General features: G+C 67.2%; 48 protein-coding genes. 15 read left to right on the forward strand and 33 right to left on the reverse strand.

The features are described 5' to 3' along the window. Positions 1–232: 232 nt before the first annotated feature. Together JHD80_RS11585 and JHD80_RS11590 are read left to right on the forward strand one after the other, a co-directional pair. Positions 233–901 (forward strand): response regulator, encoded by a 669-nt coding sequence (locus JHD80_RS11585; RefSeq protein ID WP_199087296.1) that lies wholly within the window; start codon positions 233–235, stop codon positions 899–901. After that, complete coding sequence (locus JHD80_RS11590) at positions 898–2,292, forward strand: sensor histidine kinase N-terminal domain-containing protein (protein ID WP_199087199.1); 1,395 nt, start codon at positions 898–900, stop codon at positions 2,290–2,292. Before JHD80_RS11585 ends, JHD80_RS11590 begins: the two co-directional genes overlap by 4 nt. Positions 2,293–2,393: 101 nt before the next feature. Here the strand turns inward: JHD80_RS11590 and JHD80_RS11595 are convergent, their stop codons facing one another. The 9 genes from JHD80_RS11595 to JHD80_RS11635 all read right to left on the reverse strand — a co-directional run bounded on the left by JHD80_RS11595 (position 2,394) and on the right by JHD80_RS11635 (position 12,248). Beyond that, positions 2,394–3,269, reverse strand: coding sequence for an ABC transporter permease (locus JHD80_RS11595; protein WP_199087201.1), 876 nt, complete (start codon positions 3,267–3,269; stop codon positions 2,394–2,396). Positions 3,270–3,280: 11 nt separating this feature from the next. Continuing rightward, entirely contained in the window at positions 3,281–4,105 is an 825-nt protein-coding gene (locus tag JHD80_RS11600; protein ID WP_199087203.1) for an ABC transporter ATP-binding protein, read from the reverse strand. Positions 4,106–4,202: 97 nt separating this feature from the next. Then, positions 4,203–5,201: an ABC transporter substrate-binding protein gene (locus JHD80_RS11605; RefSeq protein WP_199087204.1), complete on the reverse strand. Its 999-nt coding sequence runs from the start codon at positions 5,199–5,201 to the stop codon at positions 4,203–4,205. Between the two features lie 211 nt (positions 5,202–5,412). Beyond that, on the reverse strand, positions 5,413–6,834 hold the full coding sequence (locus JHD80_RS11610; RefSeq protein WP_199087206.1) for a TRAP transporter large permease subunit: 1,422 nt from the start codon (positions 6,832–6,834) through the stop codon (positions 5,413–5,415). After that, on the reverse strand, positions 6,831–7,310 hold the full coding sequence (locus JHD80_RS11615) for a TRAP transporter small permease subunit (RefSeq protein ID WP_199087208.1): 480 nt from the start codon (positions 7,308–7,310) through the stop codon (positions 6,831–6,833). Before JHD80_RS11615 ends, JHD80_RS11610 begins: the two co-directional genes overlap by 4 nt. 51 nt (positions 7,311–7,361) lie before the next feature. Next, a complete protein-coding gene (locus JHD80_RS11620; protein ID WP_199087210.1) occupies positions 7,362–7,700 on the reverse strand; it encodes a hypothetical protein in 339 nt (112 codons plus the stop codon). A gap of 62 nt (positions 7,701–7,762) precedes the next feature. Then, a complete protein-coding gene (locus JHD80_RS11625; RefSeq protein ID WP_199087212.1) occupies positions 7,763–8,635 on the reverse strand; it encodes an undecaprenyl-diphosphate phosphatase in 873 nt (290 codons plus the stop codon). 285 nt (positions 8,636–8,920) lie between these two features. Continuing rightward, positions 8,921–10,306, reverse strand: coding sequence for an NCS2 family permease (locus JHD80_RS11630; RefSeq protein ID WP_199087214.1), 1,386 nt, complete (start codon positions 10,304–10,306; stop codon positions 8,921–8,923). 67 nt (positions 10,307–10,373) lie between these two features. After that, positions 10,374–12,248, reverse strand: a complete 1,875-nt coding sequence (locus tag JHD80_RS11635; RefSeq protein ID WP_199087216.1) for an adenine deaminase — start codon at positions 12,246–12,248, stop codon at positions 10,374–10,376. A 140-nt stretch (positions 12,249–12,388) separates the two neighbouring features. Here JHD80_RS11635 and JHD80_RS11640 point away from each other — a divergent pair, with 140 nt between their 5' ends. After that, positions 12,389–12,640, forward strand: coding sequence for a hypothetical protein (locus JHD80_RS11640; RefSeq protein WP_199087218.1), 252 nt, complete (start codon positions 12,389–12,391; stop codon positions 12,638–12,640). A 474-nt stretch (positions 12,641–13,114) separates the two neighbouring features. Here the strand turns inward: JHD80_RS11640 and JHD80_RS11645 are convergent, their stop codons facing one another. The 4 genes from JHD80_RS11645 to JHD80_RS11660 form a co-directional block, all read right to left on the reverse strand. Continuing rightward, on the reverse strand, positions 13,115–13,951 hold the full coding sequence (locus JHD80_RS11645; RefSeq protein ID WP_199087219.1) for an alpha/beta fold hydrolase: 837 nt from the start codon (positions 13,949–13,951) through the stop codon (positions 13,115–13,117). Between the two features lie 193 nt (positions 13,952–14,144). Beyond that, complete coding sequence (locus tag JHD80_RS11650) at positions 14,145–14,990, reverse strand: amidohydrolase family protein (RefSeq protein ID WP_199087221.1); 846 nt, start codon at positions 14,988–14,990, stop codon at positions 14,145–14,147. Continuing rightward, on the reverse strand, positions 14,987–16,435 hold the full coding sequence (locus JHD80_RS11655; RefSeq protein ID WP_199087223.1) for an amidase: 1,449 nt from the start codon (positions 16,433–16,435) through the stop codon (positions 14,987–14,989). The genes JHD80_RS11650 and JHD80_RS11655 overlap by 4 nt, the downstream gene beginning before the upstream one ends. Further along, positions 16,432–18,138 (reverse strand): class I adenylate-forming enzyme family protein, encoded by a 1,707-nt coding sequence (locus JHD80_RS11660; protein ID WP_199087225.1) that lies wholly within the window; start codon positions 18,136–18,138, stop codon positions 16,432–16,434. Before JHD80_RS11660 ends, JHD80_RS11655 begins: the two co-directional genes overlap by 4 nt. A 242-nt stretch (positions 18,139–18,380) precedes the next feature. On the opposite strand from JHD80_RS11660, the gene JHD80_RS11665 reads away from it, so the two are divergent. Then, entirely contained in the window at positions 18,381–19,433 is a 1,053-nt protein-coding gene (locus tag JHD80_RS11665) for a LysR substrate-binding domain-containing protein (RefSeq protein WP_199087227.1), read from the forward strand. Here the strand turns inward: JHD80_RS11665 and JHD80_RS11670 are convergent. From JHD80_RS11670 to JHD80_RS11685, 4 genes are all read right to left on the reverse strand, one after another. Continuing rightward, complete coding sequence (locus JHD80_RS11670; RefSeq protein ID WP_199087229.1) at positions 19,341–20,138, reverse strand: ABC transporter permease; 798 nt, start codon at positions 20,136–20,138, stop codon at positions 19,341–19,343. The two genes, JHD80_RS11665 and JHD80_RS11670, sit on opposite strands and share 93 nt — an antisense overlap. 5 nt (positions 20,139–20,143) lie before the next feature. Further along, complete coding sequence (locus JHD80_RS11675; RefSeq protein WP_199087231.1) at positions 20,144–20,980, reverse strand: ABC transporter permease; 837 nt, start codon at positions 20,978–20,980, stop codon at positions 20,144–20,146. Next, a complete protein-coding gene (locus tag JHD80_RS11680) occupies positions 20,977–22,155 on the reverse strand; it encodes an ABC transporter ATP-binding protein (RefSeq protein ID WP_199087233.1) in 1,179 nt (392 codons plus the stop codon). Before JHD80_RS11680 ends, JHD80_RS11675 begins: the two co-directional genes overlap by 4 nt. Positions 22,156–22,429: 274 nt before the next feature. Further along, positions 22,430–23,458: an ABC transporter substrate-binding protein gene (locus tag JHD80_RS11685; RefSeq protein ID WP_199087235.1), complete on the reverse strand. Its 1,029-nt coding sequence runs from the start codon at positions 23,456–23,458 to the stop codon at positions 22,430–22,432. Positions 23,459–23,790: 332 nt separating this feature from the next. On the opposite strand from JHD80_RS11685, the gene JHD80_RS11690 reads away from it, so the two are divergent. The 3 genes from JHD80_RS11690 to JHD80_RS11700 all read left to right on the forward strand — a co-directional run bounded on the left by JHD80_RS11690 (position 23,791) and on the right by JHD80_RS11700 (position 25,279). Beyond that, positions 23,791–24,186 carry a (R)-mandelonitrile lyase gene (locus tag JHD80_RS11690; RefSeq protein WP_199087237.1) on the forward strand — a complete coding sequence of 132 codons (396 nt, stop codon included), beginning with the start codon at positions 23,791–23,793 and terminating at the stop codon, positions 24,184–24,186. Positions 24,187–24,326: 140 nt separating this feature from the next. Continuing rightward, positions 24,327–24,548, forward strand: coding sequence for a hypothetical protein (locus tag JHD80_RS11695; protein WP_199087239.1), 222 nt, complete (start codon positions 24,327–24,329; stop codon positions 24,546–24,548). 179 nt (positions 24,549–24,727) lie between these two features. Beyond that, entirely contained in the window at positions 24,728–25,279 is a 552-nt protein-coding gene (locus tag JHD80_RS11700; protein ID WP_199087241.1) for a WecB/TagA/CpsF family glycosyltransferase, read from the forward strand. Between the two features lie 14 nt (positions 25,280–25,293). On the opposite strand, the gene JHD80_RS11705 is transcribed toward JHD80_RS11700, so the two are convergent. Further along, on the reverse strand, positions 25,294–26,736 hold the full coding sequence (locus tag JHD80_RS11705; protein ID WP_199087249.1) for an undecaprenyl-phosphate glucose phosphotransferase: 1,443 nt from the start codon (positions 26,734–26,736) through the stop codon (positions 25,294–25,296). A 207-nt stretch (positions 26,737–26,943) separates the two neighbouring features. Further along, positions 26,944–27,318 (reverse strand): VanZ family protein, encoded by a 375-nt coding sequence (locus tag JHD80_RS11710; RefSeq protein WP_248311509.1) that lies wholly within the window; start codon positions 27,316–27,318, stop codon positions 26,944–26,946. A 249-nt stretch (positions 27,319–27,567) separates the two neighbouring features. Here JHD80_RS11710 and JHD80_RS11715 point away from each other — a divergent pair, with 249 nt between their 5' ends. Both JHD80_RS11715 and JHD80_RS11720 read left to right on the forward strand, forming a co-directional pair. Next, positions 27,568–28,305, forward strand: coding sequence for an aspartate/glutamate racemase family protein (locus JHD80_RS11715; RefSeq protein WP_199087251.1), 738 nt, complete (start codon positions 27,568–27,570; stop codon positions 28,303–28,305). A gap of 66 nt (positions 28,306–28,371) precedes the next feature. Continuing rightward, positions 28,372–29,766, forward strand: coding sequence for a DUF2793 domain-containing protein (locus JHD80_RS11720; protein WP_199087253.1), 1,395 nt, complete (start codon positions 28,372–28,374; stop codon positions 29,764–29,766). A gap of 3 nt (positions 29,767–29,769) precedes the next feature. On the opposite strand, the gene JHD80_RS11725 is transcribed toward JHD80_RS11720, so the two are convergent. The 4 genes from JHD80_RS11725 to JHD80_RS11740 form a co-directional block, all read right to left on the reverse strand. Beyond that, entirely contained in the window at positions 29,770–30,693 is a 924-nt protein-coding gene (locus JHD80_RS11725) for a 3-hydroxyacyl-CoA dehydrogenase NAD-binding domain-containing protein (RefSeq protein WP_199087255.1), read from the reverse strand. After that, the gene (araD, locus tag JHD80_RS11730; RefSeq protein WP_199087257.1) at positions 30,693–32,426 is read right to left on the reverse strand and encodes an L-arabinonate dehydratase; all 1,734 of its coding nucleotides are present in this window, start codon (positions 32,424–32,426) and stop codon (positions 30,693–30,695) included. The genes JHD80_RS11725 and araD overlap by 1 nt, the downstream gene beginning before the upstream one ends. A 174-nt stretch (positions 32,427–32,600) precedes the next feature. Beyond that, on the reverse strand, positions 32,601–33,518 hold the full coding sequence (locus tag JHD80_RS11735; protein WP_199087259.1) for a dihydrodipicolinate synthase family protein: 918 nt from the start codon (positions 33,516–33,518) through the stop codon (positions 32,601–32,603). Then, positions 33,508–34,209 carry a GntR family transcriptional regulator gene (locus JHD80_RS11740; RefSeq protein WP_199087261.1) on the reverse strand — a complete coding sequence of 234 codons (702 nt, stop codon included), beginning with the start codon at positions 34,207–34,209 and terminating at the stop codon, positions 33,508–33,510. Before JHD80_RS11740 ends, JHD80_RS11735 begins: the two co-directional genes overlap by 11 nt. 194 nt (positions 34,210–34,403) lie before the next feature. Between JHD80_RS11740 and JHD80_RS11745 the strand changes: the two genes are divergently transcribed. Beyond that, positions 34,404–35,375, forward strand: coding sequence for a Bug family tripartite tricarboxylate transporter substrate binding protein (locus JHD80_RS11745; RefSeq protein ID WP_199087263.1), 972 nt, complete (start codon positions 34,404–34,406; stop codon positions 35,373–35,375). Positions 35,376–35,625: 250 nt separating this feature from the next. On the opposite strand, the gene JHD80_RS11750 is transcribed toward JHD80_RS11745, so the two are convergent. Then, complete coding sequence (locus JHD80_RS11750; protein ID WP_199087265.1) at positions 35,626–36,396, reverse strand: aldolase/citrate lyase family protein; 771 nt, start codon at positions 36,394–36,396, stop codon at positions 35,626–35,628. A 201-nt stretch (positions 36,397–36,597) separates the two neighbouring features. Here JHD80_RS11750 and JHD80_RS11755 point away from each other — a divergent pair, with 201 nt between their 5' ends. After that, positions 36,598–37,608 (forward strand): DUF2891 domain-containing protein, encoded by a 1,011-nt coding sequence (locus JHD80_RS11755; RefSeq protein ID WP_199087267.1) that lies wholly within the window; start codon positions 36,598–36,600, stop codon positions 37,606–37,608. A gap of 211 nt (positions 37,609–37,819) precedes the next feature. Here the strand turns inward: JHD80_RS11755 and JHD80_RS11760 are convergent, their stop codons facing one another. The 8 genes from JHD80_RS11760 to JHD80_RS11795 are packed head-to-tail and all read right to left on the reverse strand — an operon-like array spanning position 37,820 to position 46,227. After that, entirely contained in the window at positions 37,820–38,857 is a 1,038-nt protein-coding gene (locus JHD80_RS11760; RefSeq protein WP_199087269.1) for an LLM class flavin-dependent oxidoreductase, read from the reverse strand. A gap of 18 nt (positions 38,858–38,875) precedes the next feature. Continuing rightward, on the reverse strand, positions 38,876–39,805 hold the full coding sequence (locus JHD80_RS11765; RefSeq protein ID WP_199087271.1) for an ABC transporter substrate-binding protein: 930 nt from the start codon (positions 39,803–39,805) through the stop codon (positions 38,876–38,878). 44 nt (positions 39,806–39,849) lie between these two features. Continuing rightward, the gene (locus JHD80_RS11770) at positions 39,850–40,782 is read right to left on the reverse strand and encodes an ABC transporter substrate-binding protein (protein WP_199087273.1); all 933 of its coding nucleotides are present in this window, start codon (positions 40,780–40,782) and stop codon (positions 39,850–39,852) included. A gap of 32 nt (positions 40,783–40,814) precedes the next feature. Then, a complete protein-coding gene (locus JHD80_RS29120) occupies positions 40,815–42,617 on the reverse strand; it encodes an amino acid ABC transporter permease/ATP-binding protein (protein WP_199087275.1) in 1,803 nt (600 codons plus the stop codon). 41 nt (positions 42,618–42,658) lie between these two features. Next, positions 42,659–43,195, reverse strand: coding sequence for a GNAT family N-acetyltransferase (locus tag JHD80_RS11780; protein WP_199087277.1), 537 nt, complete (start codon positions 43,193–43,195; stop codon positions 42,659–42,661). Positions 43,196–43,232: 37 nt separating this feature from the next. Continuing rightward, a complete protein-coding gene (locus JHD80_RS11785; protein WP_199087279.1) occupies positions 43,233–44,576 on the reverse strand; it encodes an LLM class flavin-dependent oxidoreductase in 1,344 nt (447 codons plus the stop codon). A gap of 26 nt (positions 44,577–44,602) precedes the next feature. After that, a complete protein-coding gene (locus JHD80_RS11790; protein WP_199087281.1) occupies positions 44,603–45,607 on the reverse strand; it encodes an MsnO8 family LLM class oxidoreductase in 1,005 nt (334 codons plus the stop codon). Between the two features lie 23 nt (positions 45,608–45,630). Further along, entirely contained in the window at positions 45,631–46,227 is a 597-nt protein-coding gene (locus JHD80_RS11795) for a flavin reductase family protein (protein WP_199087284.1), read from the reverse strand. Between the two features lie 534 nt (positions 46,228–46,761). Between JHD80_RS11795 and JHD80_RS11800 the strand changes: the two genes are divergently transcribed. Together JHD80_RS11800 and JHD80_RS11805 are read left to right on the forward strand one after the other, a co-directional pair. After that, positions 46,762–47,064, forward strand: a complete 303-nt coding sequence (locus JHD80_RS11800) for a DUF6522 family protein (RefSeq protein ID WP_199087286.1) — start codon at positions 46,762–46,764, stop codon at positions 47,062–47,064. Positions 47,065–47,215: 151 nt separating this feature from the next. After that, positions 47,216–47,467: a hypothetical protein gene (locus JHD80_RS11805; RefSeq protein ID WP_199087288.1), complete on the forward strand. Its 252-nt coding sequence runs from the start codon at positions 47,216–47,218 to the stop codon at positions 47,465–47,467. 47 nt (positions 47,468–47,514) lie between these two features. Here the strand turns inward: JHD80_RS11805 and JHD80_RS11810 are convergent, their stop codons facing one another. Further along, positions 47,515–47,817, reverse strand: coding sequence for a hypothetical protein (locus JHD80_RS11810; RefSeq protein ID WP_199087290.1), 303 nt, complete (start codon positions 47,815–47,817; stop codon positions 47,515–47,517). Positions 47,818–48,366: 549 nt separating this feature from the next. Here JHD80_RS11810 and JHD80_RS11815 point away from each other — a divergent pair. Together JHD80_RS11815 and JHD80_RS11820 are read left to right on the forward strand one after the other, a co-directional pair. Next, positions 48,367–49,419: a TRAP transporter substrate-binding protein gene (locus tag JHD80_RS11815; protein WP_199087292.1), complete on the forward strand. Its 1,053-nt coding sequence runs from the start codon at positions 48,367–48,369 to the stop codon at positions 49,417–49,419. After that, on the forward strand, positions 49,416–49,773 hold a 358-nt coding region (locus JHD80_RS11820), incomplete at its 3' end, for a hypothetical protein (protein ID WP_199087294.1). The genes JHD80_RS11815 and JHD80_RS11820, both read left to right, overlap by 4 nt.

Genomic DNA, 49,773 nt, shown 5'->3' on the forward strand with positions numbered 1-49,773 from the left:
CCCATGCGCCGCAGCCGGCACGCGGCCCGCAGCCGCAGCATCAGCGTTGCCAGCCCAACCAGCCGTTCTGCCGTTAGGCGAGTGCCTGGATGCCGATGAAGATATCCCGGCGGCACAACCATGCGCCGTCGGCGAATAGCGGTTGCCTGACGGGCGGAAGATTCGGAAGGTGGCGCAGAGAAAGGCGCCCGTTCCCGTCCTTTCGGCAACCTGAGATTCGGTGCTCAGCCGCATGCGGATATTGCTGGTCGAGGATAATCGCGAACTTGCGGACTGGCTGACGCGGCTGCTGCGGAAGAGCCGTTATGTCGTGGATTGCGTCCATGACGGTATCGATGCCGATGCGGCGCTGGCGACGCAGAGCTACGATCTCGTCATTCTCGATATCGGCCTGCCCAACATGACCGGCCTTGAATTGCTGCGCCGCTTTCGGCAGCGCCGGGGCCTGACCCCGGTCATTATCCTGACGGCCAACGATGCCGTGTCGAGCCGCGTCGCCGGGCTCGATGCCGGCGCCGACGATTATCTGGTCAAGCCGTTCGAGCCCGATGAGCTCGAGGCCCGGATCCGGGCCCAACTGCGGCGCCGGCAGGACAGCCGCACGGTGCGGGTCGCGTTCGGTCCATTGGTGATGGCGACGGACGCGCGCCAGTTCACGCTGGACGACATTCCGCTCGACCTGACGGCGCGGGAGTACAGCGTGCTCGAAGCGCTTCTCCTCGCCGGCGGCCGTGTCGTCTCGAAGGCGGCCCTGACCGGGACGGTGTTCGGCCTCGACGACGACGCCACCGACAATGCGCTGGAGATCTACGTCCATCGCGTCCGCAAGAAGCTCAGCGGCAGCAGCGTCTCGATCGGCACGCTGCGCGGCCTCGGCTATGCGCTGAGGCTGGCCGCGTGAGCCGGAGCCTGCGCGCCGAGTTGCTGGCCTGGCTGCTGCTGCCCCTGGTGGCGGTCGTCGCCTTCAACGGCTGGAGCCTGCACCGCGACGCCTTGCGGATGGCCGACCTGATCACGGACCGCACGCTGCTCGCCTCGGCCCGGGTCATCGCCGAGCAGGTGAAGGAGGCCGACGGGCGGATCGAGGCCCTGATCCCGCCGTCGGCGCTGGAGATGTTCGCCTCCCCCGACCGCGACAAGGTGATCTACCGGGTGCTGTCGCCTTCGGGCGAGCTGATCGCCGGCTTTCCCGACGTGGTCGCGCCACCTGCCCAGCCGCGCGGATTGGAGCCGGCCTATTACGAAGGCACCTTCCGCACCGAGGCGATGCGTGCGGTCGCACTCGCTCAGCCGGTGATCTCGAAACTGGCCGGCGGCGACGCGCTGGTGATCGTAGCGACGACGCTCCATGGCCGCGACCGGCTCGTCGACGAGATCTGGCAGGCCTCGCTCCGGGACCAGTTCCTGCTCGTCGGCATCGCGGCGCTGCTGGCCTTGCTGGGCTTGCGCCGCGGCCTCGCCCCGCTGCTGCGGCTTCGCGACGAATTGCGCAATCGCGATCCGGAATCCCTAACGGCGCTCGACCGCAACGGCGTGCAGGGCGAACTCAGGCCCGTCATCGACGCGCTCAACCATGCGCTCGAGCGCGTGCAGGCCTATATCGCCCTGCAACGGCGTTTCGTCGCCGACGCCTCGCATCAGCTCAGGACGCCGCTCGCCGTCCTGAAGACGCAGATCGCGTTGGCGCGCCGCGACGACGACCCGCAGACCCGGGATGAAGCGCTCGCGGCCATCGACGGCGGCGTCGACGGCATGGCCCGGCTGGTGAATCAGCTGCTGACCCTCGCCAGGGCCGAACCCGGCGGCGCCGCCCTGCGCAAGGACATGCTCGATTTCAACGAGGTTACGCGCGCCGCCTTGGAAAGCCTCGCCGGCATCGCCTTCGATCGTGCGATCGACCTGTCCTTCGAGGCCGCTCCCGCGACATTGCCGATCCACGGGCATGTCACGCTGCTGCGCGAGCTGGTGCTCAACCTCGTCGAGAATGCGCTGCGCCATATTCCGCAACGCGGTACCGTCGCAGTGAAGCTTGAGCAAAGCGAGGCCGGCATCCTGCTCGTCGTCGAGGATAACGGCCCCGGCATTCCCGAGGCGGATCGCGAGCGGGTATTCCAGCGCTTCCATCGCCTCGCCCCCGCGGCCGTCGACGGGACCGGGCTCGGGCTCGCCATCGTCAGGGAGATCGTCGTCGCCCATGACGGGACCATCGCACTGATGGAAACGCAGCCACCACCGGGGCTGCGCGTCGAGGTCAGGCTGCCGGCAGCGCCCGGAGAGGCGCCGACAGCATAAGGCTGCGATCGCTACGCCTCGTTCCGAAGGCGCAGCGATCGATGTTTTGTCTTATCGCACTTTCGTCACGCGAACCGCTCCCCACTTCGCGCGAAAATGCTTCAATGCTGGTCCTGCAGCGGCGCGGGGCGCCAGGTCGCGAGCCGGCCTTCGACCCAGGTCATCAGGTATTCGGCGGCGAGCGCCACGATCATGATGACCACGATCGCGGCATACATGCCGGCCGAGTCGAAGGTGCCCTTGGCGATGTTGATCAACAGGCCGATGCCGTGGCGCGAGCCGACGAACTCGCCGACGATGGCGCCGATGATGGCGAAGCCGAAGCTCACATGCAGCGAGGCGAAGATCCAGCTCATCGCCGAGGGGATGACCACCGAGCGGGTGAGCTGCCAGCCGCGCGCGCCGAGGATCTGCGCATTGGCCATCAGGTTCCGGTCGGCCTCGCGCACGCCCTGGAAGGCGTTGGCGAAGACGACGAAGAACACCATGATGAAGGCCAGCGCCACCTTGGAGCCGATGCCCAGCCCGAAGACCATGATGAAGATCGGCGCCAGCACGACGCGCGGGATCGAGTTGAACACCTTGATGTAGATCGAGAAGATGTCCGACAGCATCCGGTTGCGACCGAGCGCGATGCCGACGACGATGCCCGCCGCGGAGCCGATCACGAAGCCGAGCATGGCCTCTTCCATGGTGACGTAGAGATGGAGCCAGAGCGGGCCTTCCGAGGTTCCCTCGGTCGTCCATTCGACGAGCCGGCTCCAGATCGCGCTCGGGCTGGAGAAGAAGAACTCGTCGATAATGCCGAAGCGGGAGGCGAGCTCCCACCCGCCGAGGATGGCGACCAGGATGGCCCAGCGCCAGAACAGCACCTTGTAGTGCCGGTTGCGGGCGGCCCTGGCAGCGGCGGCCTCGATTTCGGCATCGGATGTCCCCGGCGCGAAGGCGATGGGAGCGGTGAGAGTTGCATCGGTCATGGCGGCGCTCCTCAAGCTGCGCGGGCTTCGTCGCGGGCACTGCCGCGCTCGACCTCGGCGCGCAGGTCGTCCCAGATGCGGCGGGAGAGCGCGATGAAGTCGTCCTGGTAGCGGATCTCGCTGACGACGCGCGGGCGTGGCAGCTCGACCGGATACACCGCCCGCACCGTGCCGGGGCCGGCCGTCAGCACATAGACCTTGTCTGCCAGCGCGATCGCCTCCTCGAGATCGTGCGTGACGAAGATCACCGAGGCCTTAGCTTCCGACCAGAGGTTGAGCAGCACCTCGTGCATCACGACGCGGGTCTGGACGTCGAGCGCCGAGAAGGGCTCGTCCATCAGCAGCACCTGCGGCTCGTTGATGAAGGTTTGCGCCAGCGAGACGCGCTTCCTCATGCCGCCGGAGAGCTGGTGCGGATACTTGGTCTCGTGGCCGCTGAGATGGACGCGGGCGAGCCATTCGCGGGCCTTGGCATAGGCCTCGTCGCGCGGCCTTCCGCGGAAGAGCGGGCCGGCGACGACATTGTCGATGACGCTGCGCCAGGGGAACAGCGCATCGGTCTGGAAGGCGAAGCCGATGCGCGGATCGATATCGGTGACCGGCTGGCCGAAGAGGCGGACCTCGCCGCTCGACGGCCGTGCGAGGCCGGTGACGAGGTTCAATGTCGTCGACTTGCCGCAACCGGTCGGGCCGACCACGGCGACGAACTCGCCGCGCGCCACGCTCATGTTGAAATCCCGGATCGCCGTCATCGACTTGCCGTCCGGCGTGATGAAGCGGCGCGAGACGTTGATCAGTTCGACGACCGGGCTGCCGGCCGCATCGGTTGCAGGCATGGGACCTCCTTCGCCGCGATGGCGGCGTCACGGATGGGCGCTTGGTGGACAGCGGGAAGGGAAGCGGCCGGGCTGGGCCCGGCCGCCTCGGCGCGACTTACTTCGCGGCCTTGACGAACTCGGTCGTGTAGGTCTTCGACAGGTCGATCTGCTTGCCCTTGATGTTCTTCGAGAAGCCGGAGAGCACTGCGAGAACCGTCTCGGGGCCGCCCTGCGGCATCACGCCATCGGCGGTGAACATCGCCTTGCCGTCGGCCAGCGCCTTCACGTAGCCGGCCTTGTCGCCGACATAGTAGTCCTTCGGCATCTTGTCGGCGATGTCTTCGGCGCTGTGGGTGTTGATGTACTTGAGCGTCTTGACGAAGGCGTTCGCCAGCTTCTGCACGGTCGGCCTGTTCTTCTCGACCCAGGCCGTCGTCATGTACAGCGAGGCGGCCGGATAGGTGCCGCCGAGCGCAGCCTTGGTCTGCTCGATCGTGCGCATGTCGACGAGGATGCGCGCCTCGCCGGTCTTCAGCAGGCGCGAGATCGTCGGCTCCGTGGTCATGCCGGCCTGGATCTTGTCCTGCTGCATGGCCGCGATGAAGGTGGCGCCGGCACCGACGGGAACGGAGGTGAATTCGGCGAGCTGCACGCCCGACTTCACCATCAGGTACTGGCTGAGGAAATTGGTGGACGAGCCGAGCCCGGTGACGCCGAGATTCTTGCCCTTCAGATCGGCCATCGACTTCACGTCGGGATACTTGCTCGAAACGAGCTCGACCTCGCCGGGCGCCTGGCTGAACTGCACGACGGACTCGACGAATTTGCCTTTGGCCTGCAGGTCGACGCAGTGGTCGTAAAAGCCGACCACGCCATGGACTACGCCGGCGAGCATCTCGTTCTCGGCATCGACGCCGGCGGCTTCATTGAGCAGCTCGACATCGAGCCCCTCGTCCTTGAAGTAACCGAGGCTCTCGGCCAGCTTGGCGGGCAGGTAGATCTGCTTCTCGTAGCCGCCGACCATGATGGTCACCTTGTCGGCGGCGAGGGCGGCGGTCGAACCGGCCAGCGCCGAGGCGAAGGCAAGCGAATAGATGGCGGCACGGATGCGCATGGGCAGGCTCCTTGGTTTCACGTCCTCTCGCCCGGGTACCGCTCTCGGGGGCGGCTTGGTGGCGATGGCCATGCCTTAGCCCGCCAAGCTTTCGCCAACCTTTCGCCAAGGCTGAGCCGCCATCGGCATCTGCGATAGCCGAAGCTGCCGGCCTCGGGATTGCGATGCAACCGGAGGCGAGGGTCATGCGGTCGATGCGAAAGAGAGATCGTCAGAATTTGGGCGGCCCGATTTCCAGCAGATCGGCGGGTGGGGCGATCTCCCGCAATCGCCGCGTCACTTCCGCATCGGACGGCGCTGCGACGGTCGGGGCGGGCGAGCGCCCGCCATGCGTCAGGCCCGGCCAGCAGATGACGGCCGCGGTCACCGCGAGTTGCACGAGAATGAAAGGCAGGAGCGCCTTCATCACGCTGCCCAGCGCCGCGCGTCGGGTGGCGGCAGCCCGGGTCATGGTCAGCGCATAGCCCAGCGGTGGAAGCAGGAAGCTCGTCTGCAGCACGAGCAGGGTCAGGACCGCGACCCATTGCGCATCCTCAACCCGCATCAGGATGGGCGGCAGCAGGATCGGCACGAGCACGAAGATGATCTCGAAGGCGTCGAGGACGAAAGCGGCCAGGAAGATCAGGCCAAGCCCGGCACCGAGGATTCCCAGCGGGCCGCCGGGCACCGCCTCCATCCAGCTGGCGACGAGCCGGTCGCTTCCAAGCACGCGGAAGACGAGGGTGAAGGTCGTGGCCGCCACCAGCAGGGCCATCAGCGCGCCGGTCATCGACAGGGTATCGTCGAGCGCGGCCTTGAGGCGCGGGAGATCGAGCTGCCGGCTCAGGAGCCCCGCGACCAGGAGGCCGACGGCACCCATGGCGGCCGCCTCCACCGCGTAGAAATAGCCGAGCGCGACGCCGACGAGCAGTCCGCCGATGAAGCCGACGGTGATGACGGCGACTGCCGCCTCTCCCAGGGTCGGTTTCGGCAGGCGCCGGCCAGGCTCCCGGCGCAGGAACGCCAGGAGCAGGCAGGCGGCCAGAAACAGCCCGGCCGGCAGCATCGCACCGCGGAAGACATCCTGCGTGTTGATGATGCGACCGGCCCGGCCGGTCGCGTTCAGGGCGATCGTATGCGCCGCCATCATCGCATCGCCGAGCAGGATCAGGACCAGAGACGGCGGGACGAGCACGCCGAGCGTGCTGGCGACGCTCAGCAAGGCGACGCTTTCGGCGGGCGCAATCTCATGTTCGGCCAGGGCTGGCTCGATCGCGCGGGTCAGCGCGATGGCATTGGCGCTGACCGAGCCGTTCATCGGCCCCAGGATGGCGCCGAGCGCCAGTGTCGCGCCGCGCGCGCCACCGAAGGGGTGCAGCGCCGCCCGGAACAGGATGCGGGCGAGCGGCAGGCGGTTCAGCAGCGCGCCCATGAAGACGAAAAGCGGCAGCGCCTGCAACAGGTCCGATTCCAGCAGACCGACGAGCCGGCTCGGCAGCGCGGCCAGCACGCCCGCGCTCGATGGGTCCAGCACGACCGAGGCGGCGGCGCCCATGGCGGCGAGGCTGATGAGGACGCCCCAGACGGGCAAGCCCGTCGCCATCGCGCCCAGCGCGACGCCGACAAGCATGACAAGGCCGATCCACTGGCTCATGCTCGGCTCCGTAGCAAGCCGAGGAGGCCGGAGGCGAAGACGAGGGCCGCCAGGACGAAGCCCGAGGCGCGGATCAGGAAATAGCCGGGGTTTCCGGTATCCGGAAACGACTCGAGCACGCGCAGGCTGCCCAGCACCGCCGGCCAGCCGATGATCAGCAGGAAGAGGGACCAGGGCAGGATTCCGAGCAGGATCAGGCCGATATCCAGCGCCCGCCGCAGCCGTTGCCCGTGCCGGTGCGCCAGGGCATCGCTGGCCAGATGAGCGCCGCTGCGTGTCGCCGCCGTCAGCGAGACCGCGACATAGAGAGCGAAGACGCATTGCCCGAGATCGTTCGCTTCCCGCGACCAGCCCTTGAACAGATCCCGCAAGGGCCATTGCAGGAAGAGCAGGAGCACCAGCGGCAAGGCGAGCCACCGGGCTGCGCGGCACAGCGCCCCGAGGCTCCGGTCGAGCGTGTCAACGACAGGCTGCATCAGTCGCTCCGCAGGCCATATCGCCCCCCTCCTTTTCCCGGCGCAAACCGCTCATGGGCCGGATTGCCAGTCGAGCTCGACCGTGCCGCGCCCCTGGCCGGCGTTGTAGCGGGCGGCGGAGGCGATGGAGGCTTCAACGGCCGCGCGGTCGGACCCGCGCGGACATCCTGTCGTCTCGTATCGCACGGGCTGCCGCCCCAGCCAGGCGATCCATTGCCGCTCGACCGCATCCGGGGAGCCGGAGCTCGAAAACGGCTGCGAGACGTAGAAGCGGCGGCTCTGCTCGGAACCGGCATAGCAGTAACGCCATTCAGCCGAAGGCCCTGCGAATACCGGCCGAGCCGAGGTCCAAAGCAGCAAGACCGCAACCGTCGTGAGGCCGCGTGCCACGGTCCGCCTGGAGTGTTTCGGATGGATAGTCATGGGAGCGAGGCTGTCCCGTGACATGGGCATCAGGCGAGCCAGCCGGTCGCGACGGCCCAGAGCAGGAAGATACCCATTCCCGCGCGATAGACCACGAAGACCCAGCTCGACATCCGTTCGAGATAGCGCATCAGCCCCGCGATCGCGGCAAAGGAGGCGAGGGAGCCGGCGATCAGGCCGACGATCAGAAGCGCCATGGCGTGAGCGTCGATCCCGGCTCGCGCGATCTCCCAGGCCTCCTTCAGCCCGGCGAGCGCGATGGCCGGCAGGCCCAGCAGGAACGACAATCGCGCCGCTTCCGCGCGCCTGAAGCCGAGCCCCATCGCCGCCGTCAGGGTGGAGCCGGAGCGGGACACGCCCGGGATCAGCGCCCCGACCTGAGCCAGGCCGATCAGCAGGAAATCCCGGAAGCCCGCTTGCTCGGCCGTCCGCCTGTGGCTGGCGAGCCATTCCGTCGCCGCGAGCAGCAGCGCCATCACCAGCGACGCCGCGCCGATGACGCCGAGCGAGCGCAAGGGGGAGCCGCAGCGATTGAGCAGCGGGGCCAGGGCTACGCCCGCGATGACGATCGGGATCGTCGCGAGCACGACGCCCAACGCCAGCCGGCTCGGCCCTTTCGTGAATTGCCGCGTCCTCAATCCATCGAGCGCGCCGCCGGCCATCTCGCCGATGTCACGCCTGAAATAGCTGATCACCGCCGCCAGCGCCGCAAGCTGCATCAAAGCCGAGAAGGCCGAGCCCGGATCGGGCCAGCCCAGCAAGGCCGGCACCACCCGCATATGGGCGGTCGAGGAAATCGGCAGCAGCTCGGTAACGCCCTGGACCAGCCCAAGGATGATGACCTGCCCGAAATCGAGCGTGGCGAACCCGGTATCGAGTCCAGTGGAGCAAGCGGTGGCCATGGCGTGTGGTCTCGTGAAAAACGGCTTGGCGCCAAGCACAAAGCGTTCCGACACGAGATGATCGATGCGACGCGTGCGCCGATGCGATCGATCGGGTAATTTGTCGTTTTAAAGCAAAATGTTAAGCGAAATGCCAGATGTAGGCGATCCGGCCGTCACACTTGGGTTTCGCTCCAAAATTTGCTGCTTTCGTCAATTTTACGAGGCGCGCCACCAAGCGCGCCCACGGCTTGCGACCATCGTGGCCTTTGCAGTCTTCATACATCGACCACGAAAGCGAAACGGTTACATCAGGCGGCTGGTGACCACGAAGAACAACACGAAGACCACGCCGAGGCCCCAGACCACCGGCGTGACCTCCGCCCGCCGGTTCAGCGCGAGGCAGAGCAGGATATAGGCGAAGGTGCCGATCGCCATGCCGTTGATCAGGTTGTTGCTGAGCACGGTGACCAGCAGCATCAGCACCACCGGGACCGCGTTGGCGAGATCGCCGAGGTCGATCCGCGCCAGGCCCTGAAGCATGAAGATGCCGACCAGAACCAGCGCCGGCGCCGTGGCCTGCGGCGGGATGATGACGAAGACCGGCCAGATGAACAGGGCCAGGACAAAGCCGAGCGCGACCACGACCGAGGTCAGGCCGGTGCGGCCGCCGGCCTGCACGCCGGTGACGGATTCGATGAAGGCTGTAACCACCGAGGTGCCGAGCAGCGGCCCGACGATGGTCGCCGTCGCATCGGTCGAGAAAGCGGCCGTGGCATTGGGGATCGAGCCGTCCGGCTTGCGCAGGTTGGCCGCACCGGTGACACCGATCAGCGTCGCCAGCGTCGAGAAGAACTCGCCGCAGAGGAAATAGAACAGCAGCGGCAGGGCCACCAGGAAATGCGAGACGAGATAGCCGAAATCCAGCGCCAGGAAGGTGCTGTGTGGCCATTTCGGCAGGGCGAAGATCGCGGCCGGCAGGCTGGTCACCATGGTGCCGTCGGGCTTCAGCGGCACGAAGAGGCCGACCAGCGTGATCGCCGCGATCGACAGGATGAGCGCACCGGGGATGCCGCGCGCCACCAGGATCGGCGTGATCAGGATGCCGGCGAGCGTCAGCAGCACGGGCGGGCTGGCGAGCGAGCCCATCGCGACATAGGTGCTGGGATTGGCGACGATGAAGCCGGCCCCGCGCAGTCCGATGAAGACGATCAGCGTGCCGACCGCGGCCTGGATGCCGACCTTCAGAACCTCCGGCACCTCCTTGGCGACCTTCTCGCGGACCTTGGACAGGCTGAGCGCAAGGAAGATCACGCCGGAAACGAACACCATCGCGAGCGCAGCCTGCCACGGAATGCCCATCTGCTTCACCATCACATAGGCAAAGACGATGTTGGAGCCCATGGCCGGCGCCACGGCCAGTGGCAGGTTCGCGGTCAACCCCATCATCAGGCTGCCGAAGATCGCTGCGAGCGCCGTCGCGATCACGAGATCGCCGCGGTCCATCCCGGCCGCCGACATGATCGCTGGATTGACCGCGACGATATAGGCCATGGCTGCGAAGGTGGTGATGCCGGCGATCACTTCCTGCGGCACGGAGCTGCCGCGTTCGGTGAGCTTGAAGCGGCGGTCGAGCCAGCCGCCCCCAGGATTGTCGCTTGGCCTGTCCGGCGCGGATGCGGGTGCCGTCATGAATCCCCCCTTACAGCCTCTGCGCCCGGCGTCCCGGCCGGGTCGGATCAATTCAGGACGATGCCGTCTACCAGACGACGGGATGCGTCTGGCCGTTCTGTACGTTGACGAAGCCCTGGGGCGCCTGCTCGCAGGGCGCGACCAAAACCCAGCGCCAGGGCGCGCAGGTCAGCGTCGCGAAGATCAATCGCTCCGGGAAGCCCGGGAACCAGCGCGGATGGAAGGTCGGCTCGTACATCCACTCGATCGTCCCGGCCGCGACATAGAGAGCCTGCATCTCGGCATCGAGCGCCTCGGGCGAACGGCAGCTCATCAGTCCGCCGATCTCATAGCTGACCGTCGCCAGCACCTTGCCGTCGCGCACCAGCGCCCAGCCGCCCTGCAGCGCGTTCAAGGTGTTGACCGCGAGCGCCATCGCCGCATCGGAGGAGCCGACGGCCCAGATATTGTGCTTGTCATGCGCCACCGAGCAGGCAAGCGCCGTGTCGGGCGTGCGCGGGCCGCAGCCGAGCCAGAACATCTTCGCCACCTTGCCCTGGCCGGAGAAACGGTCGACGATCGCGAATTTGGTGATGTTGCGGGCGGAGTCGCGCTGCACGTCGCCGTCCTGCACCGGCAGTTCGGCGGTGATGAAGTCGTCGGCCCAATGGAAGGGGCGCAGCAGCGCCGCCTGCATCGCCTCCCGCCCCGGCTCGGCCGGAATTGCGAAGTCGTCGGCGGTGAGGCTGCGCTGGATATTAACGGTCTTGCGCGCCCATTCCGGCCAATCGATGGTCGGTACCGGGCCGGTATAACGCATGCCGTCCGAGACGGGGCGGCCATCGGCCCAGACTTCGGCGATGGTGAGGTCTGCCACTTCTGACAACAGCACGATATCGGCGAAGCGCCCCGGCGCCAGGCTGCCCACCCAGGGCGTCAATCGCATGTGCCGTGCCGGGTTGATGGTGATGCACTGGATCGCGATCTCGGGCGCCAGCCCGTGCCGGATGGCGAGGCGGGCATTGTGGTCGGTGGCGCCGAGCTTGAAGGTGTCGGAGACGCTGCGGTCGTCGGTGGTGAAGGCGATCTGAGACCAGTCGGACAGGCCCTTTCCGATCAGCCAGGGGATCACCTCCGGCATCGAATAGGGCCGCAGTTCGACGAAGACGCCGTGTGCCAACTTCTCCCAGACCTCCTCCGGCAGCCAGGCCTCGTGATCGGAGGCGAGGCCGGCGGCGGCGAAGGCGCTGATCGTGGCGATGTCACGGAGGCCCGCACCATGCCCCTCGACCACGCCGCGCTGTTCGAAGGTGGCGCGGATCATGCCCCAGAGCCGCTGGTACGACGGGTTCGCGGGGTCGGAGAGGCCGGGCCAGTCCATGACCTCGTCGAGACCGGCGACCATCAGGCTTTCCTTGAGGAAACTTTTTTGCTCGTCGTAGCCGAACCAGCCGCCGCCCCATTCATAGGCGGTCGGCGGCACGGCCGAGCCCGGTAGCGGGAAGATCTTCAGCGGCGAGCCGTGACGGCGGGCCTCCAGCCAGAAGGCCAGGTTGTTTGGCCCGTCGACATTGGAGAATTCGTGGCTCGCCTCGCAGGTCCAGGTATTGCCGCGCGGCAGCACCAGCGCCGCTTCCCATTCCGGCGTCAGATGCGTGCTCTCGATATGCTTGTGGACCTCGCCGAAGCCGGGGACGGCAGCGAGGCCGGGCTTCTCGACGCGCTGCGCCGCGGTGCCGGGATAGGTCCCGGCCGGGCCGGTCCAGGCGATGCGCCGGCCCTTGATCGCGATCTCCTGGTCCTCGCGCCAGCTGCGCGTATGGACGTCGAAGAGCCGGCCGACCCGCAGCAACATATCGGCCGGGCGCTTGCCGAGCGCCGTCAGGACGAGATCCTGCCGGATCGCGACCTCGTCCGCGGCGCCGATCAGCAGGTCGTCGGGAAGAGCGGGCGCGGTCGCCATGGCGGATGTCTCCGGGAGGGGAAACCGCTCCTTAGGCCGGCTTGCGGACACCGCCAACCCCCGTGGGGCCATGGCCGGTCTTCGCTCGCTGGAGGACAACCCGGCGACTCGACCGCCCGGATCTGTCTTGAGGCCGGATCATGCAGCGTGCGTCTCTCGCACCTGTTTTCAGCCAGAGCACCGGCATCGATCATTGGCGCTTCGCGCTGTTGCGCTGGAGCCTTCAGGTCGATCAGGTCATTCTTTACAGAAGCAAGAGCGTTTGCCCGCCATGGGGCGCCCAGAAGCGCGTCCGCCAAGGTCTGGCCTTTGAGATCCCGCATCAGCCGGAAACGCCCGAGGTTTGCGAATATGAGGCGGTACGGCTCGTCCCGTCGCAGGGCGTGGCTTAAGGCGGCGATCAGGCTGTTGCCGTTCGGGAGATCCGAGACGAGGTCCGTTTCCGCGAGATATCGAATGCGCTCCTGCTGCTGTCGGCGTTCGGAGATATCGCGAGCACGACGCCGTATCGCCGGCCGGAGGGTGTCTCCCAGACCGACCAACTGCATTCGAGCGGATAAGCTCGCCGTTCGCGCGCTTCCCCGTCTCCTCGCGAACTTGGCCATTGGTTGTCGAAGGTGCGCCGGCGTCGCAGCCTGGCGTGCGCCTGCTCCCGACGGACGATCTCCACCTCTCGATCGGCATCACGAAGCCGGTCATGGTGAACTCGCCGTTCGCACCGAAGACGGATGCCCGCCTGCTCTTCTCGCTGTCGAACATACTCAGATTATGGCGCCGAACCGAGGCTCGAGCCTCGCGGCCGGCATCCGCGCAAGGACTACCGGAGCGGCCGGCATGACCGCCCCGGATCCGCGTCCCGGCCGGGCTCAGCCCTTCACGAAGGCAAGCAGGTCGGCGTTCAGCACCTCGGCATGGGTGGTCAGCATGCCGTGCGGATAGCCCGGATAGACCTTGAGCGTGCCGTTCTTGAGATGCTTGATCGATTCATGTGCGGAGGCACCGATCGGCACGATCTGGTCGTCGTCGCCATGAGCCACGAGCGTCGGCACCGTGATCGCCTTGAGGTCGCCGGTCTGGTCGGTCTCGGAGAAGGCCTTGATGCCGTCGTAATGGGCCTTGGCGCTGCCCATCATGCCCTGGCGCCACCAGTTCCAGATCACGCCCTGGTCGACCTTCGCGCCCGGCCGGTTGAAGCCGTAGAACGGCCCGGTCGGCACATCCAGGAAGAACTGCGCGCGGTTGTCGGCCAGCGCCTTGCGGAAACCGTCGAAGACCTCGATCGGCAGGCCGCCGGGATTGCCTGATGTCTTAACCATCAGCGGCGGGACGGCCGAGACCAGCACCGCCTTGGCGACGCGGCCCTGCGGCTCGCCGTGCTTCGCGACATAGCGCGCGACCTGGCCGCCGCCGGTCGAGTGGCCGATATGGACGGCATTGCGGAGATCGAGATGCTCGACGACGGCCGAGGCGTCGGCGGCATAATGGTCCATGTCATGGCCGTCCCAGACCTGGGCCGAGCGGCCATGGCCGCGCCGGTCGCTGGCGACGACGCGATAGCCCTTCGCCAGGAAGAACAGCATCTGGGCATCCCAGTCGTCGCTGCTCAGCGGCCAGCCATGGTGGAACATGATCGGCTGGGCGTCCTTCGGTCCCCAGTCCTTGTAGAAGATCTCGACGCCGTCCTTGGTCGTGACAAATGCCATGGTGAGTGCCCTTCCTGAGCGCCGAACAAGGGCTTCGCGCCGACGCCGCCCGGCCGCAGGTGGCTCCGGACATCGTCGTGATTCCCGTGGTCAGGTCCTGGGTTCCGATACGAGCCCGGTCGCTTGGGGCTCCCGCCGATATTGCAGCGTTGTCGCCCGCTGTACACCTGCGGAATCGTCAGGGAGGCCTATCCTAAAGCCGCAGGAAGCGCTTGGCGTTGTCGTGGAGCCAGAGCCTCTCCACCTCCGCGCCGATCGGGAGCGCCCTGATCTCGGCGATGGTGCGCGCGATCGGGCCGAGCGGATAGGCGCTGCCGAAGATGATGCGGTCCTTCAGCACCGTGCGGCCATATTGCAGCAGCGGCTCGTAGCCGGAGCCCGCGACCTGCAGGTATTTCGGCCTGATAGCGACGAGGCCGATGCTGACATTCGGATGGCGCCAGGCGACGCCGATTAGTTCATGCACCCAGGGAAAGCCCGGCGGCGACGCGCAGACCCGCAATTCCGGGAAGTCGACCATGACCTCGTCGAGCAGGGACGGGTGGCCGTAGCGCATCAAGGTCGAGGTGGCGAAATTGATCGAACAATGGATGTTCACGGGGATGTCGAGCTCGATGCATTTGGCATAGAGCGGGTACATCCGCCTGTCGTTGATCCCGAGATGGTGCTCGAAGCATTGCAGGTTGAGCCCGCGCAGGCCCAGGACGCGCACGGCATGGTCGAGCTCGCGCACCGCCGTCATGCCCTTGTTCGGGTCGACGCCCGCGAAGCCGATGAAGCGCGGCCCCTGCTCGCGGCAGAAGTCGGCGACGTCCTCGTTGCTGATGCGCCAGCCATAGGTCGTCTCCAGATCGCGCGCCTTGACGCAGACATGGCTGACGCCGGCCTTGTCGTATTCCGCGAGATAGCCGGCGAGATCCTGCTGGGGCTCGGCCGCGGTTTCGCTGGCGGCATAGACCTGCCGGTAGCGCTTGAGATGCTCGGCTCCCTTCGGGCCGAAGGCGGGAAGCGGCGGTCGGCTGCCGTAGTCGATGATCACGAATGCTGCTCCTTGCCGGAGAGGGCTGGCCAGTTCGCAGCCCAGGGCTTCAGCGCCTCGATCGCAGCCGCGACCCCCAGAAGCCGGGCTTCCGAATGCCAGCGGCCGACGATCTGCAGGCCGATCGGCAGGCCGTCCGGGCTCATGCCGCAGGGTAGGGAGAGGGCAGGGTGTCCGCTGGCATTGTAGGGGATGGTGTAGGGGTACCAGGCATCGCGCAGCGGGCCGTGGTCGATGCCGTCGACGACGAGCGGGCCGTCCGATTGCTGGCCGATGGGTAGCGCCGGCGTCGCGACGGTGGGCGTGATGAACACGTCGGCACCGTCGAAGAGGCGTTCCACCTGTCGGTAGATCTCGGAGCGGGCACGTTGGGCATGGGCGAGGCGCGTATAGGTCTGCGCTTCCGGCTGAAAGGTCAGGCCGAGGCGGGCGGTGCGGTCCATGCGCTCGCCATGCTCCTCCAGCAGGGAGCCGAAACGGGCGTGCTGGTAGGCGCGCATCAGAACGAGGGCCGAGGGCGTATCGAAGGCGATGTCGTCCGGCATCGCCATGCGCTCGGCGCCGGCCGACAGCAGGCGTTCGACCGTCTCGCCGACAGCGGCTTCCACCGCAGGCGCGACCCAGTGGTTGAGGGTTCGGGGCGCGTAGCGGAAGCGCAGGCCCTTGAGAGCAGCGACGGGATCATCGGGGAGCCGGACGGGATCGGCCGAGCCGCCGAAGGAGAGCGGATCGCGCCGGTCGGGGCCTTTCATCGCGTTGAACATCAGCGCGACGTCGGCGACCGTACGGCCCATTTGGCCGAGGCAGGTCAGCGAGCCGAACAGGTCCGTCGTGGTTTCGTGTGGAACCGCTCCCCAACTCGGCTTCAGGCCGACGACGCCGCAGCAGGAGGCCGGGATGCGGCCGGAGCCGGCGCCGTCCGAGGTGAGATGGAGCGGGCCGAAGCCCATCGCTGCCGCGATCGCCGCGCCGCCGCTGGAGCCGCCGCAGCTATAATCGGTGTTCCAGGGGTTGCGGCTGATGCCCTGGCGCGGGGAATCGGTCAGCACCTTGTGGCCGAATTCCGGAGTGGTCGATTTCGCGAAGGGGATGGCTCCGGCGCGGCGCAGGCGCGCGACGGCCTCGGCATCCGCGTCGGCGACCTGCCCGGCGAAGGCGTGCGAAGCGTATTCGAGCGGCATCCCGGCGACGGCGACCAAGTCCTTGACGCTGAAGGGCAGGCCGTGGAGCGGGCCGGGCTCAGTGCCGGAAGAGAGCTTGCGATCGGCTTCGCGGGCGGCGTCGAGCGCGCTGTCCGTCGCGACATGGGAGAAGGCTTTGACCGGCGCGTTGCGTGCCTCGATCTGGCCGAGCACGGAGCGCATCAGCGTCTCGGCCTTGAGCGCGCCGGAGCGAAGTTCGGGCAGGAGTTCGGCCGCGCTGCGGCTCCAGAGGGGCATGCTCATCGCCAGATTCCTTCCACCCTGTCGAAGGCGCCGAGACGCAGGTCGGCGACGCCGGCCGTCAAGGCCGTCTTTGCGACTTTCTGCGAGGCGGTGCGCGGGATGTCGTCGACGAAGGCGATGTAGCGGGGGATCTTGAAGGCGGCGAGATTGGCCTCGCAATGCCTGGCGATCCGGCCGATCAGGTCGTCGCTGCCATTGATGCCGTTGGCGGGCAGGACATAAGCCTTGACCTCCTCGCCGCGCAGATCGTCCGGCACGGGGACGACAGCGACCTCCTCGATCTCGTCCATGTTGCGCAGCACCGTCTCGACCTCGCGCGCCGCGATGTTCTCGCCGGCCCGCCGCACCATGTCCTTGAGCCGGCCGACGATGTAGAAATATCCCTCCGCATCCTGCCGGAAGAGATCGCCGGTGCGGAACCATTCGCCGAAGAAGCTGTCACGATTGGCCTCCGGCCGGTTGTAGTAGCCGAGCATCAGGCCGGGGCCCTTCAGCATGAGCTCGCCGATCTCGCCGCGCGGGACATCCTTGCCCTCCTCGTCGACGACGCGCGCCTGCCGGAACGGGGCGGCGATGCCGCAGGAGCCGGAGCCGACCATTTGGAGCGCATCGAGCGGCATGTAGAGGCCGGGGCCGACCTCGGTCATGCCGAAGGCTTCCATCGCCGGTGCGTTGAAGCGCTTGCGCAAAGCGGCGTTCACCTCCTTGCGGTGGCCGTAGATGTTGGCGCGCATCAGCTCGGTCTTGCCGTCCTCGGGCGTCTCCGGCTGCTTGAAGACGATCTCCGGGAACAGGCAGAAATGGATGCGGTGTTCGCGCAGCCAGGCGGCGAAGCGGCTGGCGCTCTGGCGCTTCGCCACGAAGAGCGTGCCGCGCTGGTAGAAGCACAGCAGCAGCAGCCATTGCGGGTCCATATAGAAGAACGGCGTCGAAGCGAGCACGCGGCGGAAGCGCTTGGCATCGCGAAAGCCGTTCACGAAGGCGGCGCCCAGCCAATAGCGATGCGTCAGCATGCAACCCTTGGGGAAGCCGGTCGTGCCCGAGGTATACTGGATGTTCATGAGGTCGTCATGGGCGGGCTCAGGCCCGTCATGCCGCGCGCCCTCGGGAACAGAGGCGACGAGGACATCGAGCGTCATCGCGCCCGGCGGCAGAAGCGTCTCCTGCGCCTCATCGGCGGCCATGCGCAGCACGCGATCGGGCTGCGGGAATTTCCCGGCCTCGGCCACCTCGACCGCCTCGCGATATTGCGGGTCGCATTCGTCATGGATGACGAGCGCCTCGGCGCCGGCATCGCCGAGCACATAGGCGAGTTCGCGGCCGGTATAGCGCAGGTTGACCGGCACCATCACGGCGCCGATCCGCGCCAGCGCGAGCCAGACGATCGGCATCTGCGGGCAGTTCGGCAGCATCACGCCGACCTTCATGCCGCGCGTCACGCCGAAGGAGGCGAGCGCGACCGCCATCCGTTCGACGGCCTCGTCGAGCGCCGCATAGGTGATCGTCTCGCCGGTCTCGAAGAAGTTCCAGGCGAGTGCGTCCGGCGTCTCGGCCGCTGCCTCGCGCAAGAGGGTGCCGATATTGCGGGGGAAGGTGAAGCGCTCCATCTCGCGATGCCGCGCCTCCACATCGAGCGCGGCCAGGCGCGCCACATAGGCATCGGCCCAAACGGGTGTCTTAGGGTCGGTGGGCAGGGGCGGCATTGGCATCTCGAAAGGCATGTTCGCGTCGAACAGGTCTGGAAGTTATGTTTCCGGTCGGTGATCGTGCGCGGTTGAGAACGTGGTGGGATTGCGAGGCGGTGCCGGCCTCTGGCATGTTTTCCAGTTTTCCGTCCGGCCCGGCTCACACTATTCCGCTGCCGGAAGGGCGCCGCAAATTTCTTTTTGACTAGAAAACATGCCTGCTGGTTATATTCGATCCGAAGCCAGTGGCGGAGCCTTGCATGCGGATCACCCATCGACAGCTCGAGGCCTATATCCAGTTCATGGAGACCGGCAGCGTCACGGCGGCGGCCGAGCGGATGCGGCTGTCGCAGCCGGCGATGAGCAAGATCCTGGCGGGGCTGGAAATCGACCTCGCGCTCACCCTGTTCGAGCGCAAGCGCAAGCGCCTGATCCCGACGCATCAGGCGCAATTGCTCTACAAGGAGGTGCGCCGTCTCTTCGCCTCGCTTAGCGATGTCGAGCGCTTTGCCAAAGACCTGCGCGACCTGCGGTCAGGGGAGCTCAGGATCGTCTCGGCGGCCTCGATCGGCCATACGCTGGTGGCGGATGCGCTCGTCGCCTTCGCCGAGGCCAACCCGGCGATCTCGGTTGCGCTCGACGTCTCCAGCGTCGTCGGCAGCGACGTGCTCGGGCAGAATGTCGATATCGGCTTCTCGGTCAGCCATTTCCATCATCCGGACCTGCTGACCGAGCCGCTCTTCCATGCCGATGCGGTCTGCGTGATGCGGCGGGACCATCCGCTGGCGGCGCGCGAGATGATCGTGCCGCGCGATCTCGAAGGGGCGGAGTTCATCTCCTTCACCCGCAACAGCCGCATGCGGCACCTGACCGATGCCGTGTTCGAGCAACAGCGCATCTCGCGCAAGATGCGGGCGGAGGTGTTCTCCTCGGTCGAGGCCAATGCGCTGGTCTCGCGCGGCTTCGGCATCGCCATCGTCGAGCCGATGACGGTGCATCAGGGTTTCTGGCCGGGGTTGGTGGCGCGCCGCTTCGAGCCGACCATCGCCTTCACCTTCAACGCCATCGTCTCGCGCAACCGGCCGGTCTCGCCGCTGACCAAGGCTTTCCTGGCCGAGCTCAAGGCGCGCATCGCCGCGCTCGCCAATGGCGAGGACGCACGAGCGGCGGAGAGCCTGACCGTGCGACTGCCGCAGCGGCGCACGCGTGATGGCGCGGGGTCAGGCGCCGTCGTGGCGGACGAAGAAGGTGAGCCCGGCGACGCGATCGAGGATGATCACGGCGAGGAAGGTGATCAGCACGCTGATCGTTGAGATCGCCGCCAGCACCGGCGTCGCCGAATCCTGCACGAAGGAGAAGATCTGGACCGGCAGCGTGGAGATGTTCGGCCCGATCAGGAACATCGTCACCGTGACCTCGTCGAAGGAGATGATGCCGGCGAAGAGCAGCGAGGTCAGGATGCCCGACCGGCACATCGGAATGACGATGTCCCTGAGCGCGCGCCATTCGCTTGCGCCCATCACATTGGCGGCGCGGACGAGATCGGGATCGAGGCTGCGCAGCGCGATATGGATCGGCCGGTAGGAGAAGGGCAGCGTCACGATGAGATGGGCGAGCACGATGCCCGGCGCCGTGCCGATCAGCCCGAATTGGGCGACGAGCGCGACCATGGCGACGCCCATCGCGGCATGCGGGAAGAACAATGGCGAGAAGATCGCCAGTTCCAGCCAGGTCGCGAGCTTCGGCGCGTGGCGCTGCGTGTAATAGGCCGCCATGAAATTCACGATGGTGACGATCACCGCCGTCACCGCCGCGATGCCGACGCTGATCGCGAAGGCGCGCGGCCAGCGCGGATCGAACAGCGCATCGCGATACCAGCGCAGGCTCAGGCCCTCCGGCGGGAACTGGATATAGCTGGTGTCGCTGAACGAGGCGCCGATGATGATCAGGATCGGCGCCGGCAACGAAATCAGCAGCAGGATGCCGGCCCAGGTCGAGAGTTTGGGGTTTGCCGACATGGCCATTACTCCACGGTCCCGATCAGCCGGCGCTCGATGGCTTTCAGCAGGAGCAGCGACAGGAAGCTGATGGCGAGCAGGCAGATCGACCAGGCGGCCGCCTTGTTCAGATTGAAGGTGTACATGACCTCCTGGTAGATTTGCGATCCGACGAACTGATGCGACATGCCGCCGAGCACGATCGGCGTGACGATCGCGCCGATGCTGGCCAGGAAGATCACAATCAGCGCGGTGAAGGCGCCGGGCAGCGACAATGGCAGCACGATGCGCCGGAAGGTCTGGAAGCGGCTGGCACCCAGCACGCCGGATGCCTCCTCCAGATTGCTCTCGATCGCCAGGAGCGAGGACAGGATCGAGATCACCGCGAAGGGGATCAGCACATGCGTCAGGCCGATGACGATGCCGAGATCGTTGAACATCAGTGCCAAGGGCTGCTCGATGATCCCGGTCCAGGCGAGCATGCCGTTGATCACGCCCTTGGGGCCGAGCAGCACGAGCCAACCATAGGTCCGCACGACGAGGCTGACGAGCCAGGGCACGAGAACGACGATCAGGAGCGTGTTGCGCCAGCGTTCGAGCCGCCAGAGCAGCAGCGCGATCGGATAGGACAAGGCCACTGACAGCAGCGCGACCGTCAGCGATGACAGGATCGTCCGCGCGAAGATGACTTGATAATCGCTGCGGTTGAGGATCTGCCGGAAATAGCGCAGCGACCAGCCATCGGCATCGGCAAAGCCGTTCGAGAAAAGCTGGAAGACCGAGACGAAGAACAGGCCGAGCAGGACGAGGACCGGCAGGAGCAGCAGCGCCTTGGCCGGCGAGGCAGGTTGCGTCTCCGTCATGGCTTCTCTCCGAAGCTCGCGGCGGCAGGCGGTGCCAGAGGTTCGAAGATCTGGGCGTCGGCGGGGTCGAAGGCGATGCGGCAGGCGGCGCCGGCTTCCGGCAGGGCCGCTCCGTGGCTGGCGAGCCGCACCGCGACGAGCCGCTGCTCGCCGCAGCGCAGGACGAAGCGCAGGACCGGACCCAGCGCGATGCGCTCGACGACGGTTCCGGGGAGCACGATGCGTCCGCCGGCATCGGCATCCGGCGGCAGGATCGATATCCGTTCTGGGCGCAGGCCGATCACGCAAGAGGCGCCGGGGGCGGGCGAGAAGCCGCGAGTGCCATTCACCGGCAAGGCATGGCGGCCGCCCGGCCCGTCGATCTCGACCGTGCCAGCCGTCACTGCGGCGATGCGGCCGGGGATCTCGTTGAGCTCGCCGACGAACTTGGCGACGAAGAGATTGGCGGGCTGCGAGTAGATCACTGGGGGCGTGTCGTATTGCTGGATTGAGCCTGCGCTCATCACCACGATGCGGTCCGACATCAGGGTCGCTTCTTCCTGGTCGTGGGTGACGAAGACGAAGGTCGTGCCGAGCTCGCGCTGGATTTCCTTGAGGGCAACCTGCAACTGCTTGCGCAGCTGCAGGTCGAGCGCCGAGAGCGGCTCGTCGAGCAGCAGGATCGAGGGTTCGAGCACCAGCGAGCGCGCCAGCGCCACGCGCTGCTTCTGGCCGCCGGAGAGCTGCGAGATGCGGCGGCTGCCGAGATGACCGAGTCCGACGAGATCGAGGAAGGTGCCGACCTTCCGGCGCAGCTCCGACTCCGGCACGTTGCGCAGGCGCAGGCCGTAGGCGACGTTCTCCTCCACCGAGAAATGCGGGAAGAGCGCGAGATTCTGGAAGACCATGCCGATCGGCCGGCGCTGCGGCGGCAGGCCCGCCATATCGCGCCCGTCGATCGCGATCGAACCGGCGCTGGGCTGGATGAAGCCGGCGATCAGGCGCAGCAAGGTGGTCTTGCCGCAGCCGGAGGGGCCGAGCAGCGTCACGAAGGTTCCGGCTTCGACTGCGAGATCGAGGCCGGAAAGCACCGTCGTTGCGCCATAGGTCTTGGCGATGCCGGCGACGTTGATGGAACCGCGGGCCGCGCGGGAAGGCGCGGCCCGCGCGAGGGTTTCAGGCTGGGCAGGGGACATGGATCGAATCCGCCGGGTAAGCGAGTGGGTGAGAACGTGTTCGGCGGATGGCTATCCTTGGAAACGTCCAGATCTTGATTGAAAGAGAAACCGGGCCGTCATTCCGGGGCGGACCGCAGGTCCGAGCCTGGAACCCAGAACCGATGCCGATATGAATTTGAGCGGCAGGCCGACCGCGTGCCTCTTATGAAAGCGGTATCGGTTCTGGATTCCGGGCTCTTCGCTTCGCGAAGCCCCGGAATGACGCTGTGGTTCTATCAAAACACAGCACGCCCTAACGCTTGCCGGCGGCGATCTGTTCGACCCGGTTGAGCCGATCCTCATAGTCGCTGACGATGACATTCCAATCGGGAATATACATCTTCTTCATCAGCGCCTCGCGGGTCATGCCGAGATCCTGCTCGTATTCGGGCGGCAGAACGGCCCTGTTGTTGGTGGGTATCGAGCCGTTCTGGCCGGAGATCCGGGTCTGTGCTGCGGCATCCAGGAGTTCGTTGAGATAGGCGATGGTCTGCGCCCTTTCAGCGGAGCCTTTCGGCACCACGACGACATAGGGCAGCATCAGGGCGCCCTCCTTGGGGATCGCCATCTCGATGGTCTTCTGGCCGTCGCGGCGCAGGCTCCAGACGCGCGTCGAATAGAACGGCGCAGCCGTGATCTCGCCCCGCGTCAATAGCGTGTTCATATGGGCGAGCGAGGTATAGGTCGTCAGCGCATTGGTGAAGATCGCCTTCAGCGGCTCGATGCCGGGCTCGATCTTGGCGGCGCCGCCGCCATTGGCATGGGCGAGGATGGTGAGGTCGTAAGAGGTGGCGTAGACCGGGCGCGTCACCGCGAGCTTGCCCTTCCAGCGGGGGGCGGTGAGGTCGTTCCAGGACTGGAAGTCCGAGGCCTTGGCCAGCGTGTTGTTGAAGGCGATGCCGTAATAGCCGAAATGCGTGGCGAGGCCGACGATCCTGCCGTCCTTGTTCCGGACGACCAGCTCCTTCGGCAGGTCGGCGATCGCGGGGATTTCCTTGTCCTCGAAAGCTTCGAGCAGGTTCGACTTGGCGAGGCCGATCGCCTCGAAATAGGTGACCTCGACCACGTTGTACTGCGAGGCGGACGGGGAACGCACGGCACCGGCCGTGTTCGGCACCTCGGCCATGCGGGCGGCGATGCCGGTCTTCTGGGTAAACTGAACCTGGAAATAGTCACGCAACACAGCCGCGCCGCCGCCACCCCAGGTCGCGTGAATGAGCTCAGCCGCACTCGGGCCGGCGCTGGCCGCCAGCATCGACAATGCGAACACCCATGGCTTCATCTGATGGCTCCCGTTCCTCATGCAGGCCGTTCTGCGCAGCCTCGACGACGGGAGACTCCAGGGTGCTGAGCCGCATTGCAAATTCAAAGGAATCCGAACTTCATTCCAGGAAGTTATGAGTGGGTGGGGAGAGACGGAGGCGAAGCGAATGATCCGTTTCCAGGCACGTCCTGTCATTTCGGGTTCTTCGCTGCGCGAAGCCGCAGAATGACGACAGGGGTGGTCCGAGGGACTGAGCGCTCGCTCCGGCGTGGACCGTCTATGGTGCTGGATTCCTGTCATCGGTGGGGGCATGTTTCCCGGAAACCCGGATCGAAGCGAGGAGAGGTTTCTTGGACATCACGCGCGCAGGCTCCCGGCCTTCCGGGAAAGGTCCCTCGGATTGGTTCACCGGAACCGTCAGGATCGATCCCATCTGCAATGCGCATGCGGCCGAACGCGTCCAGGGAGCCAGCGTCACGTTCGAGCCCGGCGCGCGCACGGCCTGGCATACCCATCCCCTCGGGCAGACGCTGATCGTCACCGCCGGGCTTGGGCGCGTCCAGAGCTGGGGCGGGCCGATCACGGAGATCCGGCCGGGCGACGTCGTGTGGTTTCCACCGGGGGAGAAGCATTGGCATGGAGCCTCGCCGGCCACCGCCATGACGCATATCGCGATCCAGGAGGTTCAGGACGGCAAGGTCGTCGACTGGATGGAGCAGGTTTCCGACACGCAATATGGCGGCTGAGCGCGCTTCGCGCGGGCTTGGCACCGATGCCCGGCCCGCCGATTGGGGAGAGCGCGCATCTTGTGCTTTTATTCTGTCGCGAATTGGATCATTGTCCGCGGTACGATTTTAATGCCTGCGTAACGTTACGAGAGAGTTTCATGCGACCTGAGCGCGTGCGACGTTTCCCCGCACCTGTTCAAGCGCCCGGCTTCAGCCGGCCGCCGCGGGCGGCGAACGATAACGAACCGGAATTCGCCGAGAGCATCGTCAGCATCGTGGTCGGCCGTTCCCTGATCGTCGGCGCGGTGATTCTGGCCATGATCGTCGTCGCCGGCTGGAGCCTCTGGCTCGGCCGCGCCGTGTGGCGTCATTTCGCCTGAGGGCCTGCCGGGACGACCGCTGTCTCGTTGCCTGATCCATTCCTTGCATTGACGCAACGGCATGTATCGCTAAAATTTACCATATCGCGCTGGGATGAGCCGCTGCGATCGGGGCACTCTCGCTTCGCGGCGCGTCTCGTTCGTCTCGAGATGCAATCCGTATTCGCGTCGAGGCCATCGTGCGGGCAGGCATTATCCAGGACAGGGCCGGCATTCGCGCTGTACCCGAGCGGGAAGGCGAGGCCGGCGAGATTGCCGCACTCCTGCGTGACTGCGCGGGGCGGGGGCGCACGGTTTTCTTCTTTGGCGGCGACAGCCGCACGATCTACGCGCTGCGGGATCGCGTCGCGTCGGCTCTCCCGGCCCTGAAGATCGCCGGCATCTGCGACGCCGATTTCTCGGAGCCGATCGACCGCGCCGTTCTCGATCATATCGCGGCGGCAAACGCCGATGTGATCGTGAGCGATCTCCCGGAAACACGCTTCCGGCTGTTCCGCGCGCAATGCAGCGCCGCGGGCATCTACGGAAAGCGGTTCAACCAGCCCGGAAGCTTTCAGGATTTCGCTTTCGGCCCCCGGCGCGGCTTCTCCAGCCTTCTTCGGGTCGGACGCTGGCTGGGGTTCGGGAGCGCGGCGCTGACCTTCCTCCGCATCATCCTGACGCAGAGGCTGCGTGGCGTAGTCCCGCAGGCCCGTGGCCCCGTGTCGCCCCGGCGTGGCGGCCGGGGCTGATCGCGGCGAAGGCGTCAGCGGGCGTTCGCGAAGGCCTTCCTGCTCAGGACGGTCCGGAACAGGATCGTGATGTCGAGCCAGAACGACCAGTTGTCGATGTACCAGTGGTCGTAGGCGACGCGCCCGGCCATCTTCTCGTCCGTATCGGTCTCTCCGCGGAAGCCATTGACCTGCGCCCAGCCGGTGATGCCGGGCTTGACGTTGTGACGGCGGGCATAGTTGGCGATCTTGCGCTCGAACTCGATATCGTGCGCGAGCGCGTGGGGGCGCGGCCCGACAAGCGACATGTCGCCGGCGATCACGTTCAGGAGCTGCGGCAGCTCGTCGAGATTGTAGCGGCGCAATAGATGGCCGAGCCGTGTGATCCGGGGATCGTTGCGCTTGGCCTGCACCACGACCTGGCCGTCGTCGGTGGTGGTCATCGTGCGGAACTTGAAGATGCGGAAGGCCTGCTGGTTGAAGCCGTAACGCCGCTGGCGGAAGAGCACCGGGCCGGGGGAGTCGAGCCGGATCAGCGCGGCGATCAGCAGGAGGAGCGGCAGGGTCAGGACGATGCCGCAGGAGGCGGCGGCGATGTCGAAGGCGCGCTTGACCGCGACCTCGGCCGCCGAGAGCGGCTGACGGGTCAGCCGCAGGCTCGACAAGGTGCCGGTATGGACGACATGCGAATTGCCGAAGCGCTCCATGATCGGTTCGGGCGCGAGATGGATCGCGACCGGCAGATTCGCGAAGGCGTCGACGCAAGCCGCGATGGTGTCCTGATCGGACCAGGGGACGGCGATGAACACGACATCCGGCCGCTTGCTCCGGCAGTTCGCCACGGCGGCGGCGAGATCGGCGGCAAGGGCGGCCGCGCCGGCTTCTCCCGACGATTTCAGGAAGGCGACGTCGGTGACCGCGAAGCCCATGTGCCAGGGCTTGTGGCGCGACACGAAGGACATGATGTTCGCCTCCCGCCCGATCAGGAAGGCGCGCTCGGCCGTGATCCGCCCGGACCTGCTGCCGGCGGCGACCAGCCGGACGACCGCCGAGCGGGACAGCGCGATGACGGGGATTCCGCAGAGATAGGTCGCGACCATGACGGCGCGCGAATAGTGATCGGCGATCTTGGCGAGAAAGAGCAGGGCCAGGAAGACGACCAGGGTGATGTTCCAGACCGCGAAGGCCGAGCCCATCTGGCCCTGGGCCGAGAGATAGTTTCCGATCTGGTAGCGTCCGCGCATCAGGTTGACGAAGACGAACAGGGTCGCAAGCAGCGCCGCCAGTTCCGGCGTGGAGCGGTCGACGCCAGGCTGGCCCGTGGCGCCGACGTAATAGACGAGCGAGACGGCGTAGACGAGCGCGGCGACCATGGCGGCGTCGCTTGCCGCCGTGAGCGGTCCAAGCCAAAGCCGCCAGAGCCCCGACCGATTGTCAGGGACCGCTTGCGGCAAGCCGCTCAGATCGTTGACGCTCATTCCAACCCCCAGGCCAGTCGCGCCGGCGCAGGCCGGCTCGCGCATGTCCCGTTGCGGCACAACATGCCGGCGCGGGATCATGATCGGGGGTAGAGTGGCAAGGCGCATGCCGCAGCGATGCGGGTCAGATCGGTGCGGACGGGAGGCTTCCTGGCCGAAAAGGCGGGGCATGCCGGCGGTTGCCGGCAGCGCCTGTCCCAGGATGAATCAAGCGGGCTTGCGGAGCCGCTGCGCCATCGTGTCGAAGGCCGCGGCGGCGACGCTGCCAAGGCTGGCACCGACGATCTTCACGATCGCATCATGGGGCATGCCGTGGCGCGTCGCTTCGAGCGTCTGGAGCCATTCGAGGCCGATGGCGAGGGCGACGATGCCGGCCAGCACGAGCCAGCGCTGCCGCGGATAGGCGAAGGCGAGGGCGGCTCCTGCGGCGAAATAGGCCAGGAAGCGTTCGATATCCGCGTCGAGGAACGGGATGTGCGGGCGCTCGTCGATGGGCGAGAGCGTCGAGAACATGATCACGAGCATGGCAGCCCAGCCCGCGATCACGGCAAGGCGGCGTAGCTTGTCGAGCGAAAGGATCAAGACCGGGCTCCGGACGAACGGCGAGGCGGGGCAGGCAAGATACGGACCAGCACAAGCGGACACGCGCCAGAGCGGGGCAAGAGCCGGTCTTATGGCGATGCAAAAACGACGAAGCAATGGCAGCAGCAGGGATTTCTAGCCGAAGCTCATGAAATTTCTCTTCTCTCTCGCTCCGTTGCGACGGTCCAGCCGGTGGCGGGTGTCGCGCGTCGCGGATACCATGCCGGCATGTCGACAGATGGAGGCTCGATGACCGAATCGTCCGCAGCGCGGATCGCCCGCGGTGGCAAGGCAATCTACGGGGTCCCCCTGGGCATCCTGATGCTGGAGGCGCGGTTCCCGCGCATCCCCGGCGACATGGGCAATGGCACGACTTGGCCGTTCCCGGTGCTCTATCGCGTCGTCGGCGGTGCCAGCCCCGAGAAGGTGGTGCTCAAGGGGGCGGCCGGGCTGCTGCCGGATTTCGTCGAGGCGGCGCGCGATCTCGTCCGGCTCGGCGCCGAGGCGATCACCACGAATTGCGGCTTCCTCTCGCTGTTCCAGCGCGAGCTTGCGGCGGCCGTCGGCGTGCCGGTCGCGACCTCCTCGCTGATGCAGGTGCCCTGGGTGCAGGCGACGCTGCCGCCCGGCAAGCGCGTCGGCGTCGTGACGGTCTCGGCGGCCTCGTTGACGCCGAAGCATCTGGAGGCGGCCGGCGTGCCGCTCGACACGCCTGTCACCGGTACGGAGAACGGGCGCGAGTTCTTCCGCGTCCTGATCAAGGCCGAGAAGGACGACATGGATATCGAGCTCGCCAGGCAGGACGTGGTGCAGGCGGCGCTCGATCTCGTCGCCCGCCATCCCGATGTCGGCGCTATCGTGCTCGAATGCACGAACATGCCGCCCTATGCGGCCGACGTGCAGGCGGCGACCGGGTTGCCGGTCCACGACATCTACTCGCTGATCAACTGGTTCCACGCCGGATTGCGGCCGCGCCGCTTCGGCTGAGCTTATCCCCGGTCCTTCCGGCCGTCCGATAATCCGCCTCGCTGAAATCCCCGTCCGCGAGGCCCCATGACCGATACGCCCCGTCTTTCGCTGCCGCTGCTCGCCGCCGGGCAGGCGCAGAAGCACGTCACCCATAACGATGCCCTGATCCGGCTCGACGGGCTGATCCATCTCACGGTCGACAGCCGCACGCAGACGGCGCCGCCGGTCTCGCCGACCGAGCTCTCGGCCTATATCGTGCCGGCCGGCGGCACCGGCGCCTTCGCGGGCCGCACCGACCAGATCGCGCTGTTCGAGGATGGCGGCTGGACCTTCCTCGTGCCGCGCGCCGGCTGGCAGGCCTGGGTGATCGACGAGGAAGAGCACAATCTCTGGACCGGGGCGGAATGGCGCCGCGACAGCCCGCTCAGCAGCCTCGGCGCCGAGCGCTGGGGCGTGAACGCGACCGCCGATACGACCAACCGGCTTGCCGTGTCCTCGGATGCCACCCTGTTCAATCATGCCGGCAGCGACCACCGATTGAAGATCAACAAGAACACGGCGGGCAACACCGCGAGCCTGCTGTTCCAGAGCAACTGGTCGGGCCGGGCCGAGTTCGGCCTCGCGGGCGATGATGATTTCCGGGTCAAGGTCAGCGCCGACGGCTCGGCCTGGCATGATGCGCTGGCGATCGACCGCGCGTCGGGCAGTGCGGCTCTGCCGGCCTCGCCCTGGGCTGCCGGGGCGAACCTGCTGGTCAATGGCGACATGGCGATCAATCAGCGCGGCTTCGCCGGCGGCGCGCTGTCGGCGGGTGCCTATGGCTTCGATCGCTGGAAGGCGGTGACGGGCGGCGCCAATCTCTCGCTGAGCGGTTTCACGATCGCCCTGACCTCCGGAGCCATCGTCCAGCCGGTCGAGCCGGCGCTGTGGGGGCTCGCGTCCTTTGCCGGGCAGCCGTTGACGCTCTCGGTCGATGACCTGGCCGGCGGCAGCCTTGCGGTGACGATCGGCAGCCAGTCCGGCACGATTCCGACCGGATCGGGGCGCCGCTCGGTGACGCTGACGCCGGCTGCCGGCGATACCGGCGTGCTGCAGGTGCGGCTCTCGCCGAGCGCGGGCGCCGTCAGCTTCGCGCGGATCAAGCTGGAGCGTGGGCGGCTCGCCACGAACTGGGCAGCGCGTCCGCTCTCGATCGAGCAGATGCTCTGCCGGCGCTACTATCTGAAGCAGGACGGGCAGGTGCTGATCGATGCCTATCAGGCTGCTGCGGCTGCGAGCCGGCAGAGCCTGAGCCTGCCTGTGCCGATGCGGGCGACGCCGAGCGTCACGGCCACGGTCTCGCTGGAGATCAACGTGCAAGGCACCGACCGGGGTGTCGCCGCGCAATCGCCCGAGCGAGCCTATGCCTATGTCACCGCACAGGCGCTGGGCCGGGTGAGGGCGGCCTTCGATGCCATCGCCTTCGACGCGGAACTGTGAGGCTTACTCGCTGATCAGCCTGCGGGCGCGCAGCAGGGCCAGCAGGCCTTCGTCGCGGCGCTCCTCGAGCTGCGCGATCGTGCGCCCTGCCGCTTCCTCGGCGACGCCTTCGATGATCTTGTGCTGGACGTCCGCGTCCAGCGAAGGCGTTCCCAGGGATTGCCAGCGCCGGACCTGGCTCGGCCCGAGATGGGCGAGATAGCCGGCGATGCCGCCTTCGCCGCCGCCGAGATGATAGGTCATGTGCGGGCCCATCAGGGCCCAGCGCAGGCCGGGACCGTTGCAGAGCGCGGCGTCGATCTCGGCGACGCTGGCGACGCCCTGCTCGACCAGATGGACGGCCTCGCGATAGAGCGCCGAGGCCAAGCGGTTCGCGACGTGGCCGGGCATTTCGCGCTGGAGGATGACCGGACGCCTGTCGAGGCTGCGATAGAAGGCGGCGGCCTTTGCGACGACTGCCTCGTCCTCGCCGACGATCTCGACCAGCGGCACGAGATGCGGCGGGTTGAAGGGGTGCGCGACGATCACCCGGCGCTTGTCCTTGCAATCGGCGACGATCGCGCTGCGCAGCAGGGCCGAGGTGCTGCTGGCGATGGTCACGTCCGGCGGCAGCGCGGCATCGAGCCGGGCGAGCAGCGCGCGCTTGGCCGGTTCGTTTTCCGGCCCATTCTCCTGAACGAAATCAACCTCTTGCAAGGCTTCATCGAGATCGTTCGTGAACCGATACTGGCCGGTATTGGCCAGTCCGAGCTCGGCGAGCTGGTTTCGCGCCCGCTCGACGGCGTGGCGGAACTTCTCCTCCGCGCCGGGGGCTGGATCATAGGCCGAAACGTTCAGGCCGTGGCCCATCGCGAGCGCGGCCCATGAGCTGCCGATCAACCCGGCGCCGATGACGGCGATGCGCTCGATGTCGCGGATATCCTGCATCAGTGGATCTCGGGTTCCGCCACCTTCGCCGTCCCCTCCAGATAGTCGAAATCGCAGCCCTTGTCGGCCTGGCGGATATGGGCCGCCGACATCTTGCCCCAGCCGCGCGGATAGTCGCGGTCGGGTGGCGTCCAGACGGCGAGGCGGGCGGCGATCTCGGCCTCGGTCAGGTTGACCGAGATGCTGCGCGCCTCGACATCGACGCTGATGATGTCTCCCGTCTGCACCGCCGCGAGCGGGCCCTTGATATAGGCCTCCGGCGCGACATGGAGGATGCAGGCGCCATAGCTGGTGCCGGACATGCGGGCATCCGAAATGCGCAGCATATCGCGCACGCCCTGCTTCAGCAGCTTCTTCGGGATCGGCAGCATGCCCCATTCCGGCATGCCGGGGCCGCCGACCGGGCCGCAGTTCTTGAGCACCATGATATGGTCGGCGGTGACGTCGAGGTTCTCGTCGTTCACCGCCTGCATCATCGCATCATAGTGCTCGAAGACCAGCGCCGGGCCGGAATGCCTGAGCAGGCGCGGCTCGGCGGCCGAAGGCTTGATGACGCAACCGTCCGGAGCGAGATTGCCCTTGAGGACGGCGAGGCCGTTGGCGGTCGAGACCGGCTTGTCGAGCGGGCGGATGACGTTGTCGTCATAGACCTGGGCGAGCGCGATGGTCTCGGCGATCGGCCTGCCGGTCACCGTCATCGCGTCGGTGTGGAGCTTGCTTTCGAGCTGCTTCAGCAGGGCCGGCAGGCCGCCGGCATAGAAGAAGTCCTCCATCAGAAAATCGCCGGAGGGGCGCAGGTTCGCGATGACCGGGACGTTGCGCGAGAAGGCGTCGAAATCATCGGGCGTCAGCGGCACGCCGGCGCGGCCGGCCATGGCGACGAGATGGATGATCGCATTGGTCGAGCCGGCAACGGCCATATGCACGGTCAGCGCGTTCTCGAAGCTCTTGCGGGTGAGGATCTGGTCGGGCGTCAGGTCCTCCCAGACCATCTCGACGATGCGCTTGCCGGCGGCGGCGGCCATGCGGGGATGGGCGGCGTCGGCGGCGGGGATGGCGGAGGCGCCGGGCAGGGTGAGGCCGAGCACCTCGGCATGGCTCATCATCGTCGCGGCCGTACCCATCACCATGCAGGTGCCATAGGAGCGGGCGATGCTGCTCTCCATGTCCTTCCACTGGCCGTCGGTGATGTTGCCGGCCTCCTTCTCGGCCCAGTATTTCCAGACATCTGCGCCCGAGCCCAGCACCTTGCCGGCCCAGTTGCCGCGCAGCATCGGCCCGGCCGGCACGAAGATGAAGGGCAGGCCGGCGCTGCAGGCACCCATGATCAGGGCCGGCGTGGACTTGTCGCAGCCGCCGAGCAGCACGGCGCCGTCGAGCGGGTGGGAGCGGATCGATTCCTCGGTCTCCATCGCGAGGAAATTGCGATAGAGCATGGTCGTAGGCTTCTGATATTGTTCGGAAACCGACATGACGGGGATTTCGATCGGGAAGCCGCCGGCCGCCCAGACCGCGCGCTTCACCGCTTCCGCACGGTCGCGCAGATGGGTGTGGCAGGGATTGATCTCGGACCAGGTGTTGATGATGCCGATGACCGGCTTGCCCATGAACTCCTCATGGCCGAAGCCCATCTGCAGCGCCCGCGAGCGATGCCCGAAGGAGCGCAGGTCGCTCGCGCCGAACCAGCGCCAGCTACGCAGGGTCTCGGGCGTCTTGCGGGGGCGGGCGGACATTGGCGTTTCCTCGACGATGTTCTTTGTTGGCTCAATGGCTTGTCATTCCGGGGCGACCCGTAGGGTCGAACCCGGAACCTACGACTGGGTCAGACGGTGTCCGCCTGCTGTGAAGGGCTCACCCGGTCGTGGGTTCCGGGTTCATCGCTGCGCGATGCCCCGGAATGACAGAGGTTATTCCGCTGCGGCGCGCTGGCTACCCCAGCTCGACACGATGCCGCGCAGTTCCGCCCGCTCGGCCTCGTTCAGCTCCGGCAGGCCGGGCAGGCGCACCGGGCCGACATTCGTGCCTAGCAGGCCCAGCGCCTCCTTCACCACCGTGACATTGGCGCCGTTGCCGTATTTCGTGCGCAGCTTCTCGAAGCCGGCGATGGCGTCGACCTCGCGGCGCGCCGTGTCGTAATCACCGGCCTCCAGCGCGCGCCAGACGGCGAGCGAGCGCTCGGGAGCTACATTGATAAGCCCAGAGGTGAAGCCGCGAGCGCCCAGCGCATGGAAGGGCGCGGCCCAGCCCTCGGCGAGGCCGCAGATCCAGTTGGCAGAGGAGCCCTCGGTCTCGCGCACACAATCAGCCAGCAGCATCATGTTGTTCGAGGCGAATTTCACGCCGGCGACGTTGGGATGGGTTGCGACCCGGATCAGGTCCTTCACGCCGATCGCATCCGAGCGGATGTAAGCGACGAGCGGGATCGGCAGCGCCTCGGCAATGGCGAGGATGTAGTCGGCCTGGGATTGCGGGGCGGCGAAGGGATCGAGCGGGTGATGCACCATCGCGGCATCGCAGCCGGCCTTGGCCGCGAGCTTGCCGGTGGCGATGGCCTCGCGCAGCGAGCGGCCGACGCCGGCCGTGACCAGCGCCTTGCCGGCGGCGGCTTCGGCGGCGGTGGCGTGCGAGCGTTCCACCTCGGCCGTCGTCATCGGGTAGAACTCGCCGGTATTGCCGGCCGAGACGATGTTATGAATGCCGGCTTCCGCGATGCGCCGGACGATCCGGCCGGTTAGCGCCCAGTCGGCCTCGCCATCCGCCTTCCAGGCGGTGACATGCACGCCGGAAATGCCGCGCAGCGCGCGGCGGACCTTGTCATTCGTCATAATCCAGTCCCTCCGCATCCGCGCCGAAGACCAGCCTGACATGGGCCTTCGCCGAGCGGACGATGTGACGGCGCATCCTGAGTTCGGCGCGCGCGGGATCGCGCGCCAGGAGCGCCTCGTAGATGTCGCGATGTTCCTCGAAGCCTCTCCGGCGCTCGTCCAGTTCTGAGTGCAGGGCGATGCGCTGGGCATGGTCGTACATGCGCTGGCCGTCGAGGCGGCGCTCCAGATAGGTGCAGCCGGAGATGCGGTGGATCGCGCGGTGATAGGCCTCGTTCAGCGCGACGAGGTCTTCAAGGTCGCCATGCTCGGTCGCCTGCTCCATCTCGGCGATCAGCCTGCCGAGTTCGGCCGCGCCGTCCTCGGTCAGGTGGTTCGCGGCGATATGGGCCATGACGCTTTCGAGCGCGGCGCGGCCGAGCGCCATTTCCAATGCCTGACGGGGCGAGAACTCGACGAAGACACCGCGACGCGCCTCCGTGCGGACCAGTCCCTCGCTCTCCAGCTTGCGGATTGCGTCCTTCACCGGCGTCGTGCTGACGCCGAGCATCTCGGCGAGATGGCGCTCGTTCAATCGCTCGCCATTGCGGAAGCGGCCGGCGACGATGGCGCGGCGCAGGCGCTCATGGACGTGCTCGCGCAGCGAACGCAGCAGATCGGGCGCAACGGGTTCGACGGCAGGCTGCAACATGGTTCTTCCGGGGCGCTGGGCCTGACCGCTTCATCGCGGCAGCGGCTCCAGCGCCTCGCCATCAGACAGCACAAAGTCTGAGATGCGGCAATCTGAAATTTCAGATTTCAAGGTCGCGATCCTGTGTTATCGATCAGGACAAGCGCCCGTCATGAGGCGCAAGCGGATTGGCCGCTACCGGGAGGAACGAACCGATGAGCATCACGCGCAGAACCATCATCGCCGCCGCTTGCCTTGCTGCAGCAGGCCCCGCCTTCGCGCAGGGCGACTATCCCGGCAGCAAGGTCGTCACCATCGTCGTGCCCTTCGCGGCCGGCGGCACCACGGACCTGCTCGGGCGCGTCCTGGCTGACCGGCTGGGCCAGCGGCTCGGCGGCAAGTTCATCATCGAGAACCGGCCGGGAGCGGGCGGGAATACCGGCGTCGCGGCCGTCGCGCGGGCGCCGGCCGACGGCTACACGCTGACCATGGGCACGGTGTCGAGCCATGCGATCAACCCGGCCGTCTATACCAAGCTGCCCTTCGACCACATCAAGGATTTCGCGCCGATCTCGCAGGTGGCGAGCGTGCCGAACATCCTGATGGTCAATATCGACCTGCCGGCCAATACCGTGCCGGAGCTGATCGACCTCCTGAAGAAGAACCCCGGCAAGTATTCGTTCGGCTCTTCGGGGGCGGGCACCTCGACCCATATGGCGGCCGAGCTGTTCAAGGTCTCGACCGGCACCGAGATGGTGCATGTGCCCTATCGCTCGAGCGGGCAGGTGACGCAGGATCTGCTCGGCGGCCAGATCCAGATCACCTTCGACAACATCACCATCGCCTGGCCGCATGTGCAGGAGGGCAAGATCCGCGCGCTCGCTACCGCGACGCCGAAGCGGCTCGAAGTCGCTCCGGACCTGCCGGCGCTGGCGGAGTTCATCCCGGGCTACGATGCCAGCTCATGGCACGGCTTCTTCGCGCCCTCCGGCGTACCGAAGGAGATCGTCGCCAAGCTCTCGACCGAGACGCAGGCGATCATGCGGGAGCCGGCGGTGATCGAGCAGTTGAAGAAGCTCGGCGTCGATCCCGTCGGGTCGAGCCAGGAGCAGTTCACCGCCCATATCGCCTCCGAGACCAGACGCTGGGCCGAAGTCGCGCAGAAGGCGAATGTGAAGATCGAGTGAGGGCCGGGACTAGCGCCCCGGCCTGGGCGTTGCCGACAATTGCGGGTCGTTTCCGGCTTCGAACCACCCTTGTCATTCCGGCGCGCGCCGCAGGCGCAAACCCGGAACCCACGACTGGGTGGGACAACGGTGTTCGATTGCGAGCAGCTCGCCCGGTCGTGGGTTCCGGGTTCTTCACTACGCGAAGCCCCGGAATGACAAGGGTGGTTCGAAGCCGCTGTGGCCCGATCCAGAATCCAAAGCGCGTCGATCAGCGCTGCCCGGCGAAAGCCTTGGCCAGCGCGTCGGCATGCTTGGTCATGAGGCCGAGATCGGAGCCGACGGCGACGAAGCGATAACCCCATTCGATATAGCGGCGCGCATCGGGCTCCGACGGCGTCAGGATGCCGGCCGGCTTGCCGATCGCGGTCAGGCGCTTCACCGCATCCTGGATCGCGGCCTGGACCTCGGGATGGCTGGGATTGCCGATATGGCCGAGCGAGGCCGAGAGATCGGCCGGGCCGATGAAGACGCCGTCGACGCCCTCGACCGAGGCGATCTCCTCGATACGGCTCAGCGCCTCGCCGGTCTCGACCTGCACCAGAACGCAGATCTCGCCATCGGCGCGCTTGAGATAGTCCGGCACGCGCCCGTAATGGCTGCCGCGACCGCTGACCGTGATGCCGCGGATGCCGGCCGGCGGATAGCGGCAGGCGGCGACGGCCTTACGCGCCTCCTCGGCATTCTGGACGAAAGGCACGAGCACGGCCTGCACGCCGATATCGAGGAGGCGCTTCAGCAGCACCGCATCGTTCCAGGCCGGGCGTACGATCGGGGTCGCGGTGCCGCCCTTCAGGGCCTGCAACTGGGCGAGGACATCGGGCGGTTCATTGGGGGAGTGCTCGGTGTCGACCAGGATCCAGTCGAAGCCGCTCTGGCTGATGATCTCGGAGACGATCGGGCTGCACAGGCTGCTCCACAATCCGATCTGAAGCTCGCCGCGCTTCAGCGCGGCCTTGAAGGCGTTGGCAGGCAGGTCCACGGTGTTTCCCCTTGGGCAGACTGGTTGGCAGCGCTGACCGCCCGGCCGAGGCCTGCGGGAGCACGCTGGCTCGTTAGATCATACGGAACGGGCAAGGGGACCCGACGGCAGGAGATGGCGGGGTTGCAAGCCCGACGGCAGATGCCTGTTTGCGGAGACGTAAACGCTGCTAGGTTGCGCGGCCTCGGAGACAACCGCCTCATGACCATCCCCATGCTGACCGAAGAGATCGCCCAGCGCTTCGCCCGGATCGCACTGGGCCATGTCCGTCGCGAGTATCCCAACAAGCCCGACCATACGCTGGCCGGCCCGCAGGATGCGCGGACGCCGAGTCAGCTGCATCCGGTGTTCTACGGCAGCTATGACTGGCATTCGTGCGTGCACAGCTACTGGATGCTGGCGCGACTGCTGCGGCGCTATCCCAAGATGGAGGCGGCGGCCGATATCGTCGCGCTGTTCGATGCGCAGCTTGTCCCGGAGAAGATCGCGGTCGAATGGGCCTATCTCGCCCAGCCCACGGCGCGCGGCTTCAAGCGACCCTATGGCTGGGGCTGGCTGCTCAAGCTCGCGTCCGAGCTGAACGGGCTCGATGACGGGCGGTGGGGCCGCGCGCTGGAACCGCTCGCCGAAGCGTTTGCCCAGCGCTTCCGCGATTTCCTGCCGATCGCGACCTATCCGGTGCGGGTCGGCACGCATTTCAATACGGCTTTCGGCCTGCGGATGGCGGCCGATTATGCCGATGCCACCGGTGATGGCGCCTTCCTGACCCTGCTGCGCGAGACGGCCCTGCGCTGGTATGGCGCCGACGAGGATTGCCCGGCCTGGGGCGAGCCCAGCGGCGACGATTTCCAGTCCTCGGCGCTGATCGAGGCGGAATGCATGCGCCGCCTGCTGCCGGCGGAACAGTTCCTGCCCTGGTTCGAGCGCTTCCTGCCGCGCATCGCGCAGCAGCAGCCGGCGATCCTGTTCAAGCCGGCGACCGTGACCGACCGGACCGACGGCAAGATCGCGCATCTCGACGGGCTCAATCTCAGCCGCGCCTGGTGCTGGAGCGCGCTGGCTGCGGCGTTGCCGGAATGGGACGTGCGGCGTCCGGTCATCGCGAACGCCGCCAAGCTGCATCTCGAAACCGGGCTGCCGCATATCGCCGGCGACTATATGGGCGAGCACTGGCTTGCGAGTTTCGCCGTGCTCGCCATCGAGGAGCGGTAGGGTCAGTCAGATCGGTTGAATCGCCGGCGCCACCGTTGTCATTCCGGGGCGCGCCGCAGGCGCGAACCCGGAATCCACGACTGGGCCGGACATCGCGTGTTCGGTTGCGCGCCGCTCACCTGGTCGTGGGTTCCGGGTTCTTCGCTGTGCGAAGCCCCGGAATGACTAGGGGCGGAGCTACTGAGATCAGGTGCCGGCAGGTTGTGACCGATCAAGCCGCGCCCTTCAGCTCCACGCCTCTGCGCCAGCCGAGCGCGGGGGCGACGAGGTTCGCGAAATCGGCCGTGATCTGGCGGTAATCGTCGATGCTGAAATTATAGGGCAACTCCAGCCGCAGCGTGTCGACGAGCGGCAGGACCGGGTCCGCCGCGAGGCGTGTGATCAGCTCATCGGCCGTGCCGACGAGATCCGGTGCGAACTGGGTCCGTCGCTCCCCCTGGGGGCCAAGCGTTCGGGCGTGCCGGCTGGCGGCATAGTCGCGATAGCGCTGGCGGGTTGCCGTGTCGGCCCCGTCGAGCGGGACGATGACGCGGCCGACAGCGATGCGGGGCTCGTCTTCGCCCCGCCAATGCGTGCGGAAGGTCTCGATATGGCGCCGCTGCGCCTCGAAGAAATCGTCGGTGTCCTCAGCCGTATTGATGTTGCCGACGAGCAGGTGGAAGCCGTTCTCCGCTGCCCAACGGGCCGAGCGTAGCGAGCCGCCGCCGTACCAGAGCCGCTGGCGCAGGCCCGGTGCATGCGGGCGCAGGCGCGGGCGATGCTCGCCGGCAGCCGAAGTGATGCGGGTATCGGCCTCGCCGAGCCATTCGCCTTCGATGTTCGCAGCGAGACGGGCGACGCGGGCATGCGAGAAGTCGATCGTCGACGGGTCGCCGTCGAAGAGGCGATCGCCCAAGAGCTTGCCGAAGGGAGGCGGGCCAGCGCTCAAGCCGATGTTCAATCGCCCGTCCGAGAGCACGTCGACCAGCGAGAGATCCTCCGCCAGCCGGAACGGGTTCTCGTAGCCCATCTGGATGACCGCCGTACCGAGCCCGATCCGGCGCGTGCGCTGGGTCGCGGCGGCGAGGAATGCGGCCGCCGAGGAGACGCCGGGTTCGAGATGGCGCTGGCGTATCCAGGCGCTGTCGAAGCCGATGGCCTCGCCATGCTCGAAGAGCGAGAGCGTGTCTCCGAGCCCGCGGCGGGGATCGGCATCGTCGTAATTGCCGGGCGTCAGGAAGGCGATGTGCCGGATCGATAGCTTTGTCATGTCAGCCGGTTCGTCTGGTCAGTATTTGGGCAGGCCGGGCGGATTGGTCTCGGAGCGCTCCACCGCTTCCTCCTCGATCCCCCAGCGGGCCAGCGCCTGCCGATACGTGCCCGACTTGATCAGGTTGTTGGTGGCGAGCGTCAGGGCGTCGACGAGGCCGCTGCGCTTGCGGGTGGTGATCGCGACATCGGATTTCAGAGGCCAGCCGGCGCTGAGCGTGCCCACGCGCTTGATGTCCTTGTCGCGGGCCGCGATGAAGACGAGCTGGGCATGCGGCTGCACGACGACATCGACGCGGCCGGCGCGCAGCGCGACGAGGCGGGCGGCCTCGTCGTCATAGAGCTGGAGTTCGAGCGGCTTCAGGCCGGCCGCGACGTTCTGCTTGCTCCATTCGACCAGGATACGCTCCTGATTGGTGCCGCCACCGACGCTGAGGCTCAGGCCCGCCGCGTCCTTCGGCTCCCTGATGCTGGTAACCTTGCTGTCGGCCCTCACGAAGAAGCCATGCAGGCCGAGGCGATAGGTCGAGAAGTCGAACTTCTCCTTGCGCTGCTCGGTGACACCGACATTGGAGATGACGGCGTCGTATTTCCCGGAGGCGAGGCCGAGCGGCCAGTCGGCCCAGGCGAGCGGCACGAGGTTGAGCTTCAGGCCGAGGCTATCGGCGATGAGCTGTGCGAAATCCGGATCGGCGCCGACCACGGTCTTGGCGTCGGTGGCATAGGTCGCGAGCGGCGGGCCGCCCGGGCTGATGCCGACGGTGAAGACGCCGGGCTCGACGAATTTGAAGCCCTTGGGCACGGCGGCGACGGCGGCCGGGTCCTTCTCGACACGGATGCGGCCGGGCTGTTCGGGGCCGAGATCGAAGGGGGCTTGGGCGAGGGCGGGCAGGCTCGTGGCGCCAAGCGCGCCGACGAGCAGCGACAGCAGGGTCCGTCGCGGGATCATGATGGTCTCCAGTTCTCGAAAGTGTCCGCGGTCGTGCGATGCGCTCACGCCTTCGGCAGGCCGGGCGGGTTGGTGCGCGATTCCTCGATCGCCTCGGCGGAGAGGTTCCAGCGCGCCAGCACCTTGGCGTAGTTGCCGTTCTTGATCTGGGTGTTGAGCGCCTTGGTGATCGCTTCGGCGAAGCCCGCGCCCTTGCGGGTCGTCACCGCGATCTCGGCGAGGATGGGCCAGCCGCCGGAGAAATTGCCGGCGAGCCGGGTCTTGTTCTCGCGCGCGGCCTTGTAGCTCAGCAGGGCGTTCGGGCCGAGATAGGCGTCGGCGCGGCCGGATTCGAGCGCGAGATAGAGCACGACATCGTCGTCATAGTACTGGATGTCGACGGGCTTCAGGCCGGCCTTCAGATTGGCCTCGTTCCAGCGCAGCAGGATCTGCTCCTGATTGGTGCCGGCGCCGACGATGATCTTGAGGCCGGCGACATCGCGCGGCTCGCGGATGACGATCTCGTTGTCCTTCTTCACATAGAAGCCGAGCAGATCCTTGCGATAGGTCGAGAAGTCGAACTTCTCCTTGCGCTGCTCGGTGACGGTGACGTTGGAGATCACCGCGTCGAATTTGCCGGAGGTGACGCCGAGCGGCCAGTCGGCCCAGGCGGTTGGGACGACTTCCAGCTTGCGGCCGAGCGCATCGGCGACGAGCTGGGCGATGTCGGGCTCCGCACCGATGATCGTCTTGGTGTCGTCGGCATAGCCGCCGAAGGGGAAGCGCCCGGTATTGTTGGCGACGGTGAAGACGCCGTCCTTCGCGAATTTCACGTCCTTGGCGAGGAGCTTGACCGCGGCCTCGTCGATCTGCGCGCGGGGGCGGCCCGGCTGCTCGGGTGAGAGGTCGATCGCCTGCTGCGCGAAGGCGCGGGCGGGGAGGATGGCAGCCGAAGCGGCGCCGGCGAGGAGGCTGAGCGAATTGCGTCGCGTGATCATGGTCGGTTTCCTTGTCTGGCGGGCGGGTGAGGTCAGAGCACCTTGGCGAGGAATTCGCGGGTGCGGCTGTGGCTGGGATTGCCGAGGACATCGGCCGGCGCACCGCTCTCGACGATGCGGCCGGCTTCCATGAAGACGACCTGGTCGGCGACCTCGCGGGCAAAGCCGATCTCATGGGTGACGATGACCAGCGTCGTGCCGGAGCGGGCGAGCTCCTTGATGACGTCGAGGACTTCGCCGACGAGCTCGGGGTCGAGCGCCGAGGTCGGCTCGTCGAAGAGCAGGACCTTGGGCTTGAGGGCGAGCGCGCGGGCGATGGCGACGCGCTGCTGCTGGCCGCCGGAGAGCTGGCGCGGATAGGCGTTCGCCTTCTCGGCCAAGCCGACCCGGGCGAGCAGTTCCTGCGCCTCCGTCAGGGCCTGCTCGCGGGAGAGGCCGCGCACGGTCACCGGCGCCTCGGCGATGTTCTCGATCGCGGTCAGGTGCGGGAAGAGATTGAAGTTCTGGAAGACCATGCCGACATCGACGCGCCGGGCCAGGATGTCCTTCTCCTTCAATTCGTAGAGCGTCTCGCCGTCCTGCCGGTAGCCGATCAGCTCGCCGTCGATGGCGATGAAGCCCTCGTCGACGCGCTCCAGATGGTTGATCGAGCGCAGCAGCGTCGACTTGCCCGAGCCGGACTGGCCGATGATGGCGGTGACGCTGCCGGGACGCAGCGACAGGCTGACATCGTCGAGCACCTTGAGCGGGCCGAAACTCTTCGAGACATGGCTGATGCGGATTTCGCCGCCGCTGCGCGGGGAAAGCGTGGCCAGCGAAGCCGTGCGCGGCGCGGCAGGGGTCTGCGTCGGGGCGGTGAAGCCGGCGCCAGCCGTCGCGGTGGCGATGCGGTTCCGGCCGAGCCAGCGCAGGGCGGTGTCGATCGCGGACGGCGGCGGATTACGCAGCGCGCCGCGGGCATAGTGCCGCTCGATATGGCGCTGGAAGAAGGAGAGCACGCTGAGGATGACGAGGTACCAGACCGTCGCCACCATCAGCAGCGGGATCACCTCGAGATTGCGCCGGTAGATCACCTGGATCGTGTAGAACAGCTCCGGCAGGGCGAGGATGTAGACCTGGCTGGTGCCCTTCGCGAGGCTGATGATCTCGTTGAATGCGGTCGGCAGGATCGAGCGCATCGCCTGCGGCAGCACGATCCGCGAGACCTGCCGATGCTTCGGCAGGCCGAGCGCGGCCGCAGCCTCATGCTGGCCCTGGTCGACGGCGAGGATGCCGCCGCGCACGATCTCGGAGGAGAAGGCGGCGGCGTTCAGCGTGAGCCCGAGCACGGCCGCGAAGAACGGCGTGATCAGCTGCGTCGTCTGCCAGGAGCCGAAGCTGATATCGGTGAAGGGAATGCCGAGCCAGATCGTGCTGTAGAGATAGCCGAGATTGTTCAGGATCAGCAGCAGCACGATCAGCGGGATCGAGCGGAAGAGCCAGACATAGCCCCAGGACAAAGAGGCGAGCAGCGGCGAGCCGGAGACCCTTGCCAGCGCCAGCAAGGTCCCGAACAGGAAGCCGAAGACCGTGCCGAGCAGCGTCAGGAACAGCGTGCGGCCGAGCCCGACCAGCACGGGTTCGGCGAAGAACCACTCCGCGAAGACGTCCCAGCCCCAGCGCGGATTGGAGAGCACCGAATTCACGATCGCGAAGATCACGACGGCGGCGAAGACCGTGCCGACGGTCCGTCCGGGATAGCGGGCGGGAACGATGCGGTAGCGGCTGAAATCGCGGTGCGGGGCTGAATTCTGGGCGTGCGAGGGCAAGCCCGCGAAATCGCTGGCGAGGGTCATGGCTGGCTCTTCTTGTTATGGGAGAGGGAGAAGCGGCCCGGTCAGGCGGCGTCGCGGGCGGCGTGAGCCTCGGACGGGCGCGGCAGCGAGGCCGGGAGCACGGAGAGCTCCTTCTCGAAGGGCAACTTCCGGTAGAACGCGGGATCGGCCGAGACGTCGAAGAGCGGGGTGTAGCCGGTCTCCAGATAGAGGCCCTTGGCCTCGGGCTGGCGGAAGCCGGTGGTCAGATAGATCTTGCTGTAGCCCTGGCGGATCGCCTGCGCCTCGACCTCGGCGACGATGCGGCGGGCGAGCCCCTGGCGACGGAAGTCGCTATGGGTCCAGATGCGCTTCATCTCGGCCGTGCGCTCGTCGTAGCGCTTGAAGGCGCCGCCGGCGATGGGTTGGCCGTCGCGCAGCAGCAGGACGAAATTGCCGTCCGGCGGGGCGAAGAGCTCGGCCGGGTAGCGGCTCATCTCGGCGCCGGGCGGCTCGCCGAACTGGCTGCCATAGCGCGTGGCATATTCCCAAGTGAGCTGCTCGACCAAGGGCTGGGCGAGGGGGTGCAGCGGGGTGGTGTAGAAGAATTCGTCGGCCATGGCGGGAGCCTTTCCGTGATGGGTGTGAGGCGCTGGCTCAGCTCGCGCGGCGGGCCGGCTGGGCATCCGCGGGGGTGGCGTAGCGGCTCTCGCGGCGGGCTAAGCCGAGATGATCGCGCAGCGTCGTGCCCGGCAGATTGCGGTCATAGACGCCGCGCTCCTCCAGCACCGGGATCACGAGTTCGACGAAATCGTCGAGCCCCTGGCCGATCACCGGGAAGCCGAGCACGAAGCCGTCGGCGGCCTGCGCTTCGACGCGCTCGATCAGCCTGCCGGCGATCTCCTCGGCCGAGCCGATCAGGTCGGTGCGGGGCGTGGCGGCCTCGAGCGCCGCTTCGCGCAAGGTCTGGCGCTTCAGGACGGCGTTGCGCTTGATGCGATCGGTGGTGGAGCGGAAGCTGTTCTTGCCGATATCGCCGAGGTCCGGGAAGGGCGCGTCGAGCGGATAGGCGCTGAAGTCGTGATGGTCGAAATAACGGCCGATATAGGCCAGCGCGTCCTCGATCGAGACGAGGTTGCGGATGGCCTGGTATTTCTCCTCCGCCTCGGCGGCGGTGCGGCCGACGATCGGCCCGGCGCCGGGGAAGAGCTTCACGTCGTCGGCGCTGCGGCCATGGGCGACGGCGCTGGTCTTGATCGCGCGATAGAGGGCCTGCGCCTCCTCCAGCGGTACATGGTTGGCGAAGACCGCGTCGGCATGGCGGCCGGCGAGACCGATGCCGGATTCGGAGGCGCCGGCCTGGAACAGCACCGGCTGGCCCTGCGGCGAGCGCTGGATGTTGAGGGGGCCCTCGACCTGGAAGAAACGGCCCTTGTGGTTCAGCGTGTGCAGCTTGTCGCGATCGAAGAAGCGGCTGGCCTCGCGGTCGCGCACGAAGGCGTCGTCGTCCCAGGAATCCCAGAGGCCCTTCGCGACGTCGAGATATTCCTGCGCGATCTCGTAGCGCAGCGAATGCTCGGGATGCGGGCGGCTGTAGTTGCGGCCGGAGCCTTCCAGCGGGGAGGTGACAGCGTTCCAGCCGGCGCGGCCGCCCGAGATCAGGTCGAGCGAGGCGAATTGCCGGGCGATCGTGTAGGGGTCGCTATAGGAGGTCGAGACCGTGCCCACGAGGCCGAGCTTCTTCGTCACCGTCGCCAGCGCAGAGAGGATGGTCAGCGGCTCGAAGCGGTTGAGGAAGTGCGGGATCGACTTCTCGTTGATGTAGAGCCCGTCGGCGACGAAGGCGAAGGCGATGCCGTTCTCCTCGGCCTTGCGGGCGTTGCGGATGAAGAAATCGAGATTGACGCTGGCATCGGCCGGATTGCTCGGGTGGCGCCAGGCGTTCATGTGGCTGCCGGCGCCCTGGAGCATCAGGCCGAAGGTGAGGCGGGTGCGGGACATGGGATCAGTCCTTTCGAAAGGGAGGGTCAGGCCGCGAGAGCCGGCCTCTCGCCGGCCAGCAGCGTGAGGGAAGCGAGGCGCCGGCTGGTCAGGGCATTCGGCGTGTCGATGACGAATTCGGCGATGCCGAAGCGGGCGTGGAGCGCATCGAGCTCGCGCCGGACCTGCTCGGGCGTGCCGGCGAGGATATGTGGCTTGCGGATCTCGGTGCTGTGGGAGGCGACTCCGGCCTGGCGGGCATATTCGGCCGCTTGCTCCTCGCTGCCGAGATTGAGGGTCTGGCCGTTGTCGAGCGTTAGACGGACGACGCGGTGGCTCTCCGTCAGGCTCTGCGCCTCCTCGGCCGTTTCGGCGGCGAAGGCCGCGACGGCGAGCAGCAGGCCAGCCGTTCCGCCGGCCTTCGCATAGGCGTTGAGGCTCACCTCGATCGCCTTGGGATCGCCGTTGTGATGGCCGGCGAAGACGAAGTGCCAGCCGCGCTCGCCGGCCTGCCGGGCGCTGTCGGGACTTGCGCCGAGCAGGAAACGCTCCGGGGCCACCGGCGGGACGGGCAGGGCGCGCGCCTTGTCCCGTGGGCCATCCGTCGTGGCGGGCGGCGCGAGGAAGCCGTCGAGTTCGTCCAGCAAAGTCTCGAAGGACGGCGCGTGAGCCGGATCGTGCAGCACGCGCAGCGCCTTGGTCGAGAGCGGCAGGCCGCCCGGCGCCTTGCCGATGCCGAGATCGACGCGGCCGGGTGCGAGCGAAGCCAGCAGGTTGAAGGTCTCCGCGACCTTGTAGGGGCTGTAATGCGGCAGCAGCACGCCGCCGGAACCGATCCGGATGCGCTGCGTGCGCGCCAGCAGATAGGCGGCGAACACCTCCGGCGCCGGGCTGACGAGGCCGGGGAAGTCATGATGCTCGGCCAGCCAGAAGCGATGGTAGCCGAGACGCTCCGCCGCCTGGGCGAGGCTCACCGTGCGCTGGAGCGCCGCGCCTGCGGTTTCGCCCTCTATGAGGGGGGTCTTGTCGAGAAGGCTGAGTGCGTAGGTCATGGATTTCGCTGTCGTTCAAGAGATCAGGCGGAGCGGAGGCCGAGCGCGGTCACCGCCTCCTCGGCCATCCAGCCGAGCCGCTCGTAATCGCCGCGCCAGTAGAGAAGGGCGGCGTCGTTGGAGCCGAGCCGGACCTCGCGCACCCGGCCGATGACGATCGCGTGCGAATGCCGCTCGATCAGCTCTTCCAGCTCGCAATCGAGCGCAGCCAGCGCGCCTTCCAGCAGCGGCGCGCCGGTGCGGCCTTCGCTCCATTCGGCATCGGCATAGCGGGCCGGGCCCTTCTCGCCGCCGCGGCCGGCGAAGCGGTCCGCGACCTGCTTCTGCGCGGCGCTGAGGAAATTCACGCCGAAACTGCGATGGCGCGCGAGGATGGGGTAGGTCGAGGAGGAGAGGTTGAGGCCGAACATCACGGTCGGCGGCTCGGCCGAGAGCGAGGAGAGCGAGGTCACGGTCAGGCCGGTGCGATCTTCGTCGCGCCCTGTGGTGATCACGGAAACGCCGCCGGCGAGATGGCGCAGCGCCGTGCGGAAATCGCCGCTCGCCGCCGGGATTGCGCGCGCTGGCTGGCTGGTCGGGGCGCGGGTCGGAAGCGAGGATGCAAGGGATAGGACCGCCATGGGAACCTCTGGTGCAGGCCGTTCGGATTCGTGAGGGGTGGCACGCCGCTCGATGGCGATGCCGTGGCGGACGCCGGACAAGCGTCCTCCTTCGCCGGAAGAACCGGCGCTGCAGCTACGGTGGAATGGAAAGATTTCAGGCGCTCAGGACGCCCGGAAACCCGTCAGGAGCATCGGCATCGAAGCGCCGGAACGGGATTTGCTGAACTCGTGCATGTCGTCATCGACGCGTCTCCGTGTCTCGGAGCCCACGATTTCGTCGTGGTGCTTTTAGCTTTGTTGACGCGGTGCAAGCTGCTCCAGCAAATCCCGCGAAAGAGCGATGCGAACACCGCCCGATACTGTCCATTCTTTCCGCCGCACGCGGCGCGGTCAATGAAACAGCCTTTCAAAGATCGCCCTCGCGGGAGGCGGAAGCGCCACGCGGAGGTCAGGCACGGAAAGAATTCCGTTTCCCTGTGCGGGAAGGCTGGATGCGGCCGGCGCTTCGCGGCAGAAGGAACCTGACCGATCGGCGCTCCGGAGCGAAACGTCATGGTGACCGGCGAAGCCTTGCCCGAACCTCCCTTCGTCAGGGATGCCGATGGCTCCTTCGTGCTCGACGCCGAACGGCTGGCCGGGCGCTTCGGCTGGTCGGCGGAGGAATTGCGCGCGTTGATGCGCCGCGGGCTGGTGACGAGCCAGGTGGAGCGAGGAGAGGGGGAGGATGCGGGACGCTGGCGCCTCTCCGCCCTGTGCGGCAACCGCCGCTGGCAGGCCGTCGTCCTGGCGGATGGAACGGTCGTCGAGGAGCTTCTCGACTTCGTGCCGCCGCAAGGCCGCCGCGGCCGCGCCTGAACCGCAGGTTCGCATACGGGCAGCCATGCGGCGCATCGCCCGGGACTCCCCCGTATACATTTCCGGTCGAGGTCCCGATAATGCCGACTCAAGCGGTTTGAATCGCATCGGCGATGCCGGTCTTCCCTCCGCCAGTCTCGACGAGGGAACGATGCGCCTTCTCCACTTCGCCCCAGCCACCCTTCTCCTTGCAGCGCTGGGCGGCTGCGTGTCCCGCGAACCCGCCGCATATGCGGACGCCCCGGCGCCCGAGAGCATCCAGATCCGGCCGCAGCAGCGCAGCTATCTCGACGCGGGTCCGGCTCCGGCCCGCCTGAGCGGCCCCAGCTATGCGCGCGATAACGGAGCGAGCTTCGCCGGGCGCTCCGACAGCTTCGGCAACAGCGTGCTGCCCTCCTTCTGAGGGATGCGGGTCGCGCTGCGGGGCTGAAGGTCAGGCTACGGGCGCCGCTACTCTGGGAGGCGAAGCCCGGCCAGGAAGGTGGCGACCGTCAGCGTCTTGGTCGGCTGAGCCCGGCATTGGCGTTCGACCGCGTCGAGAATCTCGCCGTCGCCATATTTGGACAGGCGCGAAGGCGAGGTCTGGCGCATGGCGTCGACGACCCAGCGGCCGATCAGCCCATGCATCTCCGTATCTGCGGCTTCGCGCTTCATCCAGGCTTCGCAGGTGATGTAATCCTGCAGGAACTCACCCTGACGCAGGACTTCGCTCGTCGCGGCTGCCGGGAATGCCAGAGCCCAAAGTGTCGCCAACGTCCATGGACGCATCGTCCCCCCACTGCGTTTTGCTTGCGTCGTTCCTCTGGTTGCTCCCGCGCTTCGTGTTCCGCCCGCCGCTGACCCCTCATTTTGCCTCCCGCGCCGTCGCCAGACACGCGTGATGAGGGGCCTCGATGTTGGGCGGACCATCCTGAAGCGGGAACGATAGATCAGCGAGCATAGCAAGCGGCGCTTGCGCGGCAATAACGAATTCTGCCTGCGGTCGTTGTTGCCGTCGGCTCCAAGTTCATCTCGCTTCTGCAATAAAGTGCAGCCGAGTTCGGGAGCGGTGTTCACCCGCACCTTTCGAAGATTTGCCCTTGCACTTCCGATGCGAGCGCCGACACGCGATCGAGCGACGAGCCGGCTCTGCCCCGCGTCGAGGAAAGCGGGGAAACATGCATCTTCGCCTCAAGGTTGAGCCTCCGGTTTAACCGCGGTTAACCGGCCCGGCCGAATATGCCCTGATAGGACAGGGCTACCACCGGGGGGGAGATGGCCAAGGCCTGCGACAACGCCATCACAGCTTTCCCACGCCGGTGCATGCAGCCTATGATTGCGGCTGCTGCCGCGATACTCGCCTTCGCAGCCTGCACCGCCCAGGCCCAGACGCGTTCCGAGGAGCCGATCAAGCTCCAGATCGTCGGCGGCCTCGCGGGCGTCACCCAATACACCAAGATCGAGCAACCCTTCTGGCAGTCGGAAATCCCTGCGCTGTCGAAGGGGCGGATCAGCGCGACGATCAGGCCGCTCGATGCGGGCGGATTGCGCAACCAGGAAATGCTCCAGCTGATGCGGCTCGGCGTGGTGTCGTTCGGGACGGCGCTGCTCAGCGTCGTTGCGGGCGACGAGCCGGAGCTGGGCGCGGTCGACCTGCCCGTGCTGAACCCCGATGTCGCGACGCTGCGCCGGACGGTCGCCGCGTTTCGGGAGCATCTGCGCGAAGTGCTGCGCGAGCGCTACGATATCGAGCTGCTCGGCGTCTATGCCTATCCGGCCCAGGTCCTGTTTTGCGCCAAGCCCTTCAAGGGGCTCGACGATCTCGCCGGGCGCAAGGTGCGCACGTCTTCGGTGGCGCAGTCCGAGCTGATGGCGGCGATGGGCGCCGTGCCCGTGATCCTGCCCTTTGCCGAGATCGTCGCAGCCTTGCGCGACGGGGTCGCCGATTGCGCGATCACCGGCACCTTGAGCGGCTATGAGATCGGCCTGCCGCGTGTGGCTGTGTCCGTCCACGCCTTCGCATTGAGTTGGGGTGTCTCGATCTTCGGAGCCAATGGACTCTATTGGGACGGTTTGCCGGCGGATGCGCGCGACATCATCCGGCGAGGTGTCGGCCAACTCGAGGACCGCATCTGGTCGCAAGCGGAGGCCGATACGCAGCGCGGGCTTGCCTGCAATGCAGGGACGCAGACCTGCTCCGGCAAGCCCGAGCGGCCGATGACCGTGGTGCCGGCGCAGGCGGCCGAAGGGGCGCGCCGGCGCCTTCTCGCCGAGGTCGTCCTGCCACGCTGGTTCGAGCGCTGCGGCCAGGACTGCGTCTCGGCCTGGAACACCTATCTCAAGCCGCTCCATGCCATCGAGCCTCGGATACCGTGATCAATCGCCTCAAACTCATGGTCGCCGCCGGGACGGCGGTCATCCTGACGGTGGCGGCCGTCGGCGCTGCCAATCTGGTGCGGAAGCGGGAGGATACCGCCTGGCGGGCCGCCCAGCAGGCGCTGGAAAGCTCCGCCGTCGCGGTCGAGAACGCGCTCGACCGGCAGTTGCTGCAGGTCGATGGCGCGCTGGCGAGCTTTGCGACCCTGTTCGAGGTTGCGCGGATCGAGCCCGGACAGCGCGACGCCGCCAGTCGCCTGCTGCGCGGCCTCAACTTCCAGACGATGGCGTTCCGTGACCTGCTCCTCGTCGGGCCGGACGGCAGCATCGTCGCCGCCGCCAAGTCGAGCGGAG

This window comes from Allobosea sp. ASV33, assembly GCF_016428755.1.
GTDB lineage: Bacteria > Pseudomonadota > Alphaproteobacteria > Rhizobiales > Beijerinckiaceae > Allobosea.

What these genes read in the sequence shown, in the direction of transcription:
- JHD80_RS11625 (WP_199087212.1), bottom strand. Translation starts at nt 8,635, where the DNA reads ATGGCCACCGCTTGCTCCACTGGACTCGATACCGGGTTCGCCACGCTC.
- JHD80_RS11670 (WP_199087229.1), bottom strand. Translation starts at nt 20,138, where the DNA reads ATGTCGGCAAACCCCAAACTCTCGACCTGGGCCGGCATCCTGCTGCTG.
- JHD80_RS29120 (WP_199087275.1), bottom strand. Translation starts at nt 42,617, where the DNA reads ATGACCCTCGCCAGCGATTTCGCGGGCTTGCCCTCGCACGCCCAGAAT.
- JHD80_RS11785 (WP_199087279.1), bottom strand. Translation starts at nt 44,576, where the DNA reads ATGTCCCGCACCCGCCTCACCTTCGGCCTGATGCTCCAGGGCGCCGGC.
- JHD80_RS11815 (WP_199087292.1), top strand. Translation starts at nt 48,367, where the DNA reads ATGCAGCCTATGATTGCGGCTGCTGCCGCGATACTCGCCTTCGCAGCC.
- JHD80_RS11655 (WP_199087223.1), bottom strand. Translation starts at nt 16,435, where the DNA reads ATGAGCATGCCCCTCTGGAGCCGCAGCGCGGCCGAACTCCTGCCCGAA.
- JHD80_RS11595 (WP_199087201.1), bottom strand. Translation starts at nt 3,269, where the DNA reads ATGACCGATGCAACTCTCACCGCTCCCATCGCCTTCGCGCCGGGGACA.
- JHD80_RS11685 (WP_199087235.1), bottom strand. Translation starts at nt 23,458, where the DNA reads ATGAAGCCATGGGTGTTCGCATTGTCGATGCTGGCGGCCAGCGCCGGC.
- JHD80_RS11630 (WP_199087214.1), bottom strand. Translation starts at nt 10,306, where the DNA reads ATGACGGCACCCGCATCCGCGCCGGACAGGCCAAGCGACAATCCTGGG.
- JHD80_RS11600 (WP_199087203.1), bottom strand. Translation starts at nt 4,105, where the DNA reads ATGCCTGCAACCGATGCGGCCGGCAGCCCGGTCGTCGAACTGATCAAC.
- JHD80_RS11585 (WP_199087296.1), top strand. Translation starts at nt 233, where the DNA reads ATGCGGATATTGCTGGTCGAGGATAATCGCGAACTTGCGGACTGGCTG.
- araD (WP_199087257.1), bottom strand. Translation starts at nt 32,426, where the DNA reads ATGTCCGCCCGCCCCCGCAAGACGCCCGAGACCCTGCGTAGCTGGCGC.
- JHD80_RS11605 (WP_199087204.1), bottom strand. Translation starts at nt 5,201, where the DNA reads ATGCGCATCCGTGCCGCCATCTATTCGCTTGCCTTCGCCTCGGCGCTG.
- JHD80_RS11735 (WP_199087259.1), bottom strand. Translation starts at nt 33,518, where the DNA reads ATGACGAATGACAAGGTCCGCCGCGCGCTGCGCGGCATTTCCGGCGTG.
- JHD80_RS11780 (WP_199087277.1), bottom strand. Translation starts at nt 43,195, where the DNA reads ATGGCCGACGAATTCTTCTACACCACCCCGCTGCACCCCCTCGCCCAG.
- JHD80_RS11765 (WP_199087271.1), bottom strand. Translation starts at nt 39,805, where the DNA reads ATGATCCCGCGACGGACCCTGCTGTCGCTGCTCGTCGGCGCGCTTGGC.
- JHD80_RS11790 (WP_199087281.1), bottom strand. Translation starts at nt 45,607, where the DNA reads ATGACCTACGCACTCAGCCTTCTCGACAAGACCCCCCTCATAGAGGGC.
- JHD80_RS11760 (WP_199087269.1), bottom strand. Translation starts at nt 38,857, where the DNA reads ATGACAAAGCTATCGATCCGGCACATCGCCTTCCTGACGCCCGGCAAT.
- JHD80_RS11665 (WP_199087227.1), top strand. Translation starts at nt 18,381, where the DNA reads ATGCGGATCACCCATCGACAGCTCGAGGCCTATATCCAGTTCATGGAG.
- JHD80_RS11660 (WP_199087225.1), bottom strand. Translation starts at nt 18,138, where the DNA reads ATGCCGCCCCTGCCCACCGACCCTAAGACACCCGTTTGGGCCGATGCC.
- JHD80_RS11680 (WP_199087233.1), bottom strand. Translation starts at nt 22,155, where the DNA reads ATGTCCCCTGCCCAGCCTGAAACCCTCGCGCGGGCCGCGCCTTCCCGC.
- JHD80_RS11610 (WP_199087206.1), bottom strand. Translation starts at nt 6,834, where the DNA reads ATGAGCCAGTGGATCGGCCTTGTCATGCTTGTCGGCGTCGCGCTGGGC.
- JHD80_RS11615 (WP_199087208.1), bottom strand. Translation starts at nt 7,310, where the DNA reads ATGCAGCCTGTCGTTGACACGCTCGACCGGAGCCTCGGGGCGCTGTGC.
- JHD80_RS11720 (WP_199087253.1), top strand. Translation starts at nt 28,372, where the DNA reads ATGACCGATACGCCCCGTCTTTCGCTGCCGCTGCTCGCCGCCGGGCAG.
- JHD80_RS11795 (WP_199087284.1), bottom strand. Translation starts at nt 46,227, where the DNA reads ATGGCGGTCCTATCCCTTGCATCCTCGCTTCCGACCCGCGCCCCGACC.
- JHD80_RS11640 (WP_199087218.1), top strand. Translation starts at nt 12,389, where the DNA reads ATGCAGCGTGCGTCTCTCGCACCTGTTTTCAGCCAGAGCACCGGCATC.
- JHD80_RS11770 (WP_199087273.1), bottom strand. Translation starts at nt 40,782, where the DNA reads ATGATCACGCGACGCAATTCGCTCAGCCTCCTCGCCGGCGCCGCTTCG.
- JHD80_RS11645 (WP_199087219.1), bottom strand. Translation starts at nt 13,951, where the DNA reads ATGGCATTTGTCACGACCAAGGACGGCGTCGAGATCTTCTACAAGGAC.
- JHD80_RS11705 (WP_199087249.1), bottom strand. Translation starts at nt 26,736, where the DNA reads ATGAGCGTCAACGATCTGAGCGGCTTGCCGCAAGCGGTCCCTGACAAT.
- JHD80_RS11635 (WP_199087216.1), bottom strand. Translation starts at nt 12,248, where the DNA reads ATGGCGACCGCGCCCGCTCTTCCCGACGACCTGCTGATCGGCGCCGCG.
- JHD80_RS11725 (WP_199087255.1), bottom strand. Translation starts at nt 30,693, where the DNA reads ATGCAGGATATCCGCGACATCGAGCGCATCGCCGTCATCGGCGCCGGG.
- JHD80_RS11715 (WP_199087251.1), top strand. Translation starts at nt 27,568, where the DNA reads ATGACCGAATCGTCCGCAGCGCGGATCGCCCGCGGTGGCAAGGCAATC.
- JHD80_RS11755 (WP_199087267.1), top strand. Translation starts at nt 36,598, where the DNA reads ATGACCATCCCCATGCTGACCGAAGAGATCGCCCAGCGCTTCGCCCGG.
- JHD80_RS11745 (WP_199087263.1), top strand. Translation starts at nt 34,404, where the DNA reads ATGAGCATCACGCGCAGAACCATCATCGCCGCCGCTTGCCTTGCTGCA.
- JHD80_RS11800 (WP_199087286.1), top strand. Translation starts at nt 46,762, where the DNA reads ATGGTGACCGGCGAAGCCTTGCCCGAACCTCCCTTCGTCAGGGATGCC.
- JHD80_RS11675 (WP_199087231.1), bottom strand. Translation starts at nt 20,980, where the DNA reads ATGACGGAGACGCAACCTGCCTCGCCGGCCAAGGCGCTGCTGCTCCTG.
- JHD80_RS11695 (WP_199087239.1), top strand. Translation starts at nt 24,327, where the DNA reads ATGCGACCTGAGCGCGTGCGACGTTTCCCCGCACCTGTTCAAGCGCCC.
- JHD80_RS11805 (WP_199087288.1), top strand. Translation starts at nt 47,216, where the DNA reads ATGCGCCTTCTCCACTTCGCCCCAGCCACCCTTCTCCTTGCAGCGCTG.
- JHD80_RS11740 (WP_199087261.1), bottom strand. Translation starts at nt 34,209, where the DNA reads ATGTTGCAGCCTGCCGTCGAACCCGTTGCGCCCGATCTGCTGCGTTCG.